The organism is Paenibacillus sp. EKM206P (genome assembly GCF_011066155.1).
In the GTDB taxonomy this organism is placed as follows: Bacteria; Bacillota; Bacilli; order Paenibacillales; family Paenibacillaceae; genus Paenibacillus; species Paenibacillus polymyxa_D.
On sequence record NZ_JAAMNQ010000003.1, the window covers coordinates 115,344 to 173,014 of the forward strand.

Annotated in this window: 47 protein-coding genes and 2 pseudogenes (2 of these 49 cut by a window edge); 13 read left to right on the forward strand and 36 right to left on the reverse strand. The window is 44.5% G+C overall.

Features of this window, described 5'->3' with window-relative positions:
* The 4 genes in view from nikC to G9G53_RS07265 are tightly spaced (at most 8 nt apart) and all read left to right on the forward strand, a layout consistent with a single transcriptional unit that may run on beyond the window.
* Positions 1-284 carry the 3' portion of a nickel transporter permease gene (gene nikC / locus G9G53_RS07250; RefSeq protein WP_165146515.1) on the forward strand. Its footprint begins 571 nt before the window's first position, so 284 of the gene's 855 nt are visible here — the last part of the coding sequence; its start codon lies beyond the left edge, outside the window; it ends in the stop codon at positions 282-284.
* An 8-nt stretch (positions 285-292) separates the two neighbouring features.
* Positions 293-1,129 carry an ABC transporter ATP-binding protein gene (locus G9G53_RS07255; protein ID WP_165146518.1) on the forward strand — a complete coding sequence of 279 codons (837 nt, stop codon included), beginning with the start codon at positions 293-295 and terminating at the stop codon, positions 1,127-1,129.
* On the forward strand, positions 1,122-1,964 hold the full coding sequence (locus G9G53_RS07260; RefSeq protein ID WP_165146521.1) for an ABC transporter ATP-binding protein: 843 nt from the start codon (positions 1,122-1,124) through the stop codon (positions 1,962-1,964). Before G9G53_RS07255 ends, G9G53_RS07260 begins: the two co-directional genes overlap by 8 nt.
* Complete coding sequence (locus G9G53_RS07265; RefSeq protein WP_165146524.1) at positions 1,931-3,241, forward strand: MATE family efflux transporter; 1,311 nt, start codon at positions 1,931-1,933, stop codon at positions 3,239-3,241. Before G9G53_RS07260 ends, G9G53_RS07265 begins: the two co-directional genes overlap by 34 nt.
* A 121-nt stretch (positions 3,242-3,362) precedes the next feature.
* Here G9G53_RS07265 and katA read toward each other — a convergent pair whose 3' ends face one another.
* From katA to G9G53_RS07290, 5 genes are all read right to left on the reverse strand, one after another.
* Positions 3,363-4,820 carry a catalase KatA gene (gene katA / locus G9G53_RS07270; protein ID WP_029515135.1) on the reverse strand — a complete coding sequence of 486 codons (1,458 nt, stop codon included), beginning with the start codon at positions 4,818-4,820 and terminating at the stop codon, positions 3,363-3,365.
* A gap of 290 nt (positions 4,821-5,110) precedes the next feature.
* Positions 5,111-5,713: an adenylyl-sulfate kinase gene (cysC, locus tag G9G53_RS07275; RefSeq protein ID WP_165146527.1), complete on the reverse strand. Its 603-nt coding sequence runs from the start codon at positions 5,711-5,713 to the stop codon at positions 5,111-5,113.
* A 59-nt stretch (positions 5,714-5,772) separates the two neighbouring features.
* Positions 5,773-6,672: a TIGR02452 family protein gene (locus G9G53_RS07280; RefSeq protein ID WP_165146530.1), complete on the reverse strand. Its 900-nt coding sequence runs from the start codon at positions 6,670-6,672 to the stop codon at positions 5,773-5,775.
* Positions 6,669-7,160, reverse strand: a complete 492-nt coding sequence (locus G9G53_RS07285) for an NADAR family protein (RefSeq protein ID WP_029515139.1) — start codon at positions 7,158-7,160, stop codon at positions 6,669-6,671. The genes G9G53_RS07280 and G9G53_RS07285 overlap by 4 nt, the downstream gene beginning before the upstream one ends.
* Positions 7,161-7,188: 28 nt before the next feature.
* Complete coding sequence (locus G9G53_RS07290; protein WP_029515141.1) at positions 7,189-8,094, reverse strand: NUDIX hydrolase; 906 nt, start codon at positions 8,092-8,094, stop codon at positions 7,189-7,191.
* Positions 8,095-8,386: 292 nt separating this feature from the next.
* Here G9G53_RS07290 and G9G53_RS07295 point away from each other — a divergent pair, with 292 nt between their 5' ends.
* Complete coding sequence (locus tag G9G53_RS07295) at positions 8,387-8,689, forward strand: hypothetical protein (RefSeq protein ID WP_069011801.1); 303 nt, start codon at positions 8,387-8,389, stop codon at positions 8,687-8,689.
* A 110-nt stretch (positions 8,690-8,799) separates the two neighbouring features.
* On the opposite strand, the gene G9G53_RS07300 is transcribed toward G9G53_RS07295, so the two are convergent.
* From G9G53_RS07300 to G9G53_RS07310, 3 genes are read right to left on the reverse strand one after another with little or no spacing between them, the layout of a single operon-like run.
* On the reverse strand, positions 8,800-9,681 hold the full coding sequence (locus G9G53_RS07300; RefSeq protein WP_029517521.1) for a hypothetical protein: 882 nt from the start codon (positions 9,679-9,681) through the stop codon (positions 8,800-8,802).
* Entirely contained in the window at positions 9,678-18,257 is an 8,580-nt protein-coding gene (locus G9G53_RS07305) for a non-ribosomal peptide synthetase (protein ID WP_165147144.1), read from the reverse strand. The genes G9G53_RS07300 and G9G53_RS07305 overlap by 4 nt, the downstream gene beginning before the upstream one ends.
* A 7-nt stretch (positions 18,258-18,264) precedes the next feature.
* Positions 18,265-21,705: an amino acid adenylation domain-containing protein gene (locus G9G53_RS07310; RefSeq protein ID WP_238437868.1), complete on the reverse strand. Its 3,441-nt coding sequence runs from the start codon at positions 21,703-21,705 to the stop codon at positions 18,265-18,267.
* 295 nt (positions 21,706-22,000) lie between these two features.
* Here G9G53_RS07310 and glsA point away from each other — a divergent pair, with 295 nt between their 5' ends.
* The gene (glsA, locus tag G9G53_RS07315) at positions 22,001-22,939 is read left to right on the forward strand and encodes a glutaminase A (protein WP_029517518.1); all 939 of its coding nucleotides are present in this window, start codon (positions 22,001-22,003) and stop codon (positions 22,937-22,939) included.
* A gap of 77 nt (positions 22,940-23,016) precedes the next feature.
* On the opposite strand, the gene G9G53_RS07320 is transcribed toward glsA, so the two are convergent.
* Both G9G53_RS07320 and G9G53_RS07325 read right to left on the reverse strand, forming a co-directional pair.
* Entirely contained in the window at positions 23,017-23,883 is an 867-nt protein-coding gene (locus tag G9G53_RS07320) for a VOC family protein (RefSeq protein WP_165146533.1), read from the reverse strand.
* Between the two features lie 49 nt (positions 23,884-23,932).
* Positions 23,933-24,346 (reverse strand): DoxX family protein, encoded by a 414-nt coding sequence (locus G9G53_RS07325; RefSeq protein ID WP_165146536.1) that lies wholly within the window; start codon positions 24,344-24,346, stop codon positions 23,933-23,935.
* 269 nt (positions 24,347-24,615) lie between these two features.
* On the opposite strand from G9G53_RS07325, the gene G9G53_RS07330 reads away from it, so the two are divergent.
* Entirely contained in the window at positions 24,616-25,155 is a 540-nt protein-coding gene (locus tag G9G53_RS07330) for a helix-turn-helix domain-containing protein (protein WP_165146539.1), read from the forward strand.
* A 125-nt stretch (positions 25,156-25,280) separates the two neighbouring features.
* On the opposite strand, the gene G9G53_RS26370 is transcribed toward G9G53_RS07330, so the two are convergent.
* The 10 genes from G9G53_RS26370 to G9G53_RS07375 form a co-directional block, all read right to left on the reverse strand.
* Positions 25,281-25,658, reverse strand: a complete 378-nt coding sequence (locus G9G53_RS26370; RefSeq protein ID WP_238794828.1) for a hypothetical protein — start codon at positions 25,656-25,658, stop codon at positions 25,281-25,283.
* Positions 25,655-26,284, reverse strand: a complete 630-nt coding sequence (locus G9G53_RS26375) for a copper amine oxidase N-terminal domain-containing protein (RefSeq protein ID WP_238437869.1) — start codon at positions 26,282-26,284, stop codon at positions 25,655-25,657. The genes G9G53_RS26370 and G9G53_RS26375 overlap by 4 nt, the downstream gene beginning before the upstream one ends.
* Positions 26,285-26,325: 41 nt before the next feature.
* Positions 26,326-27,447, reverse strand: coding sequence for a phosphodiester glycosidase family protein (locus G9G53_RS07340; RefSeq protein ID WP_029517513.1), 1,122 nt, complete (start codon positions 27,445-27,447; stop codon positions 26,326-26,328).
* Positions 27,448-27,667: 220 nt separating this feature from the next.
* On the reverse strand, positions 27,668-29,134 hold the full coding sequence (locus tag G9G53_RS07345; protein WP_029517512.1) for a potassium/proton antiporter: 1,467 nt from the start codon (positions 29,132-29,134) through the stop codon (positions 27,668-27,670).
* Between the two features lie 199 nt (positions 29,135-29,333).
* Positions 29,334-30,722 carry a class II fumarate hydratase gene (fumC, locus tag G9G53_RS07350; RefSeq protein WP_165146542.1) on the reverse strand — a complete coding sequence of 463 codons (1,389 nt, stop codon included), beginning with the start codon at positions 30,720-30,722 and terminating at the stop codon, positions 29,334-29,336.
* A 164-nt stretch (positions 30,723-30,886) separates the two neighbouring features.
* Positions 30,887-32,431, reverse strand: coding sequence for a 2-isopropylmalate synthase (locus G9G53_RS07355; protein WP_165146545.1), 1,545 nt, complete (start codon positions 32,429-32,431; stop codon positions 30,887-30,889).
* 94 nt (positions 32,432-32,525) lie between these two features.
* Positions 32,526-33,227: a FadR/GntR family transcriptional regulator gene (locus tag G9G53_RS07360; protein WP_165146548.1), complete on the reverse strand. Its 702-nt coding sequence runs from the start codon at positions 33,225-33,227 to the stop codon at positions 32,526-32,528.
* Positions 33,228-33,382: 155 nt separating this feature from the next.
* Positions 33,383-34,402: an aldose 1-epimerase gene (locus G9G53_RS07365; RefSeq protein ID WP_165146551.1), complete on the reverse strand. Its 1,020-nt coding sequence runs from the start codon at positions 34,400-34,402 to the stop codon at positions 33,383-33,385.
* Positions 34,403-34,539: 137 nt separating this feature from the next.
* Positions 34,540-35,343 (reverse strand): MBL fold metallo-hydrolase, encoded by an 804-nt coding sequence (locus G9G53_RS07370; RefSeq protein ID WP_039273163.1) that lies wholly within the window; start codon positions 35,341-35,343, stop codon positions 34,540-34,542.
* A gap of 126 nt (positions 35,344-35,469) precedes the next feature.
* A complete protein-coding gene (locus G9G53_RS07375) occupies positions 35,470-35,766 on the reverse strand; it encodes a hypothetical protein (protein ID WP_023988878.1) in 297 nt (98 codons plus the stop codon).
* 162 nt (positions 35,767-35,928) lie between these two features.
* On the opposite strand from G9G53_RS07375, the gene G9G53_RS07380 reads away from it, so the two are divergent.
* Complete coding sequence (locus tag G9G53_RS07380) at positions 35,929-37,161, forward strand: aminopeptidase (protein ID WP_165146552.1); 1,233 nt, start codon at positions 35,929-35,931, stop codon at positions 37,159-37,161.
* A gap of 72 nt (positions 37,162-37,233) precedes the next feature.
* Here the strand turns inward: G9G53_RS07380 and G9G53_RS07385 are convergent, their stop codons facing one another.
* The 11 genes from G9G53_RS07385 to G9G53_RS07435 all read right to left on the reverse strand — a co-directional run bounded on the left by G9G53_RS07385 (position 37,234) and on the right by G9G53_RS07435 (position 47,596).
* Complete coding sequence (locus G9G53_RS07385) at positions 37,234-37,725, reverse strand: hypothetical protein (protein WP_029517506.1); 492 nt, start codon at positions 37,723-37,725, stop codon at positions 37,234-37,236.
* A gap of 154 nt (positions 37,726-37,879) precedes the next feature.
* Positions 37,880-38,998 carry a glycerol dehydrogenase gene (locus tag G9G53_RS07390; RefSeq protein ID WP_165146554.1) on the reverse strand — a complete coding sequence of 373 codons (1,119 nt, stop codon included), beginning with the start codon at positions 38,996-38,998 and terminating at the stop codon, positions 37,880-37,882.
* Between the two features lie 36 nt (positions 38,999-39,034).
* Positions 39,035-40,042 (reverse strand): biotin synthase BioB, encoded by a 1,008-nt coding sequence (gene bioB / locus G9G53_RS07395; protein ID WP_029517504.1) that lies wholly within the window; start codon positions 40,040-40,042, stop codon positions 39,035-39,037.
* Positions 40,043-40,247: 205 nt separating this feature from the next.
* Positions 40,248-41,549 (reverse strand): hemolysin family protein, encoded by a 1,302-nt coding sequence (locus G9G53_RS07400; protein WP_185156340.1) that lies wholly within the window; start codon positions 41,547-41,549, stop codon positions 40,248-40,250.
* A 388-nt stretch (positions 41,550-41,937) separates the two neighbouring features.
* Complete coding sequence (gene gerQ / locus G9G53_RS07405) at positions 41,938-42,393, reverse strand: spore coat protein GerQ (RefSeq protein WP_103049198.1); 456 nt, start codon at positions 42,391-42,393, stop codon at positions 41,938-41,940.
* A gap of 52 nt (positions 42,394-42,445) precedes the next feature.
* Positions 42,446-42,868 (reverse strand): cell wall hydrolase, encoded by a 423-nt coding sequence (locus tag G9G53_RS07410; protein ID WP_165146560.1) that lies wholly within the window; start codon positions 42,866-42,868, stop codon positions 42,446-42,448.
* A 118-nt stretch (positions 42,869-42,986) separates the two neighbouring features.
* The gene (locus tag G9G53_RS07415) at positions 42,987-43,736 is read right to left on the reverse strand and encodes an SDR family NAD(P)-dependent oxidoreductase (protein ID WP_165146563.1); all 750 of its coding nucleotides are present in this window, start codon (positions 43,734-43,736) and stop codon (positions 42,987-42,989) included.
* A 135-nt stretch (positions 43,737-43,871) separates the two neighbouring features.
* Positions 43,872-44,267, reverse strand: coding sequence for a DUF2500 domain-containing protein (locus tag G9G53_RS07420; protein ID WP_013371386.1), 396 nt, complete (start codon positions 44,265-44,267; stop codon positions 43,872-43,874).
* Between the two features lie 188 nt (positions 44,268-44,455).
* The gene (locus G9G53_RS07425; RefSeq protein WP_029517499.1) at positions 44,456-44,638 is read right to left on the reverse strand and encodes a hypothetical protein; all 183 of its coding nucleotides are present in this window, start codon (positions 44,636-44,638) and stop codon (positions 44,456-44,458) included.
* A 153-nt stretch (positions 44,639-44,791) separates the two neighbouring features.
* Complete coding sequence (locus G9G53_RS07430) at positions 44,792-46,042, reverse strand: WD40/YVTN/BNR-like repeat-containing protein (RefSeq protein ID WP_029517498.1); 1,251 nt, start codon at positions 46,040-46,042, stop codon at positions 44,792-44,794.
* 162 nt (positions 46,043-46,204) lie between these two features.
* The gene (locus G9G53_RS07435) at positions 46,205-47,596 is read right to left on the reverse strand and encodes an amino acid permease (RefSeq protein WP_029517497.1); all 1,392 of its coding nucleotides are present in this window, start codon (positions 47,594-47,596) and stop codon (positions 46,205-46,207) included.
* A gap of 232 nt (positions 47,597-47,828) precedes the next feature.
* On the opposite strand from G9G53_RS07435, the gene G9G53_RS07440 reads away from it, so the two are divergent.
* Positions 47,829-48,758 carry an L-lactate dehydrogenase gene (locus tag G9G53_RS07440; RefSeq protein WP_029517496.1) on the forward strand — a complete coding sequence of 310 codons (930 nt, stop codon included), beginning with the start codon at positions 47,829-47,831 and terminating at the stop codon, positions 48,756-48,758.
* Between the two features lie 118 nt (positions 48,759-48,876).
* Here G9G53_RS07440 and G9G53_RS07445 read toward each other — a convergent pair whose 3' ends face one another.
* Complete coding sequence (locus G9G53_RS07445; RefSeq protein WP_165146566.1) at positions 48,877-49,980, reverse strand: DUF3900 domain-containing protein; 1,104 nt, start codon at positions 49,978-49,980, stop codon at positions 48,877-48,879.
* 389 nt (positions 49,981-50,369) lie between these two features.
* On the opposite strand from G9G53_RS07445, the gene G9G53_RS07450 reads away from it, so the two are divergent.
* On the forward strand, positions 50,370-51,587 hold the full coding sequence (locus G9G53_RS07450; protein WP_029517494.1) for an MFS transporter: 1,218 nt from the start codon (positions 50,370-50,372) through the stop codon (positions 51,585-51,587).
* 83 nt (positions 51,588-51,670) lie between these two features.
* Here G9G53_RS07450 and G9G53_RS26380 read toward each other — a convergent pair.
* Positions 51,671-51,889, reverse strand: a pseudogene (locus G9G53_RS26380) (ABC transporter ATP-binding protein); the annotation flags it as partial.
* A 613-nt stretch (positions 51,890-52,502) separates the two neighbouring features.
* Here G9G53_RS26380 and G9G53_RS07455 point away from each other — a divergent pair.
* Both G9G53_RS07455 and G9G53_RS07460 read left to right on the forward strand, forming a co-directional pair.
* The gene (locus G9G53_RS07455; protein WP_029517493.1) at positions 52,503-54,464 is read left to right on the forward strand and encodes an endonuclease MutS2; all 1,962 of its coding nucleotides are present in this window, start codon (positions 52,503-52,505) and stop codon (positions 54,462-54,464) included.
* 471 nt (positions 54,465-54,935) lie between these two features.
* Positions 54,936-55,391: a DinB family protein gene (locus G9G53_RS07460; RefSeq protein WP_238437870.1), complete on the forward strand. Its 456-nt coding sequence runs from the start codon at positions 54,936-54,938 to the stop codon at positions 55,389-55,391.
* A gap of 149 nt (positions 55,392-55,540) precedes the next feature.
* Here G9G53_RS07460 and G9G53_RS07465 read toward each other — a convergent pair whose 3' ends face one another.
* Positions 55,541-56,497 carry a tyrosine-type recombinase/integrase gene (locus tag G9G53_RS07465; protein WP_029517491.1) on the reverse strand — a complete coding sequence of 319 codons (957 nt, stop codon included), beginning with the start codon at positions 56,495-56,497 and terminating at the stop codon, positions 55,541-55,543.
* A gap of 299 nt (positions 56,498-56,796) precedes the next feature.
* Positions 56,797-56,919: pseudogene (locus G9G53_RS26385) on the reverse strand (type I methionyl aminopeptidase); the annotation flags it as partial.
* 298 nt (positions 56,920-57,217) lie between these two features.
* On the opposite strand from G9G53_RS26385, the gene G9G53_RS07475 reads away from it, so the two are divergent.
* Positions 57,218-57,385: a hypothetical protein gene (locus G9G53_RS07475; protein WP_007432475.1), complete on the forward strand. Its 168-nt coding sequence runs from the start codon at positions 57,218-57,220 to the stop codon at positions 57,383-57,385.
* A 116-nt stretch (positions 57,386-57,501) separates the two neighbouring features.
* Here G9G53_RS07475 and G9G53_RS07480 read toward each other — a convergent pair whose 3' ends face one another.
* On the reverse strand, positions 57,502-57,671 hold the end of the coding sequence (locus tag G9G53_RS07480; protein ID WP_069011774.1) for a FecCD family ABC transporter permease. It continues 877 nt past the right edge of the window; only the last 170 of its 1,047 coding nucleotides appear in the window; its start codon lies off the right edge, out of view — the gene reads right to left on this strand; it ends in the stop codon at positions 57,502-57,504.

Genomic DNA, 57,671 nt, shown 5'->3' on the forward strand with positions numbered 1-57,671 from the left:
GACATATTCTCCCCCATGCATTAGGGAATGTTCTTGTGCTGGCTACGCTGGATGTCGGCAAAATTATTTTAATGATTGCCTCCCTATCTTTTTTGGGCTTAGGTCCACAGCCACCAATTCCGGAATGGGGTACTATGTTGAATGAAGGACGAGCGTATTTTCAAATGGCTCCCCACCTGATGCTGGTTCCTGGGATAGCTGTCGTGCTAACCGTGCTACTGGCAAACGTATTTGGAGATAAACTATGCGACCGTTATGATGTTAAAACCCGGACAGAGGAGTGAATTGGCACATGCTGACTATTGAAGGCTTAACGATTCGGACCAATGTAAAAACGATTGTAGAGCAACTGGAGCTTGCCGTTCGTCCGGGGGAATGGTGTGCTCTTGCCGGCGAAAGTGGTAGCGGCAAAAGCATGACGGCGTTCGCTATCGGCGGCCTTCTCCCCTCTTCTGTTACAGCGGAAGGTATCATTGCGTGGAAGGACAATAATTTGCTGGATCTATCCGCTAAACAAAGACGTTCTTTGCTTGGTAGTGAAATATCTTACATTTTTCAAGACTACCATGGGGCTTTCACCCCCTTTCTGCGTGTGGGCAGCCAACTGGACGAGCTGATGCGCGCCCACGGCAAACAAGATCGCAAGGCGCGCAAGCAGCGCTGTATCGAGGTGCTGGAGCGCGTACAGCTTCCCGCCGAGCGTGTGTACCGCAGCTATCCGTTCCAACTCAGCGGCGGTCAATTGCAACGGGCAGCTATTGCGGCTGCACTCCTGCTGGAGCCGAAGCTGCTTATTGCCGACGAGCCTACAACAGCGTTGGATACGCTCACAGCTCATCGGGTGCTGCAGCTCATTGACCAAATCCGGACGGAAACGGGTATTTCCGTCTTGTGGATCACTCACGATCTGCGTCATGTACGCAAGTATGCAGATCGAATCGCAGTGATGCGCGAAGGTTCACTGGTTGAAATAGGTGAAACGCAAGCGGTGCTGAACCATCCGGACCACCCGTATACTCGTCGTCTATTGGCAGCTATTCCGCCGCTGTCTCCGGGCGCTCCAGCACGTTTACCTTACAACAGCACTGAAGAACAGGACGCAATGGAAAGGAGCGCTGCACATGAATAATCAAGCCGCCTGCGCTCAGCGGCAAGACACGTCTAATCCTGTCGTGACCGTCTCCGGTTTGACGAAGGCTTACACTGGAGGCAAAACGGTGCTGCAAGATGTTGCTCTGTCGATCTCCCCTCGAGAATGTCTGGGCATTGTCGGGGAAAGCGGCAGTGGGAAAAGCACACTCGCTCGCTGTATATTGACATTGGACCCATTTGATCAAGGTGAGCTTAGACTAGATGGGCAGTCTATCCGGGGATTAAAGCGGAGCGAGTTAAAACGGATTCGCAGCAGGCTGGGTGCAGTTTTTCAACATCCATCTGCGGCTTTGAACCCCAGACTAACCATCCTGCAATCCCTGCTGGAGCCACTGGACCAGCTTAAGTACTATGTTCCTTCTTTTATGACGGGTATGTCCTCAGAACGTCGGGATATAGCAGAACATTTGCTTGATATGGTAAAGCTTCCAGCCAGCTATCTGGACAAGTTTCCACATCAGCTTAGCGGTGGGGAAAAGCAGCGTGTAACCATCGCACGTGCCATCAGCACAGAGCCGGATTTTATCGTATTGGACGAGCCAACAGCAAGTCTGGATGTGACCACACAAGCCACCGTTTTAAATCTGCTCAAGGATTTGCAGGATGAGCTAGGATTGGCTTATCTGTTTATCTCACATGATCTGGCGGCTGTGCACTTTATGAGTGATCGAATCATGGTCATGAAAGAAGGCAGTGTGCTTGAGCATTTTCCCAAGGAAGCATTATTTCATTCGGATCGCCATCCCTACACACAATCATTACTGGAGGTTTTTTCAACATGTTGCCTTCCCACCGAGCCTATCTTGCTTTAGCTATCCCTTTAATTATTTCGACGATTACAACCCCGCTACTCGGTGCGGTGGATACAGCTGTAATCGGTCATTTGAGCGATTCCGCGTATTTAGGCGGTGTAGCGGTGGGCACTCTTATTTTTAATACTTTATATTGGCTGTTTGGCTTCCTGCGAGTCAGCACATCAGCTTTCACGGCCCAAGCCGCGGGGGCACAAAATAACGACCAGGGCATAGCTGCTCTCATGCGCCCACTGGCCATTGCTTTACTCATTGGTGCGGTATTCATTGTGTTACAAAAGCCCATTCTGTTAGCTTCTCTGCAGCTAATCCATCCAGCTCAGGATGTGGCAGCGCAGGCAGCAATTTATTTTAACATTCGTATCTGGGGAGCCCCTCTTACATTGGTGAACTATGTGCTGCTCGGCTGGCTGATGGGATTATCCCGTGTGAAGGCTACATTATTTTTGCAAATTACAATGAACGTAATCAATATGGTATTAGCTATTGTATTTACACAGATGATGCATTGGAATGTCACTGGTGTAGCAAGCGCTACTCTGATTGCGGAGGCTCTTGCATGTATATTGGGTCTCGTTCTGGTGTTCCGCTCATCGATTTGGAGAGAATGGAAGCAAAGCGGACAGATGAATTGGCGAGGATGGTTTGGAGCTTCAGAGTTGAAAAGTGTCATGGCAACAAACCTTGATCTTATGATCCGTACAGCCTGTCTGCTGACGATGTTTAATCTGTTTACGGCGCGCAGTGCGAGCTTTGGAACCGATCAATTGGCGGCAAACGCTATTTTGTTGCAGATCCATTACATTATGGCTTACTTTTTTGATGGGTTCGCCAACGCCAGTAGCATCATGACAGGTCAGGCTCGGGGTGCCGGGGATCGTAAAATGCTGCAAAGGGTTATTCACTTGTCCTGGTTCTGGACACTGGTGACCAGCGTAGTGACAGGAGGATTGTATTTCGCACTGAAAGAGCCGCTTATCTCACTATTTACGGACAATGCTACAGTGATTAGCCTTACAGGCCCTTATAATGGGTGGCTTGTGGTCTTTCCGCTGGCAGCCGGGCTGGGACTGGTATTCTACGGTGTGTTTACGGGGATGACGGTAACGTATCCGATCCGTAATTCGATGCTGATTTCATTGCTCTGCTTTTTGATCGCTCTCTTCTGGTGCGTTCCCCATTATGGGAATCACGGACTTTGGCTATCCTTTATCGTATTTGCACTAGGACGGTCACTGTTTCTTGTAATCTATTTACCTCGCTTGCAGAGGATATAGCAGCACCTGATTTACATCGCTCTCAAAAACAAAGGATGTCCCATCCACCATGTACGTGGTGTTGGGACATCCTTTTATTATTTATTCATACGGCTTTCAGGTTAGGAGTTTGCAGATACCTCTACTCGCCTTGAGGAACGGTCAAGCCTAAACCTTCGGCTACACGGCGTCCGTATTCAGGATCAGCTTTGTAGAAATGTCCGATCTGACGCAGTTTGATTTCATCACTTTCTACGGGCTTCATCGCATTTACGATGTTTCGGACCAGGCGTGCACGCTCTTCTTCACTGAGCAAGCGGTATAGGTCGCCCGGTTGTGTGTAGTGATCATGATGATCGTAGGCTACACTTTGAGCTTCGCCAGACACTTCAAAAGGAGCCATTTTGTGCGCAGGTGATTCTTTGGGTCCACCGAGACTATTAGGCTCGTAATAGACAGATCCTCCGCCATTGCTGTCACTGCGCAATGCACCATCGCGTTGGTAGTTGTGAACTTCCGCATGCGGACGGTTGATCGGCAACGAATTATGATTTGCACCTACACGGTAGCGATGTGCATCGCCGTAGGCAAACAGGCGTCCTTGCAACATTTTATCCGGGGATGCCTCAATACCAGGAACAAATGAACCCGGGGAGAATGTCGCCTGCTCTACCTCAGCAAAATAGTTCTCAGGATTGCGATCCAGCACCATGCGTCCAACCTCGATCAGCGGGTAATCCTTTTGAGACCATACTTTTGTCACATCAAATGGATCAAAGCGATACGTATCTGCATCTTCTACCGGCATAATCTGCACATGAAGTTTCCATGCAGGAAAATCACCTTTTTTGATGGCATTAAACAAATCTTCTGTATGATAATCCGGATTTTCACCAGCAATTTTCGCAGCCAAATCCACATCAAGATTTTGCACACCTTGCTCTGTTTTAAAATGATATTTCACCCATACTGCCTGTCCTTCGGCATTTACCCACTTGAACGTGTGACTACCGAAACCATGCATATGTCTAAGAGTAGCTGGAATACCGCGGTCAGACATTAGAATACTTACCTGATGCAGCGATTCAGGAGATAAGGACCAGAAATCCCAGACCGCATTCGGGTTTTTCAGATGGGTTTGGGGATGGCGTTTTTGCGTATGAATAAAGTCAGGAAATTTAATGGCATCCCGAATAAAAAACACAGGTGTATTATTGCCCACGAGATCATAGTTGCCTTCTTCTGTATAAAACTTCACCGCAAAACCACGCGGGTCGCGTACAGTATCGGACGAGCCCAGCTCACCCGCCACTGTAGAAAAGCGAATAAACATCGGTGTACGCTTGCCCACCTCAGACAAGAAGCTTGCTTTTGTATATGCAGACAAATCATTAGTAACTTCAAAATATCCGTGTGCTCCTGCACCTTTTGCATGAACGACACGTTCCGGCACACGCTCCCGGTTAAAATGTGCCAATTTCTCCAGCAGATGCACATCCTGAATTAGTGCGGGACCCCGCGAGCCTGCTGTGATCGAATTTTGATTATCTCCAACAGGAGCGCCCCAGCTTGTAGTCAGGTTCGTTGGTTGGTTACTCATGATTGAAATCACCTCTTGAATGAATTGGTTGACTATGTGTCTTTCACTATAAATTGTGCACAAACAAAAATCAATACTTTTTTATAATTATTATAATTTAGGATTTAGAATTAGTTTAAAATCATAAATAAAAAAGCAAGCCCTATAAGGCTTGCCGTATATGCACTACTGTATTTATTTACTAATAAGTATGCTTCCATTTTCACGTTCTGTAATGATTCCTTTGATCACTTCTCGAAGTTTTGCCATTGAGGCTTTCAGACAATATTCATATAGAATTCATCATAAAATCATAAAAGTAGCTGCTTGCTATCGAGAAAATCCAAGATATCCTGAACCGACGGGATTACCTCCCGCCCTTCAGTGGATACGATTAGATCCGGTTCCAACGGTGCTTCATAAGGAGCATCAATCCCCGTAAAATGATGAATTTCTCCGGCGCGCGCTTTCTTGTACATTCCTTTTGGATCGCGTCGCTCACATTCCTCCAGGCTGCACTGTATATATATCTCATAGCAACCTTCTTGCTTTAAAATCTCCTTTACCATTTCACGATCTTCACGATAAGGGGAAATGGTGGCGCAAATGGTTAGGACACCCGCATGTGCCATTAGCTTTGCAACTTCAGCAATACGACGAATATTTTCTTTACGGTCAGCGGGTAGGAAACCTAGATTCCGATTTAAACCATGCCGAACATTATCCCCATCCAAAATAAACGTGTGTATGCCTCGTGCATATAACGCTTTTTCAAGTGTGGAGGATACCGTTGATTTTCCCGAACCAGACAGCCCTGTAAACCAAAGCACCGGACTTTTATGGCCATTCAAAAGCTGACGCGCTTGCTTATCAATATCGGACACATGCCAGGTTATATTCGAAGATGGTTCCATTCAGCACCTTCCTTTTTCATGGGATATTATAGTAAACGATTTAATGCACTGCCTTTACTTCAAGAAAGAACATTTTTAAAGCTGTTTAAAGTATGTTGGTCTGCTTTGTGATCCAACACTGCAAAAACAATCCGGTCAAACAGCAAACCATATCCTTCATCTACAATCACTTGCTTGAACCAGAGGGCAACCTCTTCCGGCTTATTGCGGAATACCCCGCAACCATAGGCTCCCAGCACAAGATGTTCTACGCCGTTTTGCTTAGCCATTCCAAGAATGTAACGGATTCGCTCCAGCATCACTTCACCAATCCGATTCACCTGCTCTGGCTCCCGTTCTCGCACCACTCCAGCATTTACAGCAGGTGCGGTCAGGAAATCGACTTGATACGGCTTCTCCAACAATGTTCCCTGATCATCCCGAAATACCGGAACTTCAGGCGAATAAATCATATAATCTGAATAAAAACAGCTCCGCAGCTTCCGATTATGTCCATACATCTCTTCCATTTGTGAAATGCAAGGATACAACGCTGACGAACGAGCCAAGCTTTCCTCTTGAGCCTGGCTGCCTCCGAGAAATCCACCTCCCGGGTTTTTGGCTGATGCAAAATTCAAACACGCCACGTGGGTCAGCTTCTCCTCTACCTGGAGTCTGTATGCCGCCTGTAACGTGCTTTCTCCCGTAACCTCCAATTTTGCAATGATCCTCTGTTCGTCTATGCGAGAAGAAGGCTCCAATATACTTTTTATTCTTTGCTCTGCCTCTTGTTTTACAGTTACCAGCTGAGAAGGTGTATATAACTTCGAGCCTGTGACCGCATTCCCTATGTCATTTGTCATATTTACTTGAGCCTGTTTGTTATTCGTATAATACCCATGTTCCAAAATGGATAGTGTTTCCTGCGCCATATGCGACCGGGCATCTCGGTTGCTACGGGAATTCATTGTATTTTTCATGATGACGATTCCTCCTTTTGCAATACATCCTCACGTAAATTCGTCAATATTTCTCCTAGCCAGTTCGTGCCACGCCATAGCTTGCGGTTCCGTATACGAGCATCGTTCTCAGCTAAACCTACACCCCAAATGGTGTCGGTTGGACTAGCCTCAACCAGAGTGGTTCCTTTCGTTTTAAGCAGGTGCTTGAGCAAATTCGGATTTTGTGTAAACTTGGCGTAATTACCGTCATACACAAATTGCCGGCAATTGGCCTCCCACAAGGATTGGTCAAATCCGCGCACACTGCGGCCACGGGCTTTTTGTTCCCTTGGAGTAGGGGCTTGCATAATTTTCAAGGCCGCCTCTTCATCCCCAAAAAGCTGTGCTTTTTTCAACATCATATATTGCTCGGCACAGTTAAACTCCATTCCATCCACGACAAAATCAGAAGGATACCATTGCGAAAATGGCGAATGACTGCGATAAAAAAATGTAAACTTTTCCATGAAGATTCCTCATTTCATATTCCTTATGTTACATAAAACGCGACCGAGGCTTAAATCGGTATAACTTGGACGGACGGTGTCCGGCCGCTTTTCTATACTCATTGGTTTCTTCCACGAGATCAGCTATTTTGCGACGAAAAGCTGCGGCCAACAGCTCCTTACCTAGAATAATTTCATACACCTGCTGAAGCTCACTTAGTGTAAATAGAGCCGGCATCAGGTGAAATGCGATATCTGTGTATTCTATTTTGCTGCGCAGACGCTCTATACCGTACGCAATAATTTTGGCATGATCAAAAGCAATTCCCTGTGACTCCAGCACTTCTCGCTTGATTTCAATGGTTCTTCCCTTAAGAATTTCAGTTATTTTTACTTTGGCTGACAGATGGATGTCCCCATGCTTCAATGTGATGTCAATGTCTTGTTCCCATGTGTAACCTTCCGGCTGATTCGTCCGCGTCTCCTGAGCTACGCTGTAATCCAGCTCAAACCATTGGGCATCAGCGGCATCATCCCCCGCCTGTACCTCCAAGGAATCGTGGTCAACTAAAGCCATGTAAGCGCAACTGATCACCCGCATACGTGGATCACGTGCCACATCTCCCCAAGTATATAGCTGCTCCATATAAATCTGATCCACATTCGTTTCCGTTTTAAGCTCGCGTCGTGCAGCTTCTTCCAGACTTTCATCTATGCCTACAAAACCACCTGGCAACGCCCATTGTCCTATATAGGGATGCTCCCCTCTTTGGATCAAAAGAAGCTGTAGGGTCTTCTCCGGTAGCTTACGGTAATTTTGTTGGAGCTGATCCATTACCGTAAATAGCAGCATATCTACCGTTACGGATGGGCGCTCATATTCACTCGCATCATAAGCGGCCAAAAATTCCTCTTCCGTCAAGCCACTGTAATTATGTTTCAATCCATCTGTCACTTGCGTCACCTACCTGTTCATATATGGGTATTTCATCGCTTTTGAGTCAAAAGTGGCGAATGCTCTATGTAACTTTTAATTTGAATCAATTGATAAAAACAAAATGTTAATATCAATACAATAATATATAAAAACTGCTTCGTCAATAGGGTGTATAGACCTATTTTTAATCGTTTGATAGTACTATTAGACTGTTTACTGAATTTTACTTGTTGCTTATTGTCATATCATGTATGATGTTTTGGTCAATATAGGAAACACAACATACTAATCACGTAGGGAGAAGATCCAATTGTCTAACCAGTTTAATCCGCAAAACAATCAACAAGGAGCACCATCCAGACCAGCCCCTGTGTACCCGCCTCCAGTCTCATTCAAGGAATGGATGATCAGTTTACTTCTGATGGCTATACCGGTAGTTGGACTTATCATGCTGTTTGTGTGGGCATTTAGCGGCTCGACTAATCCGAGCAAAGCTAATTACGCTAAAGCAGGCCTTCTTTGGGCCGCTATTGTAATCGTGATCTATATCATTATGGCTGTTGCTCTGTTGCCTGCACTCATAAGTTCATTGAATTCAAGCAGCTACTATTGATTCCAAGTACATAGCAAAACAACCTTCCGATAAATCAATCTGATACATCAGAAGGTCTTTAAACTAAACTGCCGACCCCGTCGGCAGTTTTTATTTGATCTCTTTTCCCTTTAATTGTACCAAAGATCATCTGTTTTAAGTTCCTGTAGACTGCTCAAAAACGATTTTGAGTTATCAACATAAAGTTCAGTATCAATATAGTACAGCTTTTTATCATGTAAGCATTGATCAATATACTCTGCATTTAAAATACTTTTATCTTCTACATTGGCGGCAAAAGCTTGCAGTTTGGGAAGCGCGGTTTTCTGATATTCAAGCCATGAATGATGGAATCCAGCTGGCTCCTCCAGACAATAAATGTCATGATACAGCGCTTCAGCAATCCCTTTCTTCCTGAGATAGTCGGGTAAGAAAGGCATACTTTTGAAGTACCGGCCGGTCATGGCAAACACGCGATAGCTCCAATAAGGAGCACCGTGATTAGATTGGCAAAAAAGATTCAGGAAGAATACAGAGTAGTGCATTTTAATTGTAATAACTTGATGTTTCTTCACTTCCGAAACAATACGATCCGCCATCCGGTTATCAATGATCTCATCAAAATCAGCCAAAATGATCACATCATCATCCTCAACCTTATCCTGCAAGATAGAGGTACTCTTGTTTCTTTGGCAAGCCTCATTATGAAACGCACTGTTATGGCTGAGCAGACGCCAGTACCAGCGGTCAAAGTTGTCCGCACCGCAGCTATCCACATCAAAGTACAATGAGTGCTTCTCAGGTTCACGAAACAGTTGATCCGCATGAAATGGATGATAAATGACCTTGGGACCAACATAATCTGGATTAAAGTTCCGAGGCTTATCTAAATAGCTGAACGTCTTGTTAGCTTCGATCACGTGCAACTCATCAATCCAGCCGGAATTTTCTTTTATTTTAATATCTGCAATGCGATTTTCATTGAAAAATGGACAAAATTCATATATTTTCATAATCTGAAGCTCACCTCCGCTATCATGGTATATGGGCGAACACTGATGCTTTGGCACAGATGTCCGGATATGAGGCGTATTAGCTCAGCGATCGTCTGATCCTTATAATGCAGTGAACTATAATAGCAGGTTAAACTTAATCTGTCGCATCTAAGACCTGCCGTCATATTTAACTTGTAAGCAGAGGGATTGTCCGCCGCGTTCGTATTTCCGTAAGATATGGGTAAAGGCTCAAACAAATCATCAGCTATCCCGTTCATTTCCTCTGATTGGTAATGGAAAAGCATGTGTGTTCCGTCCCTTAGTGGTTCCTTATCTAGATAAATTCCCTGTATCATATGTCGTAAAATAAAATAATCCAAGCCTTCAGATGGAATATGCCGCAACGTATGTGTGACATGTCTCAGTGCCGTTTCCCAATTCCCCAATAGTTCTCCTTCTGGGATCTGAATTCGAAGGGGGTATGCACCGGCAAAAAAACCGATAGTACGATCAATCATAATACCCGGCAAAAAAGACTCACGTTGATAAGACATCACATGCAGCAGCAAATCCGATTGCTTTTTCAATTGGAAACAAGCTTGTGACAACGCCGTCAGTAAGATGCTCAGTGGAGTAGTATGATGCTTCATAGCCAATGCCTTTAGAAGAAGAATATGCTCCTCTCCTTCAAGTAAATCATACGTTATAGTTCTCATGTGTCGGTGAAGAGGCTGTATCTCCGATTCCCTGTCAACCTGTAAAGATTGGCCGCCTTCCACAACCTTACTCCAGAAAGTGGATGCTTTAGGAAAAGGGTCCTTTGCCGCATATTGCGACAACGCTATGCACCAATCCCGATAACTGCTTTCCTTCTCCTCCGCATGTAACGCCAAATCACTCCTTTTTCCCGGCAAGAGAAGATGTCTCAACTCTTCTAAAAAAATGTTTATGGAAATCCCGTCAAAAATTAAATGATGGAACAGAAGTAATATCACCTGTTGTCTCTTTTCGCAATAATGATCAAACAACACAACTTTCCATAAAGGTCCTTCCTTGATATCGAATTCATGCTGCACTTTCGAGCAGTATTCCGAAATGTAGGCGTCATGTGACCCTGAGACCATGTGCAAATCTACGTAAGAAACTACCTGTCCTGCACTTATTTTCTGCTCAAACTGATACCATTCATCATCCAGTTGAGCAAACGACAGCCGCAACGCCGCATGTTTGTTCAATAGTGGTTCAATCGACGCGTTCAGCAATTCTGTAGGAATGTAATTCTTGAGCCGAGCCAAGTAAGGTACATTAAACATGTTATAATTCACGAGATCTCTTTGGAAAAAACGTTTTTGTACAGCAGACAGCGGAAATCCGTCATCCGGGTATTCTTTTCTTATAGACTGATATGGGATATCCATGTTCGGACAAAGGTCAGTTGCTGTATCCGTCATTGCATTGATCAATGAGAGGGCCAAACGTTCGATCGTCTGTTCGCGAAATATTTGGTTGACCGTAACCGGATATCCACTTTTTTGCAACAGGCTGGCTATGCGTAGTGCATGGAGCGAATGTCCTCCCAACGTGTGGAAATCTTCAGCCTTGCCAATGTAATCAAGCTTCAGAACCGTGCACCAAACTGCTTCTATGGTTTGCTCCAGTTCAGTCTTCGGTCCAGCATTTGCTTCCTTATCGCTGCTATGGATTTCAGGTAAAGGAAGACTTTTGCGATCGATTTTTCCGTTAGCCGTTAATGGGAACGATTTCAGCCAAACGTAACGAAACGGTAACATATAAGAAGGAAGACCTTCGGCCATAAAAGTATGAAGCTGCTCCACTCGTTGCTCCTCTTCCGCTGTATAGTAAGCGATCATCCGCAAATCGCCATAAACCTCCCGGATAAAGACCAGACATTCTTTCACTACAGGATAGCTGCTAAGACGGAACTCGACTTCTCCGAGTTCAATTCGATAGCCGCGAAGTTTTACCTGATCGTCAGCCCGTCCGATATACTCGATATTCCCGTCTGGCAGCCATCTTGCCCGATCTCCCGTACGGTATAGAATTGAATTCGTACCTCTTTCACCATCTTTGGCAGAACGATATGGATTCGGCGAAAACGCCTGCTGTGTCATTTGGTTTTGCCGCCAATAACCCCTTGCAACCCCGTCTCCTCCCATGTATAATTCCCCGATTGCTCCGACAGGCTGAACACGGCCCCGTTTGTCCAGAATATAACAAGTTGAATTACTAATGGGCTTGCCAATAGGGATATTCTGCTCAAAAGGCTTTTCGATCCGGTAGCTCGTCGAAAAGGTGGTGTTCTCCGTAGGACCGTATACATTGAGAATCGAAAGTTCCGGATTGGCAAGACGGATACGATTGATATGCTTAACCGACAAAACTTCCCCACCTATGAGCAACCATTGGAGTCCAGCAAATATCTTTTCATTTTCTTCAATCCAGTGATTACACAGTGCAGAACTTAGCCATAGTGTATTAATTCTCCACTCCTTCATCCGCTGCTCCAGCACATGTATATTTAGAAGATCATCTTTTGAAACTACAAACAGCTGTCCTCCATTCAGCAGCGTCCCCCAAATTTCAAACGTAGAAGCGTCAAAAACAGGCGAACCTGTATAGAGCAATCTGATATCAGAAGAAAACGGAAAATAACAGGTGTTTTTGACCAAGCGAATGACATTGCGATGTTCCACCATAACGCCTTTCGGTTTTCCCGTCGATCCGGATGTATACATTAGATAAGCAAGGTCATTGGGAGCAATCATGTTCTCCTTCTCTTCTGGTTCCACAACTCCATTTTGGTCAAAATACTTTGTATCCATCAGTGTTAAACGGATTCCCTTACAGGCTTCCGAGATACGTTCCGCTCCTTCCTGTGAAGTGATAATGGTGTCCAGTCCAGCGTCCTTGATTAATTCGCGGGTTCTTGCTGCCGGATAATCGGGGTCAATGGGAACATAGGCATATCCCGCTTTCATGATCGCCAGGATGGAGACAATGAATTCAAGAGAGCGCGGCAAGTAAACTCCAATAAACTTTCCATGATTGTTATCATCAGCATCATCCGTTAACATCTTGGCAACGTGCTGGGACATGAGGTTTAGGGTGTGGTAGGACATAACCTGATTGTGCGCAATTACTGCAGGCTGTGAAGACCGCAGCTCCGCTTGCTCTTGGAATAGATCAATAATTGAACGCTCTCTGGGATATGCTGTATACGTATTGTTCCAGTCGTAGACGATTCGTTCATATTCATCCTTGTTCATGAAGCAAACGTCTCTGACGTTGTAATTCGGGTATTCCAGCACATATTCCAGCGTATTTAGCAGATGCTCTGCCAGTCGACAAACCGTTTCTTGGTTCAATCGATCTGCATCATACATAAACTTGATGGTGATCTGTTCCCCGTCATTGGCAACGGTGATCGTCATTGGATAATTCGTTTTCTCTCGTTCCTCCATAGCTGACATCTTCAATTCATTTTCTAGTTGCCGATAGTCGTTCAAATAATTTTCGAATGCTACGATGCTGTAAAACATGATATGTCCTTGAATACCAGTCCAGCTCTTCAGTTCATTCAGACTCACATAGCTGTAGTCATTTAGTTTCTGAATGGTTTGGTGCAGCTTTTGTACATATTCAGTGATGGTTTGCTCGACATTCCAGTGCATGACCAAAGGCAGCGTATTAATCAGCATACCTGTGATCTGATCCGCTTTTGCAAGATCCGATCCCCTTCCGGAAACGACCATACCAAATATGGTTGTATCCGCATCTTGATAGACTTGTAGCACTTTACCCCATGCAAACTGCACCAACGTATTTAGCGAAACTTGCGCTTGCTGAACAAAATCAGCGATCCGCTTGGTTCGTCTCGGATCAATACAAAGAGTCTCGATCTGCTGGTTCTCAATCGGTTGATGTACCTCGGGAAGTATGCCCTTCTCTATCGGTAGTTGGGTTGGCTCCGTTACGTCGGCTAAATATGCCTTCCAGAATAACTCGGCCTCTGTGCGATCCTTATTGTTTAACCAACGAATATAAGTTTCATAAGAACGGGTCAAGCTGCGCTGTGGCATCCGGTTTTGCAGGCTACAAACATAGAGTTCATGAACTCGATTTATTAGTAGCGGCAGGCTCCAACCGTCCAGCAAAATATGGTGGTAGCTCCAGATCATCGTCCATTCGTTTGAAGCAGTCTGAATCAGTGTTATGCGGAATGCAGGCTGACTCAGATCAAAACGGCGATTACGATCCATTGTCATCCAGCGTTCGATACACTCTTGTTGCTGCTCTGGTTGCTCTACTTCAAAATCCAAAAATGTCCAATCCCATTCTGCATTTCGGATAATACATTGTATGGGCTTGTCCAACGCCTCCCAAATGTAGCAAGTCCGCAAGCTATCATTTTCAGAAATAATGCTGTTCCAGACTTCCCGGTAACGGTCAACCTCTAGCCTACCATGATATTTCCAACTAACCTGCACAAAGTATTGATCGGAACTAGGATGATCTAAATAATGGAACAGCAGTCCTTCTTGTAAGGGACTTAGGTACATCATTTTATCCAAACCATATTGCCAATGATATGTCTTTACGATCTCGTCAAGCGAATGTTGTTCCAGTGACACGGATGGAAAATCACTAGGTGTGAACTCTTGGTGTTCAGTCCGGCTACAATGTTCGATAATAGCAAGCACACGTGTTATAAAAGTATCTAACAACTGAGTAATGGTGGTTTCTTCATAGTGACGTTTGCTATATTTCATAAACAAATGCAGCTTGCTATGAACAATGGAACAGTTGAGTTCCAATAGGCTTGTTCCATGATTAAGCGGCGAGCTATAATCCTGTGCTGCGTCACTTGTAAACCCTAACCACTGGTTTAATTCGCTCGCATTCCCCTGATCAAACTGGCCCAAGTAATTGAAAAGAGCCTGAGGTTCAGAAGCTGATAACTCGGAACGGACTTCTGTATTCGGATGGCAGTATCTCAAAGCGCCATATGACATGCCGCGGTGAGGAATACAACGCAACTGCTCTTTGACAGATTTAATCGTCGCTCCCAAGGGGGAACTGTCCGTAATCTGAATGCATACCGGAAACATGGAGGTAAACCAACCGATGGTTCTTGTCAGATCTATATCGGATACAAAGTGCTCACGTCCATGGCCTTCTAAGCGAAACGAAATCGTCTTCTGCCCAGACCAAGCGGAGAGCGCCAGGGACCAGGCTGTAAGTAGCAGGTCGTTAATCTCGGTATGATAAGCCTGAGAGCAATGGTGCAAAAGCAGTTCCGTATCGTCAGGAGTAAGCATTGTAACTAATTCCGAAGACTCACTGCTCTTTTTACGATCCGGGTAATGGTCTACTGGCAATACAAATGCTGTAGTTTGATGCTGTACTTTTTTCCAATATTCAATATGACGTAAAGTATCTTTATGTTTAGAATAACTCATCAATACAGAATGCCACTTCTTGTATGGATTTAAAACAGTAGGCAGCGCTATACCCTGATACAATTGATACAATTCCTGGACTAATATTCTCCAAGACACTCCATCAATGACTAGATGATGTATAGTCATAAACAGACGGGCTTTACCGTCAGGGTGGCCTTGAATTACTCCTGCATACATCATGGCGCCCGTCTCATAATTCAATTGTCTGTTCCACGTATCACATATGCTTGAAATTTCGGATTCGGGATAATCGACTTGTTGAAGGGTGTAGCTAGCCAGTTGAATGGAAGCATCCTTTCGGTAGCGCTGCGAATACGCATGTTCCTTGACTACGATCTCCATCGACAGCTCTGGATGTAATCGAATCAATTGATTAATGGCGGTTTCCAGCTTCACAGGATCACAATCACGGAGTACAAACAGCTGGGATTGGTTGAAATAATGCGGCTCTACAAACTGTTGCTCGAAAAACCAGTGCTGGATCGGTGTCAAACCAAATTCGCCTGTCAAGTCAATGCTGAGATCTTCCTTTTGATCATTGTCTGTCCAAGTAACCACAGCAGCTAATTTCTGAATGGTTGGATACTCCGCAACTTGTCTTGGAGTAAGCATGATACCATGATCCCTGGCCATAGATACGACCTGAATGGCAAGAATTGAGTCTCCCCCAACCGCGTAAAAATGGTCGTTAACCCCGATATCTCCTCTTTTTAAAATCTGCCGCCAAATCCAAAGCAAGCGCTTTTCGAAACCGTCCTCGTCTGCTTCCACAATTTCATCAGCTTGATTAAATAAGGTACCCCTCGGATCAGGGAGAGCTCCACGGTCGACTTTACCGTTTGTATTTACTGGAACTGACTCCAGATAACAAAAATATGAAGGAACCATATAAGCTGGTAATACAGAGTTTAAGTGCTGTGTCAGATCGGCCTCTTTCAGCTCTTCTACAGCAGTATAATAGGCCACCAGTTTATGGTAGGCCCCGTCCTTCCAGGCTTGAACGACACATTGACCGATGTCAGGATGTTGGCGGAGCTGATGTTCTATTTCACCTAGCTCGATACGATACCCTCTGATTTTAATTTGTTCATCACTACGGCCGATAAAAACCAATTCACCATCCGGCGTCCATTTCACAATGTCCCCGGTTTTATATAGCCGCTCACTGTGTGGCGGATATTCACTGCTAATTACAACCTCTTTGTGAACGAACTGTTCCTGAGTCAGTTCTTCACGATTCAAATATCCTCTGGCAAGCCCTATGCCGCCCACCCATAATTCACCGGGAACGCCGACAGGCACAGGACTGCCGAATGGATTCAAAACGAATAAACGTTTGTTATAGACGGGTTTGCCGATTGTAATTTCTTTTCCCGGTCTGCAGACGGAAGTAGAACAAATAATCGTCACTTCGGTCGGCCCGTAAGCGTTCACGAATCGTCTTCCTCTTCCCCAATAGTCCACAATATCAGGCGTACAGGGTTCTCCAGCAGATACAATTGTCCGCAACCTTGGCAGTTCTCTATGTTTCATCGTTCGCAGCACAGATGGCGTTAGCATCGCAACGTGGATATTTTTCTCTTCAAGAATATCTGAAATGTCTGCATAAGGAGGCAGTTCCTCGTCTGACAGAACAACCACTGTTCCGCCTACTGATAGCGTGCCGATCCATTCATAGACTGAAGCGTCGAAACTAATGGAGGCGAATTGCATGACTCTTGAATCTGAGGTGATTCCAAACTTTTCAACAAGATAAGGGATCAACGTAACCAGACCCGCGTGTTCAATAAGGGTTCCCTTCGGTTTTCCAGTAGAACCGGATGTGTAGATGACATAAGCGAGATCATTCTGTGTAACCTTGATCTTCAAGTTTTCGTAGGGATAGTAGTCCTGCTGCACCAAGCATTCATCCACACAAGTCAGCGAATATGCTTCCCTACCCATTTGAGAAATATATGGATTTAGCCTACTTACTAATTGGCTGTGCGTTATAATCATTTGGGCCTGTGCATCTTCTAAAATAAATCGCAGCCGTTCCCCAGGATATTGGGGATCGATCGGAAGATAAGCAGCGCCCGCTTTCATAACTCCAAACATCGACGGGATCACATCTGCGCTTCTATCCAAGACGATGGCAATCAGCGTGCCGGTCGGCAGAACGCCATGCCCCTGTATCGAATACGACTCTAAAATCATGCGGCTGATTTGATTTGCCCGGTGATTTAACTCATAGTAGGTCAGCTTCTGCTCTCCAAACTCTAAAGCGATTGCATCGGGTGTTCGGCTAGCCTGCTCCTCGATCAATTGAACCACAGTTTTATCCAAAGGATAGGCTTGTTCCGTATCATTCCATTGTTGCATCTGTCTGCGTTCTCTTGTGGTCAGCATGGGGTGAAATAGTACCGTCTTCTCCGGAAGAAGGAGTGCATTTGCCAGCAGTGTTTTGAAATGGCCTGCGAATCTAGCGATCTGCATTTTTCCGAAACGGCTGCCATCATACTGTATTGCGCACTCCAATATATCCGGGTCATACCGGTAGCAGAGCGCGATTTCTGGCTGATCTATACCGTAAAGGGGAGGGGACTTCTCCGCATTTAAACTTGGAGAAGGAAAGTCACCATAAATCTCTGCGATACACACATTGAAGAAATCCTTCCCTGCCCCTGATGGAGGATCAACTTTAGTTTGCTGCGAAAAATCCTCTCTCAATTCGTCGCTACTATGTTGTTTGTTCCATTCCATTTGTATCCTTTGTATCAAAGAGAGAAGATGATCTTCCTTCTGTATATGAATGAGTAATGGATAATCCAGACGACATTCTTTCCCTTCCTTGTCTGATACCACGGAATATAAAACAGGCAGAGCGTATTGATTGGAGTAATGGGATAGCAGTACGGACCATATGGCTGTTATAAAAGAAGGCATACCCAACTGATGATGCTGTACAAAACCCATAATCGTTTTGACCTGTCTTGTCCCCAAACGAATCTTGTAAAGTGCTTGATCATCGCCTTCGGGCAATCCGGCATTTCCTTTTTGCTGAGAAAATAAAGGCAAGTAACGTCGCGACCTATCAGAACTACTCTGATTAGATGTATTAGCTGATTCCATCACGTTATTAAACCTCCCCTATCCGGGATGCCATACCGGCAGCTTGATAAAATGCAGCCCTGACTTCCTCAACCTCTATCTCGTAACTGCATCGTATAGAAAAAATAAGGCCGTCCGTGTAGGAAGAAGCAATGCAATTGAACAGTGAATAGATCGGTAGCGGATTGGGTTGCTTTATGATAGTTTCATCATAATAATTGCTGTATTTTGAGTCTGCCTTAGCGCTGTTTCCTAAATAGTTAAACATGAATAAGTCTAGTTGCTCGTACTGCTTCCCAAACTGTGCAAGTGTTCTGGCACGTTCCCACTTGTCTTTGTAATCAGGACTTGTAAGAAGATGCATAAAATTAATCGTATGGTGATTTAATAATTCCAGTCTGCTTCTGACAGACTGCATCATTTCATCCGGATTTTGTTTCAGTTCAATCAGCATAGGTACAAAATCAATAAATTCACCGGCCGTGTTATAATAAGCCGCCTCCTCGTACCTTCTTCCATCATATAAAAATAACAATGGTAGCTTATCCATACCTAAATAAGTTTGCAAGCCCCTTGTATAGACAGAAAGCGCAAACTCCAAAGAAGGATTTTCAGCAGGGATGCTTACGTTAAACAGGTAGGCTTCTGTGCTCGTTCGAAGATTTGGTGCCTGGAAGACATTTTGCTTGCTTTTTTGGAACGCTTCCAGATTAAAGGCTGATATCAATTCTTGTTCCGTAATTCCTTTCGGTCCACTTTGGATTAGATTGACATACTCCACATAGGGCTTCACTTCATCCGTAGGAAGGGGTCGATTTTGAAGCAGACTCCTGTAGCAAGCAACCAACTGTCTTTCAGCTACTTCCGAGGTCACCCGATCGCATATCGCATGATGATAAATAGTAATGACATAATGTTCACGAAGGTTTCGTTTCAGCACAAACATGTGGAACAAAGTATGTTCTTCGGCGAAACGGGTGTTCGTAACATAATCATTTATCATGTCCGTAATGGGACCACATGGGTTGTAATCCGACACATCAATGATGTTGAGTTTTGGTAAACCATCGCTAGAAGGTACGCATTCCCTCCAATAAGTCCATTCATCTCTTTGGACCGGGACACTTCTCAGTAATCCTTGATTTTGTACAAAATGAGCGAAAGCCTGATCCAAAAAATCGTAATTCACGCACTCATCCAGCCTAAATATACCTAAACTTGGAGGTGTATCAAACGAATTTTGCATTTGCTGAATTCCACTTAGCGGATATTCTTGTGCCACTGCTCCTGTTTTAATCCACTGATCTTTTCTCAAATAATCGTCTTCCAGAAGCTTGCGTAAATCTTCCACCTGATCCAGATCCATGCTTTTTAAGCCCAGACGTTGGAAAAATACCTCTTCATCCATGGTCCAGTATAGATCAGCCATTTTAGCTTTTTGATGCAGTGGTACAATGTAGTGTGGCAGTAGCTCTTGAGTTATTTTCCCGTCCATGATCCGCATGATATGGTTAACGTCAGCCACCGTGTCGCAGTAAAGCACCTGAATATCTCTAACTTCGTGAATAAAATCCCTTACTTGGTATTTCACCAGCTCGTAAACACCATCTGTTTCTTGGTGAAGCCAAGATATCAACTCTTGAGTTGTTTTTATGATGTCCTGTTGCTTTTTGGACCCTACAATATTATTCTGAGTTGAATGAAGATAATCAGCGAGTGCCCGAATCGTTTTATAGTGGTAAATGTCTGTTAAAGTGGCGTGATATCCTGCACGCTCCATTCTCGACATTAATGTAAGCGCATGAATAGAATGCCCACCGAGGTCGAAGAAGCTATCTAAAACACTGAACTGCTGCACACCCAATACATCCTGCCAGATGTCCATCAGCTTCGTTTCCAGTCCTGGCTTAGGAGACACATATTCTGCTCCACCATGCATATTCTCTTCAAGGGCCAACAGTGCCTTGCGGTCCAGCTTACCATTCAGTGTCAATGGCATTTGTTCTAGTTGTATATAAAAAGATGGAATCATGTAATTCGGCAGCTTTATAGAGAGAGCCGTTTTAATTTCATCTGCTGTCAGTTTTTTGGTCGCCGTAAAGTATGCTTCCAGTTGCTTTTGACCGGCCTCCTTTTCACGGGCAATAACTGCCGCTTGTTGTATATCATCTACTTTTAATAAATGCGACTCTATTTCCCCAGGCTCAATTCGATAACCCCGTATTTTCACTTGATCGTCGATCCGGCTGATATATTCGATGTTTCCGTCCGCTTGCTCTTGCACCCAATCTCCGGTTCGATACAACCTGCCTCCAGGTACCCATGAAGACTGAATAAACCTCTCTTCTGTCAGCTCTGGACGATTCAAATAACCTTTAACTAATCCATCGCCAGCGATGTACAGTTCACCTGCAACTCCCTGTGGCAGGGGATGCTGCTCTTGATCCAAGATGTAAACCTTCGTGTTGCTGATGGGTTTGCCGATCGGTACGGTATTTGCATTTTCGTCCAAATGATCGATATGATAATAAGTAGAAAATACCGTGCTCTCCGTCGGTCCATAGACATGAATTAAGCGGCCCGGACCTAGACGGGCAAACGCTCTACGCACATGGCTGACTGAAACCTTCTCACCACCGAATAGCAAGGTTTCAATTGTTGCAAAGCAATCGGGATCCACATCCACCAATGCATTAAAAAGTGCTGTCGTTACGAAGCATTTCGTGATCTGTTGTGTCCGTAGGACGCTTGATAGCTCACGTGCATTCATGGTTTGATCTTGTGAGTTCAAAACGAGAGTGCCTCCGTTAAGCAAAGCTCCATAAATACCAAATGTAGAACCATCGAACGAAAAACTGGCCACTTGTAATATCCTATCTTTTGTCGAGAATTGGATGTAATTCGGCTTTTTAACAACACGTGTAATATTGTAGTGCATCGTCAGGGTGCCCTTAGGTTCGCCTGTAGAGCCAGACGTATACATAATGCAAGCAAGGGTGTCGGAACCTTGCTTAGATGAGAGATTCCCTGTTTCTTTCCCATAGTTCCGCTTGTCCATCAAATCCAGTACAACACTGGCGAGTTCTGTTTGCTGGTGGATTGGAAGCCGGGTCAGCAGGAGATTTGCACCAGAATCCGTCAGCATATAGCGTATACGTTCCCTCGGGTGTTCAGGATCAATCGGAACATACGCTCCCCCAGCTTTTAAAATCCCGAAAATTCCGATGATCATTTCCAATGAGCATTCGACCATAATTCCGACAGCCTCGTCTTGTTCTAAACCTTTAGCCCGCAAAACATGTGCTAGTTGATTAGCCTGTTTGTTCAGATCAGCATACGTCAAGTGCTTGTCCCCAAATACAACTGCTATGTGATCCGGTGTGCGCTCAACCTGCTCTTCGAACAGTTGATGAATCGTTTTCTCCCGCGGGTAATCCGCTAACATACCGTGTACCATGCTCCACTTCATCTCCTTCTCCTATTAACTTTTTTAAAGATGGGAATCTTTCTTATGAGCCAATGCTAAAAAAGGTATATGTGCCACTTAGAAGTGATTTCTGGATAGGCAGTTGGATGAAGAGAATGAAGACTACAGAGGATAAACTATAATCCCGATATTACATTAGGTTGGGTATTTAACTGGAGAAAAAGAAATGACATCAGAGCTTGTTTTTTGACTGAAAATTTCTTTAAAATAAGTATATAGCTACTTTTTGCTCTACAATAAAATACCACAGATTGGTTACTCGACTGGAGGAAAAGAAATGACATCGGAGTGGCAGAGATTACAGACCAAACTGCCGGAATGGGTAGAACAAAGCCGTCATGAGTATATTCATGGCAAGGTAGCAGCATATATTCCCGAACTGTCCAAAGCCCCGGCCAACGCGCTTGGTGTTGTTGTAATGAACGGTGCGGGTGAAACCGTGGTAGCCGGGGATACGGAAATCCAATTTACGATGCAAAGTATTTCAAAGGTATTTACGCTCATTCTGGCCTTGATGGATAATGGAGAGGACGTTGTCTTCTCTAAGGTGGGGATGGAGCCTACCGGAGACCGTTTTAATTCCATGCTAAAATTAGAACTGGTTGAGCCGGGGATTCCGTTTAACCCACTGATTAACGCGGGGGCAATCGCGATCTCCTCTCTGATTCGCGGGAACAGTCCAGAAGAGAAATTTGCCCGTGTTCTCCAATTTTTCCGCCTCCTCACCCACAATGACACATTGGAATATGATCAGGATGTCTACGATTCAGAATCAGCTACAGGCCATTTAAACCGTTCCCTTGCTTATTTTCTAATGGAAAAAGGTATTTTAAGAGGTCATGTGGAGGATGTGCTTGAAGTTTATTTCAGACATTGTGCTGTCAAATTGAACTGTACAGATTTAGCACGCATGGGACTTGTACTAGCCTACAACGGCCGTGATCCGGTGACAGGTATACCGCTGATTCCCCGCCGCTATGTACAGATCGCCAAAACATTTATGACGACATGCGGCATGTATGACGCTTCAGGGGAATTCGCCATTCAAGTCGGACTACCTGCCAAAAGCGGCGTATCAGGCAGTATTATGACGATGGTACCTGGACGCTATGGCATTGGACTGGTTGGACCTTCTCTGAACCGTATGGGAAACAGTACAGCCGGTGTACACTTGCTGGAGACGATGTCTCGGGATTTGGATTGGAGCTTGTTCTAGTATACGAAAAAAGGGTATTCCCAGCCTTTACGGCTTATAGGAATACCCTTTTCTATTTCTGTTGAGTTCCTTCTATGTTACGAGATTTGACCGTTAACCAGTTTAATTTGAATGCGGAACGGATCAGCTACATACTTGGCGCCATCGCGTTCTTGCACTCCATAGCCTGCTGCCTCTAAACGAGCCACAATGGCATTCAATTCATTCTGATCTGGTACGATCAATTCAAAATAATCCAGTCCGGCAGCGTGCTCAGGAGCTGGTGGGGCTCCTTCACCTGCCCATATATTCAAGCCCATATGGTGGTGGTAACCACCTGCGGAAACGAATAAGGCTGAAGAGCCATACCGGCACGTAATGTCAAAGCCAAGCACATCGCAATAAAATTGCTGTGCTTTGAGCAAATTAGACACATGGAAGTGGACGTGCCCGATTACCGTTCCCTGAGGTAGTCCCTGCCAAGGTAAATTCTCGGAAATCGCAACCAAATCTTCTGCATCCACGGGATCTGTTCCCATCATGTAAAATCCATTTTTATCCTTTTTCCACTGATCATGGGGACGATCTGCATAGATTTCAATTCCGTTATTATCGGGGTCATGGATATATAGGGCTTCACTTACATCATGGTCTCCCTGTCCGATTTCAATCTCATGAGCCAGCAGATTACGTAAAGACAGGCCCAGAGCTACACGGTTCGGTAGAAGAATAGCAAAGTGGTATAATCCGGCTGCGGACTGGCGCGGCAGAATAACTGCATTTTCAATATAGTTAAGGATCAGTAGCGCATGCTTCCCATCGACAGTCAATTCAGCGGTATCCGCCGTTTGACGCAGCAGTTGAAAACCAACGACCTCTGTATAAAATTGAATAGAACGTTCCAAGTTGCTTACTTTTAATGAAACCTGCCCGATTTTGGTGTTGTCATGAATATGTGCTGTCATGAGATTTCCCTCTTTCTACATGGATTGGAGGACTAAAGCTATTCAAAAATTATTGTTCGGTTGACTCACGACGGCCGATCAACGAATCCAGAGACAAGCGAGTCGTTGGTGCAAATACCAGATGAAGTGCTACAAGAATAAAAGCAATATCCAGTTCATAGCCAGCTCCTTGGCCATTCCCCATCAACCCGCCGGACAATTTTGCTGTAAAAATAGCGCCGATCAAAACAATCACAAATAGCCCAGATACATAGCGGGTAAGTAATCCAAGAATCAATGCAATTCCGCCGACCAACTCAATCATCGCAATGACATAACCTAAAAATCCTGGAACGCCAATGCTGGAAAACCAGCCTTCTACATTACCCAACCCCATTTGGAATTTAGCAATTCCGTGTGCCAAAAACAAAATTCCCAGTGCCACCCGCATAATTGTAGAAATATTTTTGCTTGCTGAACTCATATTTATCTCTCCATTCTGTTTGTTTATTACACTCACACAAGTGCATATGAATAATTAATTTATATTACTAATAATTTGGTTGAAAAAATAATACTGTCTGAATCTATGCCGCTACACATGACTGTGAATCAAAGTCGAATTATTAGTAATAGAAATAATTATTTTGTAATGTGAATTTATCATAAGAAACAGTGGTCTGTCAACAAAATATTTGGTATGATAAATATTACATTAGTATATATTATATTTCCTTATAGGAGGAACGCTCTATGAGTATAGGATGCAACATACGCGCTGCTCGTAAACGTAAAAATTTATCCATTCAGCAAATATGCGAACGAACCGGACTATCGCAAGGGTTTATGAGTCAAGTAGAAAATAATAAAACCTCCCCTTCCATCGCTACATTGGACAGCATCGCTAATGCGCTAAACGTACCTCTCGCTTTTCTGCTTCTTAAAGATGAGGAACGGATGCAAGTGATTCGCAAGGACGAGCGCCGTAAAACCTTATATGGTAAAAACAAGCTCCAGGTCGATCATTTGGGGGGTCAGGGTAACGTCAAAATGATGCTCGTTGAAATGCCGCCCGGCTCATCTACAGAAGAAGAGCATGCTCATGCAGGGGATGAGATTCATTTTATCATGGAGGGCACGGTATACGTGGAGCAAGGCGAGGATACAGCTACCCTGGAAGCAGGAGATTCCTTTAGCTGGAGAGCAGCCATCCCCCACTATGTCAAAAATGTGGGAGAAAACAACGCCCGAATTCTGATCTCTGTGTTTCTCGAAGCAAATAATGATGCTTAATAGATATTTACGCAAGCACGAAGCAACAAAAGTACAAATCCTATCGAAAAAAGCGCGTACCGGAAGTATCTTTACTTCAACGATCCGCGCTTCTTATATTTTCATTTGCTATTGCTGCTTTTAACTTATTCCATCACCTGCTGGGCATCTGTACGCGATTCCCACGGCAGCTTGAAGGTTTTCATAATTTGTTTGGTATTAGCCGGGAGTCCAGTTATCGGATCACCAGTAGTACCCAGCAGTTCTTCTTTTTTATCCGTAGTAATACGCCCATAGAAAGTGGTACTGCTGTCTCCCCATCCTGTAGTGAACTCGTAGATCAGCGGCTTATTTATTTTCGGATAAGTTCCCCACTGATTTTTGGCTTTATTCTCCAAAAAACGCCCCAGCGGGTCGTATTCCATTGTAAATTCTTTATCAAAGGGAGCTCCCACATACCCTTGATAGGTGACAATCGGAAAACCGTCCTTCACTTCAACCAGACTCAGCACATCCCCGTTCACTGTAAAATACCGTAATGCTTCACCTTGGGGAACATGTAGACACTGGACAGAAGTTCAGTGTTAGGACGGTGTGCTTCTATATAAGGATGGACAGAACTTCTGTTTATGCGGATTAACGCTTCGCGTGCTGCCACGAGATCTCCCTCATATATTTGTTCTTTTAGTTTACCGTGAATCGGCGGCTGAATCTGAATCTGTGTATTTGTCTTCTCCAACGTATAACCTAAATCAAGCGAAACATCTCTCAGAGGTATATATACTTCTTCACTTACAACCTCAAAGGTAAGTTGCTGCTGGTTCTTACGTGACCGCTCCTTAAGAACCAAGGGTTCTGCCCACTTTTGTAGCGTAATCTGCTTCTTTTTGACATCCCAGTGGTAGGTTGCACCTACAGCTTCGGCTAAAGATTTAAGCGGAACCATGAGCTTCCCGTCGATCAATAGAGGTTTAGCCTTGCTGTCAATAGGTTGTCCGTTTATAACAATATCTATGAACTGCGTTGATTGAGACGCTATGGCACCCTGTTTAGTAGCTTCGGCAGCCGCCTGATGCATTGTGGTCAAGAGTAAGGATAGCATTAACAAGGCGACAAACAATCGCTGAAATCCTGCTCGTTTTAGCTTCATCATCAGTCTCCGTTCACTGAATGAACTTGTTCATTCCTGACCTATCTCTTTTTGGCTGCGTCAATGTCTCCAGGATTCAAACCTTCCCATATGTTCGGGATACTAACGGTCTCTGGATGCTCAAATACGAGAAACGCAGTCGGCAAATACCGCTCTCCGTATTCAGAAGAAGGCTTGTTTACAATGGCATTATCCTTGACTAGCACCGTTGAAGAACCTCCATCCAGATTAGCACCGATAACTGCTCCATGTTTAAGCAAAATATTTTGCATATCATACAAGTTGGCACCAATGCTGTACCCAGGCTGACGACCGTCGATGGTCACGAATATAATGGCACCGTCAGCTCTTTGCCCCATTGCGGTACGGGGGGCAATTCCCCACCCCTCGCTTGCATTGCGAATCAGACCTTTCCCATTCACGATTAGACGTGGTTGAAAAGTAACCGCTTCTTGCACATTCATTTTGGACAACTCGGACAACGAATAGTGACCGGCTATCATTTTCCCCTGTTTATCAATACCTACGATTTGAACAGAGGCATTTCTCCCCATATCATTGTAGTATATCTTACCCTGGGAAATGACAACGCCAATCGGTTTAAAACCATTCCCATTCCAGTTGGGGTCAGCAAAGCCACCGCCATTTACGCCAGCAACAGCCCCCAAACGCTCGACCATGCTAGATACATGTTCTCCCCGGCCGACTTTAGCTGGAATCCCGAGCCTAATTTTAGTGGGGTCATGCACCGTCATAACATAGCCATGATAGTTACGACCCGACACTTCTTCCACTTCAACCAACGGCGTTTGCTGTACTTTGGTGGGTATCAGATCAGGCAAGTTGATTGTATGTCTATCCTTCTCCTCACCCATCTCTTCGAACCGGGCTGAATATTCAGCCACTCGTTTCTTCGCTTCTGCTTCGCCGATAAAATATTTCGCCCAGTGACGATGCTGAGTCGTAATCAGCGTGTCCGCAGCCAGATAGCGCATGTCCTTGCCAGAAGGGGTTAAAAACAACCATGCACCACCCCCAATTCCCGCTAACAGGAATACAATAAAAAGTCGCAGCATAAAGCGACCAAATTTTCCTTTTCGTTTCTTTTTCTTATTTTTCTGCCTGCGAGCTGCTGCACGCTGTGGCAAGACTTCCGGTTTCATTTATCATCTCTCCTGTTTGGTGACTTCTATCGTATTTCATCACTATTGCCCATCAAATGATCCGTAACGATAGGCTGCGACATCTAACGACAATATCATAAACTAATTTTGTAGAATGATAGTGTCAATTTTTTAACAGATTCATCCACTCTGAAAAAGAATACATTAAAAAGCCCTTCACATAAATGTGAAGGACTGAAATGTAGGGGTGATATCCTATTTACGGAGCAGCCTCCGGTTCGAGCAGCATGAACAGCTCTTTCATCTGCTGTCGCTTGAGTTTGGGACTAAGCACGTACAAAGTATCGCCCGGTTCAATCACCGTCGTGCCTCTCGGGGCAATAATTTGCTCGTTCCGAATGATGGCTGTGAATAAAATATCTTCAGGCAACTGTATATCCTGAATCGCTTTGCCCGCTATCGACATCCCATTTTGTACCTGAATGTGGTTGATTTCCGAAGTAGTTTTTCCCAGAGAAACTAATTCCAGCAGTGATGGAGACGACGTCTCGTTAGGGTCCATCAAGCCAAGCTTCACCGCTAGCCACGAAATAGTGGTACCTTGAATAATTGCAGAAGTGAGCACGACGAAAAATACAACATTAAAAAACAAAGGTCCTACATCCATCTCATCCAGTAAAGGATAGGTTGCGAGTACAATAGGTACCGCCCCACGCAGTCCTGCCCAGGATAACAGTGTTTTCTCGCGCACAGAGTACCTGGAAAAAAGCAAGCTTAGGAACACGCCTATTGGACGAGCCACGAGCATGAGGATGAAGGAGAGCGCCAAGCTTTGCCATGCAATGCCCAGCAATTGATCGGGAAAGACCAATAACCCGAGCAGGACAAACATCATAATCTGCACCATCCAGGCAAAGCCATTGTTAAAATGAATAATAGATCGCTTGTAGGTCAAGTCGGAATTTCCCAATACAATCGCCATGACATACACCGCCAGCAATCCGCTTGCCTCTAGTAACGATGCCGCCGCATACGTCAAGACCGCAAATGCCAATGCCATCACAGGATACAAACCGGATGAATCAAAATTCATTTTATTAATGGCATATACACCTAAGCGTCCGAGTACAAAACCAACGGCTAAACCAAAGCCCATTTCCCATAAAAATAACAAGATATGTATCCAAATGGATTGCTCAGGGTGATGTATCAGCTCAATCAATGTTACTGTGAGAAATACAGCCATCGGGTCATTACTACCGGATTCCGCTTCAAGCGTCGAGGTAATTCGCTTTTTGATGTTTTTACCTCCTAGAACGGAAAACACGGCTGCCGCATCCGTCGAACCAACAATAGCGCCAAACAGCATGGATTCCATCCAGCTTACGCCTAAAATAAACTTGGCGCAGACGCCAATGACGACAGTCGTAATGATGACCCCCAAGGTTGATAATGACAACGCAGGTCGAATAACTGGCTTAACATCTGCAAACTTTGTCTGCATCCCGCCTTCAAACAAGATTACAATGAGCGCGAGAATGCCAACTAGTTGTGTGATAAAGGCATTATCAAAATAAATAAACTGACTGAGCACCATGCCTACGGCAATAAACAAAACAAGCGCAGGCATACCGAAACGGCTGGAAAATTTGGTAGTCAGCACACCGACCAGCAGCAAGCCGGACAGCAAAAGCACAATAAAATTAATAACGGTTGTCTGTTCCATACGGCTTCTCCTATCTTGAAAATAGATGTTCAATTTTTCGCCTTTTATCTATATACCCTCAAATCACACAGAATACTAATTCTAAACAAAAAATTATATAATAAAATAAAAAATCCAGCTCATGGTTTGTGCTAAATCGCACTCCATGAGCTGGTTTGTATATTTTTTATAAGGCTTAAGCAGAGACAATCGTCGTGCTTTAGGCTTTAGGATGAATCATATGCGCAGGTACAACATATTGATCGAACTGTTCTTCAGTCAACAGTCCGCTGCGGAGTGCCGCTTCTTTTAGGGACAGCCCTTCTGCATGTGCAAGTTTGGCGATTTTAGCGGCATTTTCATATCCGATATGTGGATTCAATGCCGTCACCAGCATCAGTGAATTATTCAAATTGTGCTCAATCTTCGTGAGATCAGGCTCAATGCCAACGGCACAGTTGTCATTAAAAGCAATGATGGAATCGGCCAGCAGATGAACAGACTGCAAAAAATTGTATATGATTACTGGCTTAAACACGTTCAGTTCAAAATTACCCTGACTTGCTGCAAAGCCGATAGCTGCATCATTACCCATGACTTGCGTAGCGACCATCGTCAGTGCTTCACTCTGGGTCGGATTTACCTTGCCGGGCATGATGGAGCTACCTGGCTCGTTAGCAGGAATCGTGATTTCGCCCAAGCCACTACGCGGACCACTTGCCAGCCAACGAACATCATTGGCGATTTTCATCAAATCGGCAGCGAGCGCTTTGACTGCTCCATGTACGGCCACCACTTCATCGTGGCTAGTCAGTGCATGAAATTTATTGGGTGCGGAAGTGAACGTTTTGCCAGTGAAACTGGAAATTTCCGCTGAGGTTCGGGAGCCAAACTCTGGATGAGCATTAATTCCAGTCCCCACCGCTGTACCGCCAATCGCCAGCTCCTTCATGTATTGCACCGTGTCGATGATCATTCGCTTGCTCTTGTCTAACATTGCATACCAACCACTTATTTCCTGACCCAGCGTAAGCGGTGTCGCATCTTGTAAATGGGTTCGCCCAATTTTTATAATATCCTTGAATTGCTCTGACTTCTGTTGAAAAGTCTCTTTGAGCTTATCGATAGCAGGCAACAAACGGTCCTCCACTGCAATGACACCCGCTACATGAAGCGCCGTAGGAAACGTATCATTTGAGCTTTGCGACATGTTAACATCGTCATTGGGATGCAGCTTCGTATCTTTTCCCTGCTCTTGTAACCATTGGCTTCCCAGATGAGCAATCACTTCATTCACATTCATATTGGACTGCGTTCCGCTCCCTGTCTGCCATACAACCAACGGGAAATGGTCATCAACCCGCCCTGCGAGAATCTCGTCCGCTGCATAAATAATGGCGTCCTGCTTCTCCTGTGATAACTTACCCAGCTTATAGTTACTGATCGCCGCGCTCTTTTTAAGCACCGCGAACGCCTGTATGACCTCTAATGGCATTTTCTCCGAGCCAATCGGGAAATTTTCCTTGCTGCGCTGTGTTTGCGCTCCCCACAGACGGTCTGCCGGTACTTTGATTTCGCCCAACGTATCCTTTTCAATGCGGTAGTTCAACTCATTTCCTCCTCTTGGCCTATGTAATTCAGACAAAATATGGTGATCTCTCTTGCCTATTATACATTAAATTTCAAATGTTATCATTTATTTTGCAAGCGCTTTTTTACGATGAGTCCAGAGGAGGAAGAAGGAAAATTCGTCTACAAGCCTGACCACTAGGATCAACTAATGGTGATATTGCTTTTGGCATGCACTTCTTTTCTGCCCAGTAGCTTGTTCAGCGCATCGATGTAAGCTTTGGCGCTAGCTTCCAAAATATCAGTACTTGTGCCTCTTCCCAGAGCTGTGTACTCTCCTTGCCTCAAAATGGCGTGCACTTCCCCCAATGCGTCTTTGCCATAAGTTACAGATTGGATCGAATAATCCTCCAACTCCACCTCTTCACCACTGGCCTTGTCTATAGCATGGAAAATCGCATCTACAGAACCGTTACCCATTGCCACTTCATCAATTGCTGTCCCATCTTGTTTACCCAATCGAATGGATGCGACTGGAACCGACTGATTACCATAAGACACCTGAATGGAATCCAGTGTGTACATTTGAGGCGAGGCATTGCGGCTTTCGTCCATCAGGACGAGCAAGTCTTCATCCAACACCTGTTTTTTCTTATCCGTCAATGCTTTGAATTTGCGGAACGTCTCTTGCAGCTGTTCCTCCGTCAAAGCATCAAAGCCCATGTCCGCCAGTTTTTCTTTAAATGCATGTCGACCCGAGTGCTTGCCCAACACAAGTTTACTCGTCTTCAGACCAATACGCTCAGGGGACACGATCTCATATGTTGTACGCTCTTTAAGCATTCCGTCTTGGTGTATACCAGACTCGTGAGCAAACGCATTGGCTCCAACAATGGCCTTGTTTCCCGGCACCGACATCCCCGTTCGTTTGCTCACCAGGCGACTGGTAGCATACAGTTCCTCCAAAACCAGACTCGTTTGTGCACCATAAAGCTCGGTTCTGGTGTCAAGGGCCAGTGCAACTTCTTCGATAGGTGTATTTCCGGCTCGCTCACCGATGCCATTGATGGTACCTTCAAATTGGTCTACACCATTACGGATGGCCGCCAGCGTGTTAGCTGTTGCCATACCAAGATCATCATGACAATGTGTGCTAAGTTGTATTTTTTCGATACCGGGCACTTGTTGTTTTACAATTCTAAACATTTCACCGAACTGATCCGGCGAGGCATATCCCACCGTATCCGGTAAATTGACGACTGTCGCTCCAGCACGAATCGCCATATCTACGACCTCACAAATAAAGTCCAGTTCGGTACGACTGGCGTCCTCTGCTGAAAATTCTACCTTGCTGAAATACTTGCGTCCATAACGAATGGCAGCAGCAGCGGTCTCTAATACTTTCGTTTTATCCATTCGAAGCTTATGGTGGCGGTGAATAGGTGAGGTAGCCAGAAACAAATGAAGACAGGCATCCTCTGCTCCTCGTAGCGCCTCTCTGACCGCATCAATATCCTGTTCTTTCGAGCGCGCAAAACCAACCAGTGTCGCTTGGGTAACCTGTTTGGCAATCTCCTGCATGCTGGTGATCTCACCAGGCGAGGTTGCTGGAAAGCCGGTCTCAATCCGATCTACGCCTAATTTTTGCAGCTGAAGGGCAATTTCCACCTTTTCCGTGCTAGTTAAGCTAACTCCTGGTGATTGTTCTCCATCTCTTAACGTTGTGTCCAACACCCATATTTTGCGCATACAGATACCACCTTTGGTTTGATTTTAGGAGATGCTCAAGTAGAAGGTTAAAGATTTTATTCATCAGATCATCTGATGTTTAAAAGTAAAAAAATTATGAACTTCCCATATGCTTTTGCAGCTCCAGCTTGGTGCCGTCCAAATGTTGAATACTATACAGCTCGGCAGCCTTGCCATCCTGATCCCGGATTGCTTCATATATTTTTTCATGCTGCACAGTAAAATGATTTTGCATCGCCGGATCGGTAATGAGATTGTTCAACGCCTTGCGAATGGCCTCTACAAAGCTGCCATATACATCTGTAAGCACCTTATTGCGTGTAGCTCCGGCAACAGCCAAGTGAAAAGTGATATCCGCATCCAAATACCCGTTCATATCTCCAGCGGCCAGGGTTGCAGCACGACGATCCAGCGCCTCACGCATCAAGCGTAGATCCTCGTCTTTACGACGTAACGCAGCCAATCTGGCAATCTCTAGTTCCAACACACTCCGCACTTCATAAACCTCAATAATTTCAGCACGGCTTAGACGGTAATCCAATGGCTCATGAGAAGTTGTCGGTTGGCAAACAAAAGTTCCGTGTCCTTGCTTTTTCTCTAATAGACCGGCATGCACCAGAACGCTAACCGCTTCACGTACTGTAGATCGCCCGACTCCGAATAGCTTCATGAGCTCAGATTCGCTTGGAATCTTAGTGCCCACATCCCATTCACCAGCAGCAATTTTTCGTTGCAGCTGTTCAGCTACTTCATCGGCGATTTGCTTGCGTTTGACGGCTTGAAAAGGAAAATTCATCTGATCATCTCCTGTTTCGTATCATACTATGACTGCTTGGCATTCTGCAACCTTTTTCGTCCTCCTTCCCCATTGGCCCTTACCTGTGCTTTACAACCCCAAATAAAGCCTGCACCGTTGGACACGATACAGGCCTATAAGGATAAATTTAAATGCTAGGATTTCGATTTATTAGGTGTAATACAATACAAACGGCTGGTTGCTTCAAAAATATGGCCTGGAGCCAGTGCTATCAATCCGATCTCCTCCGCAGGCAAGTCCGGACGATTCGGTGCATTGATCATGTTCATTTGCGGCTCAGGACAGACGAATTCCTTGTTCGCTTTGTTATTCCAGATCATCCAATGCTTATAAGCTGTACCTACATCGTATACGAGGGTAGCACCTGTCTTACTGTGTGTCAGTTCCATGTAGTTGCGTCCATTTTGCGGAGCTGCCGTGTAATGATTATCCATAGAGGCAAAATAAGGACTAACTCCCGTCGTCTTCAGCAGTTCCTCTTCCGGAGATAAAGGCTGGAACTGACCTGTGGCCAACAACCGTTCCGTCAGCTCACGACGCTCACCGATTGTGACCTTAATCTTGTAGTCCTCAGGCGAGCTATCGGGTACGAACGGAACGCGAATCGCTGTGTGAAAGGCAAATAAATTGGGGATCGGTTGATCGCCCTCGTTATGGATCACATAACGCTGATGCAGGCCAAATTCGTCCAGACTGTACGTTAGTTTCATGGTAAAGGTGAAGGGTAAATAGCGGAACATGGGATGTCCTTCCCTTACATGCTGATTCATTACCACATAGCTGCCCTGCTCCCCGGAACCGTAGTCCTCGACCTCCCACCGAACAGTGTGTAAAAAGCCGTGCAGATGGTTGTGGGTCGCCTCTTCATTTATCGGCAGCTCATATGTAACACCATTCCACAGGAATTTTCCATCCTCATACCGATTCGGAGGGAACAGGAAAGGAATTCCGTAAACGGACGGGCTTTGCTTAAAAGCCTCTATGCTCTCAGCATCTGGCTCACGCAGAAAAGAATATCCCGTTTCATTGTCACGAAAAGAAATCAGATTTGCGCCGTTTCCCGGCAGGGCAACCGCTTCATATCGTCCAAATTTAAGACGAATCGCCGGTATTCCATAATAAAGATCACCAATTGCAGCATGTTGTTGTGTCATCAAAAAATCCTCCTTGATGAAATGACGATGTTTAATGAAAGCGTTTAGCTTTTGGCTTGACTATACCATGCTGAGCAAAAAAATTCCACGTCCACAAAAAAAACGATGCCCCGCAAGGCATCGTCCTTCACACATGACTACACATAACGCCCTTGTTTGGGTACAGCCATGTGCTCAAAATCTCCTGCCAGTCGCTCTAGCTGATCTGTCAGCTCAGCACCATGCATGTAATGACCATGTCCTGTAACTGCAATCTCAGGCTTTAACTTGGCCAGCATTTCCACCGAGCGCTGCGCAGCTTGCCAATCTGTTGTAAAATACGCAGGAGGCCCGTGTATTTCTTTTTCCTGTAAAATAACGGCCAGTGCCGATTCCTGTTTCACCGTAATAAAAGCGTCACCGGCCACCATTAACCTTCTTCGCTCATGAAAAAGCGATACATGACCAGGCGTATGTCCTGGCGTGTGCAGCCACTTCCAACCAGGGGCACCAGGGACACTGCCATCTTGGGGCAGGGAGGTGATGCGATCATCGAGATCTATAGCATCACTGGGGTATAAGAAGGAAATGCCCGACATTAAACCTCCCCCTACACTAGGGTCAGGTTTTTGATAATCCTTCATTCCCGTCAAATAAGGTAATTCCAAAGGATGTGCATAAACAGGTGTACCCCAATGCTGTACCAACTCAATAACCGAACCTACATGATCAAAATGACCATGTGTAAGCACAATAGCGATCGGAGGGCCAGTGAACCGTTCCTCTGCCAGGCGTATAATCGAGTCCGTAAATCCTGTCATCCCCGTATCCACCAGCACCCAGGAACGGCTTCCTGGCTCCCCAATAAAACACATATTTACAAATAGCGTCCGTAAGCTCAGGAGATCGGGAGCAGCCTCTTCATTTGCCGTCATTCCTTCGGTGAACAGATGATTTGCCAAAGCTTCACCCTCCTATTCACATGGAATTTACTGTTAATATCGACCTTTAGGCTTCCCCCATGTCAGCAGATTATGCGGACACTGCTAAATATAATCCGCTTGTCACGAAAATAGACCATGTTTACATTACTCGGGTAATTTGCTCCATGCCGTATCTAGCAAATAGTCGAATAAATCATCGTTCTCTTCAATCCAGCTATCCATTTGCAGCATCTCTTCCTCCACCCGTGGCTCTCCCGCAAAATGGAGACTGTAATCCCATTCCTTTCCCCTTTTACTGTGGAATGTGATTTCATATACAGAACTCTGCCCGTCTACTCCAAATACCACTTGGCCCAAATAAGCACCATTCTCATCTCTTGTCATTTGTGCCTGTTGAATATGTACTTCTTTCACTTCCTGAGGTGAATTTTGCTCTGTCATTCATCTATCCGCCCTTTCATTTTCACTAAATAGTACCAAAACTAATTTGTGAACCTTTTCGTTACATTGTACAATATATAAGCTATGTGTGGAATTTGCAAAAAAACTGTGCAAGTTACCCAAGCCTTATTTAAGGCTTTTCGTGAAATGGAGGAAAGTTACATGTCAGATTTTCAACAAAAATTGCAAAAATATGCCGAGTTAGCCGTTCGGGTCGGCGCCAATGTCCATCCTGGGCAGACACTCATCGTTCATGCACCAATTTTGTCCGCCGAATTCGTGAGACTTATCGTCAAATCAGCGTATACTGCCGGAGCCAAGCTGGTTACAGTAAAATGGAGTGATGAGACCATTACTCGATTACAGTATGAACTAGCTCCTGATGAAACTTTTAATATTGCTCCCAAATGGTACGCAGCCGAAATGACTGAAGAGGTCGAAAATGGCGCAGCTGTCCTCCATGTCATTGCAGAAAATCCGGATTTGCTTCAGGGGATTCCGTCCAGCCGAATTACTGCTGCTCAGCGCGTGCGGTCACATGAATTACGTCAATACCGCGAATATCAAATGGCTGACAAATTCAGTTGGTCTCTGATTGCTTATCCTTCTGCAGAATGGGCTGCCAAAGTATTCCCTGATCTGCCAGCTTCCGAGCAAATGGATAAACTGTGGGATGCCATTTTCAGCACCGTGCGTGTGGATCTGGATAACCCCGTGGAGGCATGGAAAGAGCATTTGAAAACCCTTTCCAGTAAATCTGATATTTTAAATGCCAAACGCTATAAAAAGCTGCATTATCTGGCTCCAGGCACAGATCTCACCATCGAATTGGCAAAAGATCATCTGTGGGTAGCGGCTGAAAGCGTCAACCAACAGGGACATACTTTTGTAGCCAATATGCCTACTGAGGAAGTGTTTACAGCTCCGCTTAAAACGGGAGTGAACGGTAAGGTCAGCAGCACCAAGCCACTTAGCTACAGCGGAAATATCATCGACAACTTTTCACTGACTTTTGAAAATGGACGTATTGTCGATGTACAGGCAGAAACCGGTTTGGAAACTCTTCAGCATCTCGTAGAAATGGATGAAGGTTCACACTACCTGGGTGAGGTTGCTCTTGTACCTCACAAGTCACCTATCTCTGATAAAAATATTTTATTCTATAATACGTTGTTTGATGAAAATGCCTCTAACCACTTGGCCATCGGTAATGCTTATGCATTTAACCTTAAAGGCGGCAAGGATATGACTCAAGAGCAGTTGGCTGCCAACGGCCTGAATTCCAGTCTGACTCACGTCGACTTTATGATCGGTTCAGGTGAAATGGACATCAACGGCGTTACTGAGGACGGTACTGAGGAACCTATCTTCCGTAAAGGAAATTGGGCGATCTAACACAGCAAAAGGCTCTCACCGCTTCATGCGTGAGAGCCTTCTTGCTTCAACCTTAGGCTAAGTTGATCTATTTTACAACGTGTTAATCCAAGAATTCGCTGCAATTCCAAAAACAATTTGTATCACGCTGATGATGAAAAAGACAATAAAGCAATTTACAACTCTTCGATTGGTGGTTTGATGCATGGATAAAGATGATTTCACGTAAAACATGCTGCCCAATATTCCTATACACACACCGAAAATCCCCGAAAATAGCAATCCTATAACCAAGCTGACCACGACAAAAGCCCAACTCCAGCCCGGAACTTTACTCACAGGAACATAAGGTTGATTGGACCCAAGATATACACCGTCCACAGCTAAATCCGCTTTGTTACCAATGACAACAACATTTACAGCTTTTTCTTTCAATTTAATAGGAAAATCAATCAAGTTCAAAAATGCATTCTGGCTTTTAACCTTCTGCTCGCTTCCATTCACAATAATTCTCCCGCCAGTTAAGCTACGCTTGTACTCAATAGTATATTGAATACCTTGATCTTCTACGTTCCATTTTGCCATCGCTAAACTCCTCTCAAATTTTAGGGGAGCCCTAAATATACTCCCGGCATTTCCTGATTATGTACCATAAAAATCATAACATAAGTTGCAAGTTAAATAATGGAAAAAAGGCCGCTGATCAGCGGCCTTTGAATCTACTTTATTTCGTATGGAGTTAGTTTCTATGTCCAATTTTGCCCTTATAGGCAAGTGAATACTGGTCAGCCGCTAAAATTGCATCAAGCACATCATCCGCTGTGACAGCAAATGGTAGATTGTGAGCAGTTTCGCCTTCTTTGGTAGCAGCCTGAGCTACCCGGTACAAATCCTCTCGGGAAGTTTCCTGTAGCTTAATGTCTTCCAGCGTGACAGGCAGATCGAGTTTTAGATAAAAGTCAATATACCGCTCCACCTCGGACAAAGGTCTTTTTTCCAAGGCAAGCTGGACTAAGGTGCCAAAAGCTACCTTCTGACCATGTGTTAGGTGATGAATATCTCCTTCCAGAACGGTAAAACCATTGTGAATCGCATGTGCGCCTGCCAAACCGCCGCTTTCAAAGCCCAAACCGCTTAGCAACGTATTCGCCTCCACTACCGCTTCAAGCGCAGGTGTGACGACTTTGCGTTTCACGGATTCGTAAGCCTGCAGTCCGTAATCGAAAAGAACTTCCTCACACTTGGACGCAATGGCTTCTGCCGCCAAAGTTGGCAAACCACCAGCCATTGTCGTTGCGCGAGCTTCAATGACCGCACGGGCTTCAATCCACGTCGCCATGGCATCTGCAATGCCTGAGGAGAGGAATAAGGGCGGTGCTTGAGATATGACTTTTGTGTCCACTAGGATCAGGCTCGGATTTTTACTGAAAAAGGAATACGTATCAAATGCACCTTCGTCGGTGTACAAAACAGATAGTGCACTAGTAGGGGCATCTGTAGAAGCAGTCGTTGGAATAATCACAACTGAGGAACCGAGAAGTTCATTTACAGCTTTAGCGGTATCCAGCGTTTTACCGCCACCTACACCAATGACAATGTCGACCTGGGCGCTTCGTCCCTGATCCACAATACGGTTGACTTCGTTTTTGGAGGCTTCCCCTTGAAATTCAATTTTAACTGCTGTAATATCAGCCAGTTCCAGACTTTTTACCACGCGGTCGGCTGCAATCTCCCAAACCAGCTTGTCCGCAATAACCAAGGCAGTACGGCCTAATGGCTTAACATACTCACCTGTTTTATCAATCACATTTTTCCCTTGCACATATTTACCTGGACTAATAAATACTTTTTCGCTCATTGTTTAACTCTCCCTTCCAAGTTTGTACAATTTCTATTATACGGTTGAAAGGGCACACATCTCAATTTCAAAACCAAGATCTTCAATCATTTGATGATCAAATGTGACCTCTTGGCCTTCTGTCGTTAAATAATCTCCAACAAAAATTGAATTCGCTGCATACAGGCATAACGGTTGTAATGAGCGTAAATTCAACTCTCGTCCACCTGCAACGCGTATTTCTTTGGATGGACAGATGAATCGGAACAGTGCCAGCACTTTCAAAGCTTGGATAGGTGATATTCGCTTTGCTCCCTCCAATGGGGTTCCGGGGACTGGATTCAAGAAGTTAACCGGAATAGAGTCAGCATCCAACTCCCGTAAGGCATAAGCCATTTGAACGATTTCCTCATTCGTTTCCCCCATCCCGATAATAACGCCAGAGCATGGAGACATTCCGTGAGATTGTGCCATTTTCACAGTTTCGACGCGTTGATCGTATGTATGTGTGGTTGTAATCGAGGGATAGTTGGCCTTACTTGTATTTAAATTATGATTGTATCGATGTACCCCAGCCTCTGCCAACCGCCGTGCCTGATCTCCCTTGAGAATCCCTAAGCAAGCGCAAATTTTGAGTGGCATTGTATGAGTAATTTCTTGTACAGCCTCAATCACCTGATCCAGCTCCCGATCTGTTGGGCCCTTGCCCGAAGCTACGATGCAATACGTCCCTGCTCTCCGTGCAACTGCTTCCCTAGCTCCAGCCAACAGTGATTCCTTGTCCAACATACTATACTTGTTCACAGGCGCCGTGGATACGATAGATTGTGAGCAATAACCGCAATCCTCTGGGCACAGGCCACTTTTGGCGTTCATGATCATGTTGAGCTTTACTTTTTTTTCGTAAAAATGGTGTCGTACTCGAAATGCAGCTTGCATAATCGGTAATAACTCCTCATCATCGGCTTCCAGTACCGCTATGCCTTCTTCCAGCGATACACGGCTGCCGTGTATTGCTTTTTCAGCCAACGAGCCCCAATCTATAACCTCGTTTAGTAAATTCATACCTTCTTGCCTCCCAAAATTTAATGATCATGTAAATGGATAAGATTTTCAACGAAGAGGAAGTTCCTTTTTTATTGTCAACCCAAATAATTATAATTAGGTTGACAATCACACGAACATCATATCAATTCATGTCCATTCTGTAAAGGAGACAAAATAAAAAGCGACCCCACATCGTTCAAGGTCGCTCTCTAGGTTTATTCCGTTATGAGACTCCTGCTTCTTCCACGACGATAGGCTGTTTTATCAGCCGAATACGTGAAATCCGCTTGTTTTCAACTTCTTCTACCGTGAACATACATCCCTCAAACATTACAGTCTGACCAGGCTGTGGGGGAATAACCTCGACATGTGAGTATAGCCAGCCCCCTACCGTATCATAATCCTCATGATCAAGATCCAGCCCAAAGCGGTCGTTCACTTCATCAATTAATAACATGCCGTCAATGGAAAATTCCTCGTCATTAATCTGCTCACAACTCGGACGTTCCTGATCGAACTCATCCTGAATTTCACCAACGATTTCTTCCATAATATCTTCCAGCGTTACCATACCCGATGTACCGCCATATTCATCAATCAAAATTGCGATTTGCGTCTTGCTACGCTGCATGCGTTTGAGCAGATCACTAATTTGCGTAGATTCAGGGACAGCAAGAATCGGTCGAATCATCGTACGGGTATCCAGTGTGTTCGCCCGCAGAAGGTCCTTAATATGGATAAAGCCGATAATATGGTCCTTATCTTCGGCGCAGATTGGATAACGGGTTCTCATGCTTTCCGTCGCAATCGCGAGATTTTCTTCTGTGGACTCATTACTGTATAAGCAGATCATCTCAGTTCGCGGAATCATGATTTCCCTGGCGGTCGTGTCGGTAAAATCAAATATATTATCAACAAGCGCCAATTCCGTATTATCAATTAGTCCGCTCTTATTGCTTTCTTTCATCAGAATACGTATTTCATCCCCCGTATGCGCGGAATCATCATTTTCGGATACCGGCTCCAGACGGAATAAACGCAGCAGGCTGTTCGCCATTCCATTTAACGCCCATATGAATGGATACATCAACTTGTAAAACCAAGTCATCAGCATGGCTGAATACAGCGTAATGGTCTCAGATTTACGAATAGCTATCGTTTTGGGCGCCAATTCACCCAACACAATATGCAGAATCGTAATGACAATAAATGCAATAACCACGGCAGTACCGTGCACATATACCGCTCCTAATCCAGCGGCTGTAAATACAGGTTTGATCAAATGTGCGATGGCCGGCTCTCCGATCCATCCTAGTCCCAACGATGCTAGTGTAATACCCAACTGGCAGGCAGACAAATAAGCGTCCAAGTTGTGTAACATATTGGCGGCGTATACGGCCTTTTTATTGCCCGCCTCCACCAAAGTCTCAATACGGCTGCCTCTGACCTTCACCATGGCAAATTCCGCAGATACAAAAAAACCATTCAATAGTACTAATGCAAAAACAATAAATAAGTTAAACATACTCGGTAAAGGGTCACTCAATATGCTCCCCATCAGCCGTCATTACGGCAGACAGGCGCACCTCCTTCGGATAGTTTCATCATAGACAGAACGATAACACATCATAAGCAGCGTCAACTTCCCAACACATTCACTCCTTCCGGCTTCCAAAGCCATATTCCGCATAAATGATTAGATTATTCATCAGCTTATATTTAATTATATAACTATACTCTATACAGTCAAACCACAAGCAATGTCAGAAAAAACAGCTCCACTATCATTTAGGTCGTAAAGCTCTCGTTTTCGCCGCTTACCACCAAGAAAGCTACTATATTTGAGAAAGATTATAAACAAAATACATCCCCTGCCGTCTGGCAGAGGATGTAGACTCATATATATAAAGGCATCAGCGAACCGGGGATGCACCCGGATTCCCGATGACGCCGGGATATTGGTACAACAATGGCTCATCAAAAGTAGCATAGTCCAGATTCACCATCAGCAAAATCGTCCGCTTGCCCGTAGCCGGATCACTGATAATAATGTGGTCACGACCCGCTGCTTCCAGAATACCTTTGAATATTTTCGCATTCCATTCCCGGTTATTTTCATACGTCATATAAAAGGTACCTGTTTTACCCAAGTTCAAGCGCAAAATGTTTTCAATATATGATTGCTCAAATTGTGGAGTCTGGCTCTGTACCACCATACCAGCCGGTGTCATCGCACTACCGCTGTTAACCTGAGGGGGGAAGGTGCTGATGGGCTGCATAGTTCCGACCGGATTCATCCCTCTGGGCCATTCGGGATACCCGCCACCAGCAGGATAAGAAACAGGACGGTAAGCTTGCTGTGAAATCATGTAAATTCCTCCTAAAATGGTTTTAAATTATTCAAACTCATGTTGAAGCGTTCTAAAAGACGGCAGGACAATCCTGTACAGTCGGGCTAAAAAAGCAATGGGCTTTAAAACGTCCAGTATTGGTCTGGTTATACCAGGTGTCCGGACAGTCTCCTGCCGGTCTGAAAAACCATAATGCATTGGACGCCGGGCGTATTTTTTCCCCATTAATGACACGCCGGGCAAGACGAATGTCACGGTCACGAGCTCTTTGATAAAAGTACCCCTTTTGGGTAGCTTCAAATCCGCCTGGACTCTGAAACACCATATCGTTCATAAGACGAACTCCCCGAAAATCCAGACAATTGCCCAAAATCCTATTTACTCCGACATTGCCAACCATGAGCATCCCCTGCTCTCCTTCTCCTTCGGCCTCTGCCCGCATCAATCGGGCGAGTGTCCTTACATCCTCTGAGTTGGTCTTGATTACAGCCAACGCGTCCCCTCCTCGCTTCTCCATCACATACCCTATCGTATGGTACAAATGCCCAATGGGTGACAGTCCAGAAACAAAAAAATAGCCCCTAGATTGGGACTACTCATTTAGGATTTTATTATGGCTCGTAAATCATTTTACGTGTCATGCCACCGTCTACTACCAGATTCGTGCCTGTTACAAAATCATTGCCGGGTTGTGTCAAATACAGACAGGCCCGTGCGATGTCCTTAGGGGTTCCTACTCGCCCAGACGGATGCTGTTGATGGTCTTCTGCACGCAGTTGCTCATAATCCCCGGTTTCAATCCACCCTGGACTGATGCAATTGACCTGAATCCCGTCCTTTCCTAGCGATATAGCCATCGCGTGTGTAAGGGCCGCAATAGCTCCTTTGGATGCCGCGTAGGCTTCTGTATCCGGTTCTGACATGAAAGCTCGTGTAGAGGTCATATTGACCACAGAGCCACCTTCTGCGTTTCGTTTCATCACCTTAGCTGCTTCCCTAGTGGCAATAAAACAGCTGCGTACGTTAGTATTCAAAATGTCATCCCATTCTGCTAGCGTTAACTCATATGGAGATTTCCATTTGGATACGCCTGCGTTGTTAATTAGCGTATGAATCGTGCCGTATTCTTCTACCGTGGCACGGATTAGCGCCACAATATCTTCTTCCTTCCGTACATCACAAGGAATAAAAATGGCCTGATAGCCCTCGTTCCGGGCTGCTGCAGCGGCTGCGGCACCCTCTTCCTCATTGTAGTCCGCAAATACAACATGGGCACCCTGAGCAGCGTAGGCAAAAGCGACCTCTTTCCCGATGCCATGCGCCGCTCCTGTTACAATAACAACTTGTCCCTCAAATGACACGAATCATTCCTCCTCTGAACTACTCTGTTCTAATATATATGTACCAAAATGTGTCGAACAAGAAACATCTACAGCCCCCTACCCTGGTTTCTTACAGAAGGCTGTAAATGAATCCAAAAATAATTAGACTGAATTCTACATTTTAACCTGTTCCAAGCTATAGCGATTAAGACGCTGAAACCCGATATACCTTGTACCCTGAAAAGTAAGCCGTCCCTCATCCCCTTCAGCGCATTGACCATATTCTTCCCCAGATACCTTAAACTCCATCCGGTCGCCACTTTCCACTTCGAAGGTTACGTAATAGAAAGTATAGGTGCGAGTCCCTTGTTCCTCCTGCCGCCTCTGTTGGAGATGTGTCCTTCTGGCCGTAATTCGGGAACCGACCGTCAGTACAGGCTGCCTTTTATTCCGACTCCATTCCATGACTTCCCTGCCTGCAGACAACACGACAATACCCAACACGACAACGAAAAATACGGGCAGTACCGTGCCCAGCCAATCGAACATCCATAATGATTCAAAACCCATGCACCGCACTCCTCTCCGCCAGGCATTCCACAGGGAAACGACCGGGCATCCTGACCTGACCTAAGCTTTCCATAACAGTATATGTATGTTCCTGCCCAAATTTGATAGCAACCCTCAAGAACGCCAAGAGCCCCCACGGAATAATCCGGGAGGCTCAAGATATGGCGATATCAGAATGATTCATTGATTTACACATGTACAAGCTGGAGATAACGTTGTGTTTCATCCAGAGCTTCATGATCTTCGTCTTCAGCGTAACGCTCTGCACACTGCTTGCAGTCCTCTTCAGTCGTGCAACCATAGGCATCCTGGCAAGTATAACAAAATTGTAGGTAGTATTGGGTTAACATATGATCCTGATTCGCTCTCATGATTATCACTCCTATCGTTGTTTACAGGTTTAGTATAACAGCGGCTTATTCGTTAGTTTGTGATTTTTTTCACATATAGTCGTATAAAATTTAAATTTTTTAAAAATAAAACGCCCTGAGAAAAATACCCCAGGGCAATCACCTTTATAGCGATTATAAAATTCTCCAGTTCGCACCGCCGTCCGTCGTTTTCAGCAGCAGTGACTTCTTGTCATCAAGGCGTTCCAGAAGCAGCCAACCCACCGAAGAAGAGGCGAAACGGAGCTTGACCGATCGTGGGTAGTCTTTTAGCTTCAAGGGTAGCACTTTGTTGCCTGTGAGACTTGTCCACGTCTTCCCCCCATCCAATGTACGGGTCAATCCGGTTTCGGTTATGATCCACCCTTCCTTTTCGTTTAGAAACGTACGGCCAGGGATAATAGAATTAATGTTGCTACTCAGACCCAAAGATACATCGCTCCATTGGGCCCCTGTATCATTTGTAAACAGTCCATTATATTTTGTGCCGTTAACCCCAGAGCAAAGAACTGGAATCCAGTACGAGGTACTGCTCCCTTTCAGAGACTGCTGGGCTTCTGCTTTGGCCTGAGGGCAGCCCTGAATTCTGTTAGCTACCGGCGTCCAGGTTTTCCCTTGATTCAAAGTCTTGTACAACTTAACACTGTTATCTAGATTGATCGCTACAAATCCCTGCTTGTTGGAAGAAAAGCTCATCCCGGCCAGACTGCCCCGATCGGGTAAACCTGAGCCTGATTTGTTGGATGTCATACCAGAACTTTGCGCAACTTTATTCCACGTGGCTCCACCGTCAGTGGTGTGATACAACAGTTTTTGTTGATCCTGCTCATTCAGTTTTACATATGCCATGATCCAGCCAGTAGTTGGATTTACATATTGGATCGAGCTCACATGATCCCCGCTTGGAAGCGCTGAAACATCCCAGCTCTGTCCTCCATCTGCTGTTCTCAGAATGACGGTTGCTGTTTTGTCCAAATTTTGGCGGACAACCCAACCGTGACGCGAATCAGTGAAACTGATGTCCTTTCCATATTCAAGTTTGTCTTGAAATTGGACGTTTTCGGAGGGGGAAATATTATTCCATGTCTTTCCGCCATCATGAGTATCATAAAGTCGGAGCTCATTATGGGTAACTCCCCAAACTAACCCTTTATTATTATCAATCAAATGAAAATCCGCTATTCGCGTCTGAACTACATATTTGGCGTTGGGATCGCCCACCTTTGGAGTCACTGGTGGATTAATAGTAATCGTCTGACCCTGATCATCAGGTTCCTCAATCGGAGGTTTTGTTAACGTTTCTGGGGCTTCAGCAGAACAGGCAGTCAGCAGAATACCTATCAGCAGTAGTACTCCCCCCAAGAGCGCACGCCAGCGCAGTTTCATATAAAAATCCTCCCTCGATGGCATGCTGTAATCACGTGCCAAAAGCTTATCTGAAACAGAATTATACCATAAACGCCTCTATGTGACACATTTCGCGTAATGACAAAAAAAACCGGCCCCTTCACAAAAGTGCAGGATGCCGGCTTTTTATACTAAAATTTATTAGGATTTACGGTTCAACAAACTTTTGTGGTATCCATAGAAGAAATAGATCAGCAATCCAAGCAGGAGCCACACAATGAATCCAATCCAGGTGCTAATATGAAGCTGAAGCATCAGACCGATGCAAACCAACGCACTTAAAAGCGGGAGCAACGGAACCCACGGCACAGTAAAGCCTCTTTTCAAATCAGGGCGTTTCTTGCGCAGAACGATAACCCCTACCGATACCACAGCAAAAGCGAACAGGGTTCCAATACTCGTCAAATTGGTCAGTGCATGTAACGGGAACAATCCACTAGCCAATGCGATAATACTACCTACCAGCCAAGTGCTTCGAATCGGTGTTTGAGTTTTGGCATTTATTTTAGATAAAAAAACGGGTAAAAGACCATCACGTGACATGGAGAAAATCAACCGTGTTTGACCAAACAACAGCACCAGTAAAACGGTGGTCATCCCCGCAATCGCTCCGACTGAAATCAATCCGGCTACGAAATCCTGATGAATAAAACGGAGGGCAAACGCAACAGGATCACTTACCCCCAACTGCGTATAAGGTACCATTCCCGTTAGCACAACTGAAACGGCAATGTACAATACCGTGCAGATCGCAAGAGAAGAAATAATGCCGATGGGCATATTCCGCTGCGGATTGCGAACTTCTTCGGCTGCAGTTGAGATGGCATCGAAACCCAGATAAGCAAAAAATACGATTGCCGCAGCACTCAAAACACCAGAAAATCCATAAGGCAAAAATGGTGTCCAGTTGTCAGGCTTAACATAAAAGATACCGATTGCAATAAATAGCAATACAACTCCGACTTTAACACAAACCATTATTAAATTGAATCGAACCGTCTCCTTGGCTCCGAGACTCAGTAACAGTGTGATGAGCATAATGATGCACACGGCTGGTAGATCAATAATGGTTCCCTTGGTCGAATCGAAGGCTGCGGTTAAAGCCAGCGGTAAATGTATATCAAATCCAGCCAGCAAGCCTTGAAAGTATGCAGACCATCCACTACTCACAGAGGCGGCCGCCACTCCATATTCCAGAATCAGGTCCCAACCCAGTACCCAGGCCAAAATTTCTCCAAATACAATATAACTATACGCATAAGCGCTCCCAGCTGCGGGAACTGTAGATGATAGCTCCGCATAACATAAGGCTGCTAGTACGCAGGCAATACCTGCAATAACAAAGGAGAGCATCAATCCAGGACCTGCATTTTCTGCTGCTGCCTTGCCAGTAATAACAAAAATCCCGGTACCGATAATACATCCTACACCTAGCATGGTGAGATCAAAGGCACCCATTGTTCTCTTTAAGCGACCTGTAGATCCGCTTTCCTCATGCGGGAGCAGTCCTGTTTTTTTTCGAAATAAGTCCATATGCCGAATCCTCTTTCCATAATTTCATGCGTCAATATCGGTGCTGCAACGCTTTAGTGCGTGTTCTTATCATTCGATTAATTATTAGCGAGCTCGCCTTTGAAGTCAAGGAAAAATGTCATATTTCTTTGCGATGGGTTAGTATATAGGGTACACTGAGTTGGAAAGATAAATTTTTAAGTAATATCCCAAAATGAAAAGGTATACAACCCGAGAAGGAGATGAGGATTTTATGAGCTTAAAACCTTACAAACGAAGTAGAGTGGCTATTGTCGGCATGGGAGCGGTTGGCACAACAACCGGCTACACCCTGCTGCTGCGCCAACGCATGCAAGAACTTGTCTTTATTGATGTCAACGTCAAAAAGGCGAAGGGGGAAATGCTCGATATGAATCATGGGCTTCCTTTTCTCGGCGGTGTCAAAGTATGGGCGGGTGATTATGAAGACTGCCGTAATGCAGATATCATCATTGTTGCAGCGGGAGCTTCACAAAAGCCGGGAGAAACACGTATTGATCTTCTCAAGCGTAATGCCGAAATTTTTGAAAGTATTATTGATAATATCGTCAAGGTCAATACACATGGCATTTTGCTGATCGCAACCAATCCAGTGGACATTCTCTCCTACATCTCTTGGAAACGCAGTGGTTGGCCTTCAAGCAGAGTCATTGGATCAGGAACGTTGCTGGACAGCGCACGCTTCCGCTATTTGATCGGGAAGCAAAAAGGCATCGATCCACGAAGCATCCACGCCCACATTATTGGAGAACACGGTGACTCCGAGTTACCTGTATGGAGCACGGCCAACGTAGCTGGAACTCCGCTGGAACTGGGTGAAGAAACGAAAAATGAAATTTTTGAAAATACCAAGAATGCTGCCTATGAAATTATAGATGCTAAAGGCGCAACTTCTTATGCTATAGGGCTGGCTCTCGACCGAATCGTAGCCGCCATTCTCGGTGACGAGGGGTCGGTACTTAATGTGTCCACCTTGCTGGAAGATTATAACGGAGTATCTGACGTATATTTAGGTGTTCCAAGTATCGTAGATCACAATGGAGTACGTGAAATTTTGGATCTTCCGCTCAATGACGAGGAACGTGCTAGGTTGCTTCAATCTGCGGACAAGCTGAAAGATCAAATTAGCAAAGTTCATATGTAGATCGGGAACATAAAAGCTAAACAAAACTGGCCTCCACAGCGGTAATATCCGTTGAGAGGCCAGTTTTTTAGTCATTATAATGTAAAAATTCAGTTTGTCGTCCTGCTATGCATTCGAATTACCAAGGTGGCGTATCGCCATCCGCATCCTCATTTTCATGCTGGCGTTTCTCTTTTAGCCGCTCAGCCACCGTTTCAAACGATTCAGGTTGAAGCAGCTCAATCGGTGAAAATCCCTTTTCAAACGTAAATGCGTCACCTTCAATAATAAGTGCATATCGATCATGAAGTTTCGTGATATGCAGCTTGGCGCCAAAGTCGGACAGTAGCCCACGCACGGCCGTATCATCTAGTTTAAAACGAACTTCAATTTCTGGTTTCAGCTCGACAATATGCTGTGCAGCCTCTACGACCTGGAGAGGTTCCCATTTCCCTTGCAGATCCCGTTTTTCGCTCGCCGCCCACAATTCCAGATCGCGCTCTTCCTGCTGTCTTTCCTCATTAGATGCATCCGGCCATTTGGTTTCTACGTAATTCTGAACGAAGCCCATGACATGCTCATTGACGATTTCCGGCATGGATTGCTCATAGGTCACGAATTTCAAAAAATCCTCAAAATACCGGGCATGCGAAGACTGGTGAATTTTAAGCTCCCACTCATCGTTCATCCCCTCCTCAAGCATGTAAGGATACATGATGGATTTCATATTACGGGCAGAAATAGCCATTTCGACCTCACTCACCAGACTGCTTTCAGTAATTCTGGCAATTTTAGGCTCGAAATCACATTTAAGCACAAAAATAAACGGATCATCCGAGTGTGTATTCAAGGTTGCCTGTACAATGATCAGCGCTCCGCCGCGTACTGCGCTCGTATCCAGATACATCCGCATCAGATCGTCACAAGCATTTTTAAAATCTTCCTTATCCTCTGCTGCCCGCAGTCGGGCGAACATATTAAAATTCGGATTACTGCTCAATTCATGCTCCGGTTCGACGATAAAGCGGCCGATTTTGGTCGGTGCCTGCTCTGTGCTGGGATTTTTTTCAACCTTCCGCTTGCTAATACGAGTAAATTCCCCGTCCAGAAATTTTTTAACATCGCTTTCGTCATAATCGTAGTCGTCCATCGTAGCGTAATGCTTATAGGACTTACCACCCTGTCCTTCTTTTCCATCTACCTGAATTACAAAAAAAGATAAAAAATCCACTTGAAAGTTCATTTACGTTCCATTCGCTCCTTTTCAGGCATGTACGCGTAATTATATCACTATGATTTTAAAAGGTACATCGGATTCAGCCGCCTATTATTAAGATAAATATTTTTAGTTAACATAATATTTATTATGTAAATTAATTTTTCGATTAGATATCATTCCTAATTCACAAGTTTAAAGTGAGTACTTTTACTACTATTCTATTTCACGTTCTTAACGATCATTGACCTCTTTATTTTCTATGCTCTACTTTCTTCATGATTCAAAAAACATTTGACTAAATAGTAGTTAATTTATTATATTATCTATTATTACATAGACAAAAATATTTTTTGTTTATTTAAAATGACATCTCAAGGATCTTGTACCCTGGAAAAGGAAAGGAGAGTTTGTAGTTGTTTAATAATCCATATATAAGGACCATAATCGCCTCCAATGCGCTGCTAAATTTGGGCATTTGGGTGCGCAACTTTGCCATACTGTTGTATGTAACAGATTTGACTCATAATGATCCCGTATACGTGTCGCTCATTTCAGTTGCTGAATTCATGCCTATTTTTCTGTTCGCTATCATTGGAGGAACATTCGCGGACCGTTGGCGGCCCAAACGGACCATGATTAGTTGCGATTTGCTGTCCGCTGCCTCTATTTTTATTGTCTTGTTGGCATTATGGTACGGGTCATGGCAGGTGCTTTTGCTGTCCACTTTCTTTTCGGCCATTCTATCTCAATTTTCTCAGCCGTCTGCGATGAAGATATTTAAGCAGCATGTAGCACCAGAACAGCTTCAGGGAGTGATGGCCCTTTTTCAATCTCTCATGGCATTATTTATGGTTATCGGCCCCGTTATCGGTACATTTATTTATCAACACTTTGGAATTTTCATTTCAATGTCTATATCCGGAATATTGTTTCTCATCTCGGCGCTTGTCCTGACTCGTATTCCACAAGATGAACAAGCACTTGAGATAGATGATCAACCCCCTCATTTCATTCAAGAGCTTAAAGAAGGAATACGTTATGTATGGAATAACCGCACACTTCGCACGCTTGGGGGAACATTCACCGTAATTGGGCTAGCGGTCGGACTTATTCAACCATTAATGGTTTTTATCGCCATCGAGAACCTTGGACAAAACAAGGAATTCCTGCAATGGCCATTAATGGCGAACGGAGCGGCTATGCTGGTGGGAGGCGGTCTGATTATGGGGGTTGCCAAAAAAGTACAGCCGCAATTACTGCTGGTGGTCGGACTTTTGGTCAGCACACTGACAACCTTTGGAGTCGGATGGTCGCACAATATTGTGCTGACCATGGCACTACAAGTTTTCAGCGGCCTATTTTATCCTTGCATTCATATCGGTATCAACACAATGATGATGAAAAACGCCGAAGCTGCTTTTATCGGCCGCGTCGGTGGTGCCCTCTCTCCCCTGTTCTCCGGGATGATGGTCGTCGGTATGAGTATTGGCGGAACACTCAAACACGAATCCTCCCTGAACACCGTATATACCGTGAGCGCCGGCTTGTTTTTGGTCGGAGCGACGCTGTTGTTACCATTGCTTCGTGACAGGCGGCCTGTACAAGCTGTCATAGCCGATGATTCTGAATAGCAGCACAAGAAACCGCCCCTGGAGAGGTGATATGCCATCCTCCGGGGCGGTTTCTTAATGTTTGTATCATAATTTCAGACGGATTATGACTCTCTTCCTTCATGCTGTCTTTTCCACAATCGTGCATCCAGGCCGTTATCATCCAACAGCTCATCATGTTGTCCCTGCCCTACGGCCATTCCTTTGTCCAATACTACAATACGGTCCGCGTTTCGTATCGTTTTGAGGCGATGAGCAATAGCAATGACCGTTCCACCTTGGACAAGGCGGTTAATAGCCTGTTGAATATCCTTCTCATTATCATTTAATAGATAACAAAACTTTATTAGATATCGAGTTTACATAATATATGTTATGTTAATATAAGGATCACCATTGTAGCGTATTAAAGAAGTAGGACTTGACTTCAACGCCTGTCCAATCGTATAGTATGGTTATATCTTCAATTAAGGGAGAGATTTTGATGTCGGTGAACGTTCTTAACTAAGCAATTACATATTCAGGGAGTATCATCAGGCGCTTGTACCCTTCGGGGACAGGTTTGTTTGTTGCTGTGTTGTTACCCTGATATTAGTTAAGAACATGCGGATATCATAGATCGCCTTCGGGATTATCTTCATCTAGGCCCTATTCCGTGCTGTGTTCAGCGCGGTTTTTTTGTTTTCAGATTTTGTAACTTCCCTTTAAACGTCTTCCTTTCACGATCCCAATAGCTTAGCAAAGAACTATTGCGTGAATGAATTGGAAAAACGTAACTCGGAACTACAAAAGTTGAATAACAGGCTTATTTGAAGATAAATTCCCTCTTTCCTTAAGGGCGGAGAATGAACGTTTTGTTCATTCTCCGCCCTTTTTTATTTTAACAGCAAGGTTTTCTAAATCCTTACACCACACAACCAAAGGAGAGATTTATTCATGAACGAAACTACAATGCTGCGTTTGGAATATGATCAAATTAAAACAAGAGTTTCTGAATGTGCTTTTTCTTACCTGGGTAAGCGTCACGCTGCTACTATGCGGCCAATTACTGATATCCGTACCATTAAGATTCGTCTTGACGAAACGAACGAAGCGTTACAGATCATTCGCCACGGAGCAAGCGTTCCTGTTCCTTCGTTGGAAGGTATGGAGCACATTCTTCAACTGCTCGGAACCGGGTATATGTTCAGCGAGCGTGATTTTTCTCATATGGCTCAATTCATTCGAAGCTGTATTCAACTGATAAAATATATGCATTCCAAGGCGGACGCTGCTCCAACCGTCAGCGCTTATGCATCTTCCATGTATAGCATGGAGCCACTTTTATCCGAAATCGAAAGATGTATTCATTCGGGACGTGTGACGGATATGGCCAGTAAAGAACTAGCTAAAATTCGCAAAAAAATTGCGGTTACTGAAGAACGTATCAAGAGAAAACTTGACTCTCTCACCAGCCGTCACCGATCCATTATGCAAGAAAATATGATTAGTCAGCGCAATGGCCGTTACGTGCTTCCAATCAAAAAAGAATTCCGTAAACAAGTGAAAGGTAATGTACTGGATGAATCAGGAAGTGGTCAAACGGTTTACGTTGAACCTGCCGAGATTACGAATCTGCAATTCGATCAGAGCGCGAACATGGCAGAAGAATCAAAAGAAGAAATGAAAGTGCTGGGAGACCTGACGGCAATGGCTGAGTCATACAACCGGGAACTAAGCATCAATACAGAGACAGTAGGTGTATTGGATTTTTTATTGGCAAAAGCCAAATACGCCATGACTCTGGATGCTATCCCTGTCGAACTTAACCTTAACGGGATTATAGACATCCAAGGTGCACGTCACCCGTTGATGTCCCATACCATGGTGCCGCTTGATTTCTCAATTGGCGAAGGATATTCCTCACTCATCATCACCGGACCGAACACAGGCGGAAAAACGATGGCCCTCAAAAGCGTCGGTCTTTTAACACTAATGGTGCAATCGGGGCTACTGGTACCTGTTTTGCATGGCAGCCGAATGGCTGTATTCGAGGAAATTGTGGTAGACATCGGGGATGGACAAAGCATTGAACATGCTTTGAGCACCTTTTCTGCACACATCCGCAACATGATTAGCATATTAGAGACAACAGGCAACTCTACTCTGATCCTGATTGATGAAATGGCATCCGGTACCGATCCGGGAGAAGGAGTAGGTCTCTCTATCGCGTTGCTAGAAGAATTCCATCGTCGCCGGGCGACAGTAGTGGCTACAACGCACTTTAGCGAAATTAAGCATTTTGCTGAAAATACACCGGGATTTCAGAATGCTCGTATGGAGTTTGATACCGAAACGCTACAGCCTTTGTACCGACTTCGCATTGGAGAGGCCGGAGAAAGCTACGCATATGCAATTGCCCTGAAGCTGGGCATGTGGACACGTATTATCGAGCGTTCCGAGGCCATTTCTGCGGGCAGAGCATCTCAAAATACACAGGAATCGTTTGTTATTCCCCCTTGTGTTGATGATGAAATGTCTGATGATGCAAATAAGTCTCTTCCTAAAAAAGCGGCTTTTGACGATACAGCCACAAAACAGAGGAAACAAGAACTTCCTCTCAAAACCAAGCCATTTGCCCTTGGTGATAGTGTTTATGTAGGCTACCTGGATCGAACTGGAATTGTATACAAAACCGAGGATGAACGGGGGAATGTCGGAATTTTGATCCAAGGACAAAAACTGAGCATTAACAAAAAGAGGCTCGTCCTTCACATCGCTGCTACTGAACTGTATCCTGACGACTATGATCTGGATATTGTTTTAGAAACCAAGGAAAACCGCAAAAAACGGAAACTGCTGAGACGCAAGCATGTCGAAGGAGTGATGATCGAATCTCCCCCAGAAAATGAAATATAGACGCACCGGTATATTCTCAACTGAAAAATAAGCTATTTTTATATTGTCAGTGAAACTTGAATCTGCAAGCGGACACTTAACAAGAGCGATCCACTTGCAGATTCTACCACAACGAAAAACATAATATATATTATGTAAACTAAACGGTTTCCCTCTTATTTGTATTACTCAATCCGGCACTCATCGAATAATCACTTTTGTTATCATTCTAACGTTAGGATACAAAGGCATCTTATGCTTAGATTTGTAGGATTCAAAAAATTGATAGGGATGTTCTTCTTTCATGAGAACGTCCTCATTTAAATTAACTACCATAGTACCAGGTTCAAATTTATTTCTTTAAATAAATTTGTGTTAGCTTTCGTCAAGGCAATATCATACTAACCTTTAATTCACCATTGCTTTCCAGCTTATTTTGAATTATTCTAATGCTAATCATAAGACGATCATTAAAATAAGGAGGCTAATCTATTGAAGAATGCTGTTGAAGAACTGGCGAGAATCATCGAGGATTATGAAAAAGAATTTTTTTCGATCACAGAACATGAATTTAATGCCAAACCGTTCTCGGAGAAATGGTCCAAAAAAGAAATACTAGGACATCTATGCGACTCCGCTTCTAATAATCATCGAAGATTTATCATGATTAAGCATTCAACATCCCCTATCAAAATTGAATCGTATGCGCAAAATGAATGGGTGGTAGCTAATCAGTATCAGGAAGTGTTCTCTTACGTGGATGTCATACATCTATGGAAACTATTGAATAAGCAAATCATAAATGTTTTAAACTCATGTACATCATTCGATTCTAAGAAAAGATTTCAAAAAGATGACCACTCCACCGAAACATTACAGTGGCTAGTTGACGATTATATTCAGCATTTGCGGCATCATTTGGAACAAATCAATCAAAAACAAGACTAACGCTATGAAAAAGAATACTACGTTCATGATAGTAATGACCTAATGCCGTTGATGTGATTTTCAAGTCGGGATGTAATTCTGCCCAATGAGTTTACATAATTATTATTATGTAAACTCATTTTCATTTAATCTCAACTTTCACGCTGTACTTATAATCCTGATATTGGTATCTGAATATCCAGCTTATCCATTGCTTTTTCTTTTTCCCGATCAGTGACATGTGTGTATACTGTGGTTGTCTGAATGGATGAATGCCCCAGCAGCTCCTGTACGGTACGCAGATCTGCTCCCTTACGCAATAACATTGTCGCAAATGTATGTCTCAGCTTATGGCTGGAATAAGCCTCCCGGCGTTCTATACTCTTATCTTGCTGGAATCTTTCGAACGTTTCTGTAGCGATCTGTTGAATGGTGCGCACTGCCAGACGGCGACCTTTTTGGGATACAAACATCGCATCCTCTTTACCTCTCCACGGCGTCAATCTTTCCTCCAACGCATGCTCTACAAAATCACACACGGCTTCCGGTACCGGGAGAGTACGCCACTTACGTCCTTTACCGAACACATCTAAGGTACGTCTTTCCCGGCTGTAATCCGAGACATTCAATGAATGAACCTCCCCCACCCGCAATCCCATGTAGACCATCAGCAGAAAAATTGCCATATTACGATTTGCATATTTCCCCTCCACCGCGAGCAAAAACGGATGAATATCCTTTTCATCCAGATAGACGGGCATACGATTCTTTTCAGTCTTTGCTTTTTTAATTCCCGCTGCCGGATTTGTGCTGCATAACTCAAATTCCTGTAGCGCTTTAAAAAAACTGTTCACCGCTGCATGCTTCCGGTTCCGCGTACTATCTCCGGCGCCTCCTTCCCGCGCTTTAGACAAATACGACATAACATGAATCTTCTTCACCTGATCGAGTGGTTTATCACGCAACGTGCGTAAAAACTGCTTCACATCCCCTATATAATTTTTTTGCGTATGTATCGTATATCCAGCATCCTTCATCCAGATCAAAAAAGCTTCCAGCTCCTCGGTATATATTTCATCAATTTCTTCTGTTGTATCGAGCTCCACATGTCGCAACTCTTTTTTCATCCCGCTCGCCTCCAATTCAGTTCATATTCCGAAATATACTGTAAAACGATCATTTTCGCCTGATTTTTATCGACAATTCAATCGACATCTTACGCAGGAGAGATTCCAAAAGTCGTTTTAAACCTAAACAGCGTATAATTTATATTATACGCTGTTTTTAAACGCTTTTCAAGGGTAAATAGAGCGTTTTCCCCCTTATTTAGCAGCCGAGCGAAAGCATTTAGCATTAAAAAAACGCATAAATGCGGTTCATATTCGTTATAATTTTGTTCGCCAGTAACCAGAAAGGCACTACTACTTTATAGCAGTGTCAGAATTTGAGGACCATCCTCTGTTATCGCAACTGTATGTTCATATTGAACACAAATCGAATGATCTATTATTCGAGCTGTCCAACCGTCATGTTCCACACAAGAACCCCAACTCCCCATGATAGCCTTTAAATCAGAAAACATGAGACAGTCAAATTATATACATTAAGTTAATTGCCCCTAATCCCTTGTTATCGCCAGCATCAGGAAGTATATCTAAGAACTCATGGGGTGAGTCGCTGTCGACACGGCATGGATGATGAGAAAAAGTAATTTGCAGTCTAGCTCCGTTTTCCCTTGATCATTCAGCACGATATACTTAAAGAAGTCGAAAGGCAACCTTATATTCGACCTATGCTCATTTCAAAAATGTAGGTTTATTCATGACAAAGGGAGTGTTCATTTATTTATGAGTACCGAAATGCTGGAACGTCGAAGTGAAATTCTAAAACGAAACATCCATCAATTGCTGGTTCAGGAAAATCAACACGGCGTGACACGTCAGGAAAATTACACGTTGCATAAAATGATCAGAGAGCTGCATCAAACCTCTCATGCCTTGAATACTTCCCGTTGAGATGAAAGGCTGCTAATCAAATGAAAAAATAACCTTCAGCCCCACTCCTCCTTAGTGGTGTTGAAGGTTATTTGTTGTGTGTAGCCTTTAATTGACAGGTAGTACTCTTTCGGATGTTACCCTTTGGAGCGACTCAGCAGATATAAGAAGTATGGCGCACCAAGAATGGCTACAATCAAACCTGTCGGAATTTCTTTCTGTAAAGGTAAAGATCGTGTGATCGTATCCGCTACAAGTACCAGGAGTGCTCCGACTAAAGCACAGGTTACCAGCAACATTTTATGCT

What these genes read in the sequence shown, in the direction of transcription:
- G9G53_RS07420 (WP_013371386.1), bottom strand. Translation starts at nt 44,267, where the DNA reads ATGGGTTTTGAATCATTATGGATGTTCGATTGGCTGGGCACGGTACTG.
- G9G53_RS07255 (WP_165146518.1), top strand. Translation starts at nt 293, where the DNA reads ATGCTGACTATTGAAGGCTTAACGATTCGGACCAATGTAAAAACGATT.
- G9G53_RS07445 (WP_165146566.1), bottom strand. Translation starts at nt 49,980, where the DNA reads ATGAACTTTCAAGTGGATTTTTTATCTTTTTTTGTAATTCAGGTAGAT.
- G9G53_RS07260 (WP_165146521.1), top strand. Translation starts at nt 1,122, where the DNA reads ATGAATAATCAAGCCGCCTGCGCTCAGCGGCAAGACACGTCTAATCCT.
- gerQ (WP_103049198.1), bottom strand. Translation starts at nt 42,393, where the DNA reads ATGATTTCACAGCAAGCTTACCGTCCTGTTTCTTATCCTGCTGGTGGC.
- G9G53_RS07305 (WP_165147144.1), bottom strand. Translation starts at nt 18,257, where the DNA reads ATGGAATCAGCTAATACATCTAATCAGAGTAGTTCTGATAGGTCGCGA.
- G9G53_RS07310 (WP_238437868.1), bottom strand. Translation starts at nt 21,705, where the DNA reads ATGAAGTGGAGCATGGTACACGGTATGTTAGCGGATTACCCGCGGGAG.
- G9G53_RS07360 (WP_165146548.1), bottom strand. Translation starts at nt 33,227, where the DNA reads ATGAATTTTCCTTTTCAAGCCGTCAAACGCAAGCAAATCGCCGATGAA.
- G9G53_RS07380 (WP_165146552.1), top strand. Translation starts at nt 35,929, where the DNA reads ATGTCAGATTTTCAACAAAAATTGCAAAAATATGCCGAGTTAGCCGTT.
- G9G53_RS07475 (WP_007432475.1), top strand. Translation starts at nt 57,218, where the DNA reads ATGAGTACCGAAATGCTGGAACGTCGAAGTGAAATTCTAAAACGAAAC.
- G9G53_RS07300 (WP_029517521.1), bottom strand. Translation starts at nt 9,681, where the DNA reads ATGAAAATATATGAATTTTGTCCATTTTTCAATGAAAATCGCATTGCA.
- cysC (WP_165146527.1), bottom strand. Translation starts at nt 5,713, where the DNA reads ATGGAACCATCTTCGAATATAACCTGGCATGTGTCCGATATTGATAAG.
- G9G53_RS07280 (WP_165146530.1), bottom strand. Translation starts at nt 6,672, where the DNA reads ATGAAAAATACAATGAATTCCCGTAGCAACCGAGATGCCCGGTCGCAT.
- G9G53_RS07375 (WP_023988878.1), bottom strand. Translation starts at nt 35,766, where the DNA reads ATGACAGAGCAAAATTCACCTCAGGAAGTGAAAGAAGTACATATTCAA.
- katA (WP_029515135.1), bottom strand. Translation starts at nt 4,820, where the DNA reads ATGAGTAACCAACCAACGAACCTGACTACAAGCTGGGGCGCTCCTGTT.
- G9G53_RS07440 (WP_029517496.1), top strand. Translation starts at nt 47,829, where the DNA reads ATGAGCTTAAAACCTTACAAACGAAGTAGAGTGGCTATTGTCGGCATG.
- G9G53_RS07345 (WP_029517512.1), bottom strand. Translation starts at nt 29,134, where the DNA reads ATGGAACAGACAACCGTTATTAATTTTATTGTGCTTTTGCTGTCCGGC.
- G9G53_RS07465 (WP_029517491.1), bottom strand. Translation starts at nt 56,497, where the DNA reads ATGAAAAAAGAGTTGCGACATGTGGAGCTCGATACAACAGAAGAAATT.
- G9G53_RS07455 (WP_029517493.1), top strand. Translation starts at nt 52,503, where the DNA reads ATGAACGAAACTACAATGCTGCGTTTGGAATATGATCAAATTAAAACA.
- G9G53_RS07425 (WP_029517499.1), bottom strand. Translation starts at nt 44,638, where the DNA reads ATGAGAGCGAATCAGGATCATATGTTAACCCAATACTACCTACAATTT.
- G9G53_RS07435 (WP_029517497.1), bottom strand. Translation starts at nt 47,596, where the DNA reads ATGGACTTATTTCGAAAAAAAACAGGACTGCTCCCGCATGAGGAAAGC.
- G9G53_RS07340 (WP_029517513.1), bottom strand. Translation starts at nt 27,447, where the DNA reads ATGAAACCGGAAGTCTTGCCACAGCGTGCAGCAGCTCGCAGGCAGAAA.
- G9G53_RS26375 (WP_238437869.1), bottom strand. Translation starts at nt 26,284, where the DNA reads ATGAAGCTAAAACGAGCAGGATTTCAGCGATTGTTTGTCGCCTTGTTA.
- G9G53_RS07285 (WP_029515139.1), bottom strand. Translation starts at nt 7,160, where the DNA reads ATGGAAAAGTTTACATTTTTTTATCGCAGTCATTCGCCATTTTCGCAA.
- G9G53_RS07330 (WP_165146539.1), top strand. Translation starts at nt 24,616, where the DNA reads ATGAGTATAGGATGCAACATACGCGCTGCTCGTAAACGTAAAAATTTA.
- G9G53_RS07400 (WP_185156340.1), bottom strand. Translation starts at nt 41,549, where the DNA reads ATGTTTAACTTATTTATTGTTTTTGCATTAGTACTATTGAATGGTTTT.
- G9G53_RS07355 (WP_165146545.1), bottom strand. Translation starts at nt 32,431, where the DNA reads ATGCGCAAAATATGGGTGTTGGACACAACGTTAAGAGATGGAGAACAA.
- G9G53_RS07265 (WP_165146524.1), top strand. Translation starts at nt 1,931, where the DNA reads ATGTTGCCTTCCCACCGAGCCTATCTTGCTTTAGCTATCCCTTTAATT.
- G9G53_RS07325 (WP_165146536.1), bottom strand. Translation starts at nt 24,346, where the DNA reads ATGAGTTCAGCAAGCAAAAATATTTCTACAATTATGCGGGTGGCACTG.
- G9G53_RS07390 (WP_165146554.1), bottom strand. Translation starts at nt 38,998, where the DNA reads ATGAGCGAAAAAGTATTTATTAGTCCAGGTAAATATGTGCAAGGGAAA.
- G9G53_RS07430 (WP_029517498.1), bottom strand. Translation starts at nt 46,042, where the DNA reads ATGAAACTGCGCTGGCGTGCGCTCTTGGGGGGAGTACTACTGCTGATA.
- G9G53_RS07320 (WP_165146533.1), bottom strand. Translation starts at nt 23,883, where the DNA reads ATGACAGCACATATTCATGACAACACCAAAATCGGGCAGGTTTCATTA.
- glsA (WP_029517518.1), top strand. Translation starts at nt 22,001, where the DNA reads ATGACATCGGAGTGGCAGAGATTACAGACCAAACTGCCGGAATGGGTA.
- G9G53_RS07385 (WP_029517506.1), bottom strand. Translation starts at nt 37,725, where the DNA reads ATGGCAAAATGGAACGTAGAAGATCAAGGTATTCAATATACTATTGAG.
- bioB (WP_029517504.1), bottom strand. Translation starts at nt 40,042, where the DNA reads ATGAATTTACTAAACGAGGTTATAGATTGGGGCTCGTTGGCTGAAAAA.
- G9G53_RS07365 (WP_165146551.1), bottom strand. Translation starts at nt 34,402, where the DNA reads ATGACACAACAACATGCTGCAATTGGTGATCTTTATTATGGAATACCG.